The organism is Synergistaceae bacterium (assembly GCA_012521675.1).
GTDB lineage: Bacteria > Synergistota > Synergistia > Synergistales > Aminobacteriaceae > JAAYLU01.
On the sequence record JAAYLU010000025.1, the window covers coordinates 1 to 50,140 of the forward strand.

Here is a 50,140-nt window from a genome sequence, read left to right on the forward strand (position 1 = left end):
GCGCTTAATGAAGCCTTCGAGGCCCTCCGCCCTCTTGTTTTAGAGCCCGCGGTGCTTTTTGTCATCGCTGTTACCTCCAGGAATCGGATTTTTTATACCGGAGAGAATGGTCCTCAGCAATCAATCCCCTTCCGGGCCAGCACTCCTTTTTGATAGGGGTGACGAATTTCCGACATCTCGGTCACGAGATCCGCCGCGTCCACCAGCTCCCGAGGCGGGTTTCTACCGGTGAAGACCAGCTCTGTGTGCCTGGGCCTGCCCTCGACCAACTCCAGCACGGGAGTCAGTTCAAGGAGGCCGAAGGAGAGAGCGACGTTCAGCTCGTCGAGGATGACCAGGTCGTACTCGCCGGATTTGACACCTTCCGTCGCCGCGGCAAGTCCCCTTTTCGCCTCCTCGTAATCCACGGGATCGATGGAATCGGGATATACGAAGTCGGGCCTCCCGGTCTGCACCAACGTCACTCCGGGCAACAGGGACAGGGATCGAACCTCGCTGTATGGCCAACCCTTCATGAACTGCACAATGAGCGTCTTTCCTCCCGCTCCGGCCATCCTGAGCGCCATGCCGAGGGCGCTGGTGGTCTTGCCCTTGCCGTCGCCCATATATACCTGCACGAAGCCTCTTTCAAGGACGGGCAAAAAAACTCCTCCTCTCGCTTGCATGTTTTCCCATCGTATGTATTACAATGCCCTCAGAACGGAGGTTTGTCAATGCTCTATAAAACGAGAATCGTGGTGTCGGGCATAGTGCAGGGCGTGGGCTTCCGACCCTTCTGCGCCAGGCTCGCCCGCTCCGAGGGGATCAGCGGCTTTGCGCTGAACACGTCTGCCGGGGTAGAGATGGAGCTCCACGGCGAGGGCGGAAGTTTGGACAGGTTCCTGTCGCGTATCTCTCTTGAGAATCCCCCTGCGTCCGCTGTTTACAAGGTCGAGGTGATCGACGAAAGGCACCCCTCTCCCCGGCCCCCGGCGGGCTTCGAGATACATGAAAGCCGCAGGGAGGCCCGTAACACCGCCATGATTCCGGCGGACCTCTCCACCTGTTCGGACTGCCTGTCGGAGATGAAAGACCCCTCGAACCGCAGGTATCGCTACCCGTTTATCAACTGCACCAACTGCGGCCCCCGCTACTCAATTATAAGCGAACTGCCCTACGACAGGCCAACGACGACCATGTCCGAATTCAAAATGTGCCCCGAGTGTCACGGGGAGTATTCGGACCCCTTGAACAGGCGTTTTCACGCGGAGCCGAACGCCTGCCCGGTCTGCGGGCCCTTGGTCTGGCTGGCCGACTCCCGCGGATCGGTACTTGAGCATGAGGACAGGGCCGTGAGGCTAGCCTCCTCACTGCTCGGAGAGGGGAAAATTCTCGCGGTCAAGGGGATAGGAGGCTTTCACCTCGCGTGCTCCCCTTTCAGCGACGAGACCGTGGCCCTTTTGCGCTCCCGTAAAAAACGCGAGCACAAGCCCTTCGCCGTCATGGTCTCGTCTCTTCGGACGGCCGAGAGGCTGGCGTACGTCCCCGACATCGCAAAAAAGCTTCTTCTCTCCCCCGCCGCCCCTATCGTGCTGTGCTGCGCACGAAGGCGCGAAGAGGGAGGAGTCTCTCGATTCGTCGCCCCCGGGCAGAGGACCCTGGGGTTGATGCTCCCCTACACGCCGCTGCATCACCTCTTGTTGGAGGAGATCGACGCGCTGGTCATGACCAGCGCCAACTTCTCGGACGCCCCTATAGTATCGGACAATGAAATAGCTCTGCGAAGCCTTGCCCCCATAGTCGACTTCTTTCTGCTGTCCGACCGAGATATCAGGATGCCGATCGACGACTCGGTCGCCGCACCCCTGGGTCGTTCCTTTTTTCTCATGAGGAGAGGGAGGGGGTACACCCCCCTGCCGATCACCTTTCCGGGGAAAGACGACAGTGTCATCCTCGGAACGGGTGCGGAGATGAAAGGAGGCTTCTGCTTCTCCAGGGCCGGACGCCTGATTCCAGGGCAGTACTTGGGCGACATGAAGCAGAGAGAGACATTGGCCTATTACAACAGGTCCCTGGAGCATTTTATGAGGCTGTACGAGCTAAAACCCGAGGTCGTCGCTTACGACATGCACCCCCGGTATCTTTCCTCCAGGATCGCCGAGAGGCTGGCCGTAGACCACGGGGCCGAGACGGTCGCAGTTCAGCACCACCACGCCCACTTCGCCGCCTGCCTCTTCGAGAACGGTGTCGACGGGGAGGCCATGGGGCTTATCTTCGACGGGACGGGCTATGGAGAGGACGGCGGTGCCTGGGGAGGCGAGATCTTTGTCGGAGACATATCGAGATATGAGCGGGCGGGGCACTTCCTCCCCTCCCGGCTGCCAGGGGGGGACGCAGCCATATTGGAGCCCTGGAGGTATGCGGTCGGGCTTCTGCACGACGTCTATGGGAAAGAGGAGGCCCTCTCGATCGGGAGGGAGATCTGGGGCTCCCGTTCGATGAAGGTCGAGATCTTGCTGGAGACGTTGCCCTTCTCGCCGCCGACGACGTCGTGCGGCAGGCTCTTCGACGCGGCGGCGGCCCTGCTTGGCCTCTGCGACGTCGCATCCTACGACGGGCAGGCGGCGATGAGCCTGGAGGCCGCGGCCACGGGAACGCTCGAGGCACCCTTCAAAGTGGACCGCGCGGGCGGGCTCTTCATAATCGACTGGAGACCTGTGATCAGGTGGATCGTCGAGTCTAAGAACCGCCTGCCCCTGTCCGAGATAGCGGGCGGAGTGCACGCCGGGCTCGCAAAAGCCGTGGCGGGAATATGCCGTGCGATAAGAGACGAGCGGGGGATAAGACAGGTGGCCCTGTCGGGTGGTGTTTGGCAGAACAGGAGGCTGACGGCGCAAGTCTCCCGGCTGCTGCGCCTTGACGGGATGGTGCCGCTGCTTCACAGGATGCTGCCGCCGAACGATGAGTGCGTCTCCGCCGGGCAGGTCGTCGTCGCGAGCGCGATTCTCTCGCGCAGAGGGCAGTAGAGAAAGGCGGCCCGGAAAAACAGGGGCCGCCTTTATACTGCTGCGCCTACACGGTGCTGTAATCTATTCCGCTCTCCTCGGAGAGGACCGACAGCTTCTTCTGGACGTGGATGCTGTCGACGAATCTTATCGTTCCGCTCCTCGACCGCATCACCATGGAGCTGGTGCGGATCTGCTTTCCTTCGTAGCGTACTCCCTTCATCAGTTCGCCGTCCGTGACTCCGGTGGCGGAGAAGAAGATATTGTCGCCCTTTACCAGGTCGTCTATGCCGAGCACCTGGTCAAGGGCAAGTCCTCTTTCCTCCGCTTCCCGGACGTCGTTTTCGTCGCGGGGCCAAAGTTTGCACTGCATGTTGCCGTCCAGGCACTTGATCGCGCAGGCTGTGATGACCGCCTCGGGAGAACCGCCTATACCCATCAGAAGATCGGCCCCTCCATGGTCCTTGCAGGTCAGGAGAGCGCCGGCGATATCACCGTCGGGAATGAGTTTTATCCTCGCTCCCACCTCCCGGACCTGTTCCTTTATGTCGTTGTTTCGTGGACGGTCCAGGAGGACGACGGTTATGTCGTCCAGGGCTTTGTTCCTTGCCTTTGCGACCCGGGCTATGTTCTCCGCCGGGGGGAGGTTGATGTCGATGACCTTGGCCCCCTCCGGACCCACCACCAGCTTGTTCATGTAAAAAATGTTCTTGGGGTTGAACATCGTCCCCCTTTCGGAGAGAGCGACCACGCTGATGGCACCGGAGAGCCCCAACGCCGTAAGCCTTGTTCCGTCGATGGGGTCCACCGCTATGTCCACCAGCGGCTCCTCTCCATCGCCGAGCTGTTCCCCGTTGAACAGCATCGGCGCCTCGTCCTTCTCACCTTCGCCGATCACGACCACCCCCGACATGGGGACAGTGTTCAGCATGTACCTGAGGGCATTGACCGCGGCGCCGTCAACTGCGTTCTTGTCGCCGCGCCCCATCCATCTCCCCGCGGCCATGGCCGCGGCTTCGGTAGCCCGTACCAACTCCAGAGCAAGGTTTCTGTCAGCAGCAAAAAGTTCAGCAGGGCACATCGAGGCATCCTCCTTAAGATGATTATTCCTGGGCCGATTATCACCGTTGGATCAATCAAAAGGGTCAGTCATGCGGTCCTCGGTCAGCGAGTCGCCTCCTTTCGGCTGTCTCGTCAAGCCATCCTCGTCTCACGCAGGAGAGGAAGGAATCGTAACGACCGTCAGCGAAATCGGGGAATGTGTAGTCGAACGGCATCCAGCGCCTGTCCCTGTAGCGAAGAGTCACCTCCGCGAAAATCCCCTCTCCCAGGTAGACCCTGTGAGCGTGATCCTTCGTGGAGGCGAGCACGAGCCTCGCACCGTTCAGATACCCGGGGTCTATATTTACCCTCCGCGGCGAGCCGCTCGCTCTCTCCACCCGGCACGAAGCGCTTTTCCACTCAGTAAGCCTGCCCGCGTCCCGAAGCCCCTCGAAGGAGAGAAAACGCCTGTATAGAACGGGCGCTATATCGGAGTAGTAGTCGGTCACAGAGGAAAAGAGGGACTGGTTGCTTTCGCACTCGGGGATCCCCCACAGGTCCGAGAGGGCGTCCTTTGTCCAGTTCCACGCCTCGTCGTCGGGGTAGAGCACTCCCGTAATCAATTTTACAGGATACATGCACTCTTCGATACTATTCTTCGGGCTCATTGTCAATGCAGACATAGCCAAGGACGGCGTTTTCCCAGATACAGGCCAAGCAACGGTCCTCGTTTCGAGCGGCGGGGAGGTTCTTTGACCTGACTTGCCTCACGGACCTCCTCCTGCATTTCAGATCCGTGATGAACGCCTGTCCGATCGAGGCCAGCCAGGCCATTCGATCCGCGTTTTTTATATCTTCCGTGACCTCCTGGATTAAAAAAACCGCGGGATCGATCCTGGAAAACAGGAATTGCCTGCCGCCATGCTGGATCAGAAACTCGCCGGAGAGGCGTTTTTTCTTGGACAGCTTAGGCAGTGCGATGTCTTCAAAAAGCTCCTCCGCGGCGTGATTATAAAGGACCGAGCCCTCGTCGCAGAGGACGATCGGGAGGGGAACGGTCCACCAGGCGGGCAATTGAAGGGCAGGTGTCTCTTCAAGCATCGCTTTAGCCTCGACGCTCTTTTTCGGCTCGTCGGGTATCGCCTCGGCCGGTACCACCTCGACACCTTGCTTCGTGACCAGAAGAACGGGGGTGAGCGGCCCCATTGACTTGCTGATAGTCCCCGGCGGAAGTTGCCCCGACGAGAGCCTCTTCATCGCCTCCGCCACTTTTGTGTCGGCGTGCCCCCTCTCCATGAAGGAGACTATCTGTTCTTTGGAGAATATGGCGCTTTTGTCAGCCCCCGAGATCACGCAGTGTTCCACTCCGTGAAGAAACAGGGATCGAAGAAGCGACGAAAGAGGGGAATCGACCGTGGTGTCATTGGTGTAACCAGTCCTGTCCATCTCAGGCATTTTCAATCCTCCAGCAGTGCCCTCACGAACTCCTTGACGTCGAAGGGACGCAGGTCTTCCTCGCCTTCACCCAGCCCGACATACCGAACCGGCAGTTTCAGCTCTTCGGCTATCGCTAATATTACTCCACCCTTCGCGGTGTTGTCGTATTTGGACAACACCACTCCGGAGAGGGGAAGAGCCTTGTTAAAGGTTTTTGCCTGTGCCAGCCCGTTCTGTCCTGTCACCGCGTCCAGGACGAGCAAGGTCTCGATGTCCGAGTCCCCGCGGTCCCTGTCAAGGACCCTGTAGATCTTGGCGAGCTCTTCCATCAGGTTGTGTTTCGAGTGAAGGCGCCCGGCGGTATCCACTATCAACACGTCCGCGCCGGCCGATTTGGCCGCCGCAAGCGAGTCGAACACTACGGCCGCAGCGTCGCTTCCCTGTTTCTGGGCGATCACCCTCGTCCCGGACCGCTCGCCCCATATCTTCAGCTGGTCGACCGCCGCAGCGCGGAAGGTGTCCGCCGCGGACAATATAACTCGTTTGCCCTCGTTGCTCCATTGATATGCGAGCTTTCCCGCTGTCGTGGTCTTGCCGCTGCCGTTCACTCCCACGAGGAGGACGATCACAAGAGTGCCCGCTCCCGTCGCGACCGGTTGCCCCATGAGAGGGACGGAGGACAGTGTCCCGCTCAAGAGGTCCGAGAAGTGGTCGAACAGTTCCGCCGTCTCGCCGGTTCTGGAGGAGAGGGATCTCTCCCTCAACTGCTCTATCAGGCTCTGAGAGAGGTCCACGCCTACGTCCCCTGTGATCAGAACCTCCTCTAGGCGATCCCAGAAATCAGTGTCGACAGGCCCGCTTGAAAAAAGGCCGGCCAAGCCGTCGCTCCATCTCTTTCTTACGCCCTTGAGGCCGGTCTTCAATTTTTCAAGAAATGACACGGCTACTACCTCCTCCTGAAGCGCCGCTTCATGCTCGAGTTTCCCCGTCCTTGCCCTGGCCGTGCTTCTTGCCCATGTGCGAGGGTCGTTTTTTTTCAGCTCCGGGGTCCCGCGGCCTCTCCTTTGTCGCACGAGGCGCCTGCGACTCGGCGGAGCGCTCTTGTCCCTTGCCGGGGCCGCGTTTTCGCGGACCTTGACGTCTTCCCGGCCCCTTATCCTCCTTTGCGGCCGGTGAATCGACACCCTTCTGTCCATGCTGAGAGTGGCGGCCCTTCTTGGCGCCCTCCCCGGACGGTCTTTTCGCCTCATCTGTCCTTACCGGGTCTTTCCGATCCCTGTCCTTGTCCGCGCCTGGCCGAGATGCCTGCCTGTCGGCCTGTTTTTTCTGGCCTTCCTTGGGCACGGGAGACTTTTTCCTTCTTCTCCTCCTCGACGGTTTTTTTCCGTCGGCCGCAGGAGCGCCTTTGGGGGAACGCCTGGATTGGTCGTCCGCCTTCCTCTGCGTTTCCTTCCGAGTCTCCGGACCGCTCTCGGTTTCAGCCTTGTCCGCAGGCGTCTCAACCGCGACTCTTCCTTTTTTGCGACTTCCCCAGGAGGTGCGCAGGGATGAAAATGCAGGCTTCCCATCCGAGAGGCGGGGGAAGGCTCTCTCCAGGTCATCTCGGGATGGAACCTCCCACTCCCGGCCATCCAGGACGGTCTCTTTGAAACTAGGGAAATCCTCCACTGCGACCTGGATACTCCCTCCCTCGGGGCGCCTGATCCGGACCGAGTTCGAGGTCAGCTCTACACCGTCGACCACGTAATTGCCGTTAGGGGTTCTGATCTTCGCTCCGGGGTTGGGAAGGTTCTTCCACAAAGCTCCGTATGCATCGTGCTCGTACGACATGCAGCACATCAACCTGCCGCATATGCCGGAGATCTTGGTCGGGTTCAGGGCCAGATTCTGCTCTTTCACCATTTTGATGCAGATCGGGGTGAACTTGTGGAGCCACTGGCTGCAGCAGCATTCAAGGCCGCACGGAGCAATGCCCTTCACTGTCTTCGCCTCGTCGCGCACACCTATCTGCCTGAGTTCTATGCGGGTCTTGAACTCCTTCGCCAGGTCCCTGACATAGGCGCGAAAGTCCACTCTCTGCTCCGAGGTGAAGTAGAAAAAGAGTTTTTTTCTGTCGAGAAGGTACTCCACGTCGACCAGCTTCATGGAAAGGTTGTGATTGCGCAACAGCGCCCTGGCCGTCACCAGGACTTCTCCCTCCTCGGCCCTGGCTTTCGACGCCGTCAAGAGGTCCTCCTCGGAGGCGGGCCGGGCCAGTGTTATCTCCTGGAGGCTCGGCTCTCCTCCCTTTAACTGGCCGTCCGGGGAGTTGTCGGAGCACGAGGCTCGGTATCTGACCTCCTGCTCGGTCGACAGAGAGCCTCCCAGCACGGCCATCTCCGTCCCCCTCATCGTCTCGACGACGAGTCGAGAGCCCTTCGAGGGGAAGGGAGGTGCCTTTATGTCAAGCAAACCGAGATAACGCGGCTTACCAAATATCGCCAAATGAATGGTCAAATATAAAACCCTCCTTGAGTACCATTACAACCAGATCCAGGGCCATCGTACGGGAAAGGCGCTTGGACTGGACCACCATCCTGAGACGCTCGAGCAGAGCCGCTCTCTCATAGGCGCCCCGGTCGATTTCGTACGAGATCCACGGTGCCAACAGCCCCGCCAGGTCGTCGATCTCCGCCGCAGCATACTGCTCGACCCAGTCTGCCCACTCTTTCTCGGTCCGGGGCGGCGGCAGCCCTTCCACTGCACGGGTCGAAGGCAGCGACACCATCCAAGAACGGCTTCTCAGTGTGGGGAGAAGCAGTTTTTCGTCCTCGAGCATGAGGACCACGTAGACGTCCTCGGGAGGCTCCTCCGCCAGCTTTAACAGGCTGTTCGCGGCTGGAGGCAGCATTTTTTCCGCTGAGAACACCAGCACAACCCTCCTGTCCGATACCACCGGGCGGAAGGCGGCGTCGCTTATTATCCTGCGGCACTCGTCGATTGAGGGCGGCTTCGATGGCTCTCCAGCCACGATAAGATCGGGGTGGTTGGCCCCCGACCACGCCTCGCAGGCCGGACAATTGTCCTCCCCTGTCCCGTTTGCGCACAGCAGGGCTTTCGAGAGGGCCTGCGCTATGACCGGTTGGCGCTCATCGGAGGCTGAAAGGGCTATCGTATGTGGGAAAGAGCCCCTCCGAAGCATTTGAAGCATTCGTATCCAAGCCTCCGACTCCCTCCAGGCGCCTGGATCCTGTTTTGCCCGGTCGTGCGAGTTCAAAACAGCAGGGAGAACAGGCATCCCTTGATCTCCTCCAGTATCCTATGCATCCTGGCCCTCTCGCCCTCTCTCGCCAGGGCCGCCTCAAGATCATTGAGCAGAGAGTCGGTCTTCTCCACTATGACGAAAAAATTGCGGTCTCCCATCCTCCATTTCATGTCGCGCCTGACTCTCAGCCCGGACACGGCGCGACGCAGCGCCTCCGACACGAGTTTTCTGTACTGCTGAAGAAGCGCCTCGGCCGGGAAGATGGAGAGCTTCCTGCCCACTGCGTCGAGGCTGGCCAGCAACTCCCTTATCTCAGCGTCCTCAAGAGATGCTGAAAACACCGGCGCTACCGGCCTGCCGGCTGAGTGGCCTCCCTCTTTTTTTCCGGTTTTCCCGAACTCTCCTCCGGTAAAGGTCTCTTTCGATGACTTTTTAACCCTCATCGGAAGACGGACACCTCCAATGCGGCCACAAGACGGCCCGACAGGGCGTCCGGTTCCTCCAGGGCATCGAGCCTTATGATCCTGTCGGGATCTCTGCGAGCAAGGAAAGAATAGCCCTCGCGCACTCGCTCGAGAAAAGCGACGCCCTCCGACTCGAAGCGGTCGAAGTCTCCCCGGCGCGAAAGCCTGCCCAACGCCTTGTCAACCGGCAGGTCCAGCCAGATCGTCAGGTTCGGCACCGGGAAGCCGCACCATTTAAACAGCGTCTCTATCCTCTCCGACTGTATGCCCCTTCCCCAGGACTGGTACGCAAGGGTCGAGTCCGTGTAGCGCTCGCATATGACGATTCCGTGCTCCAGGGCCGGGAGGATCGTCTTCTTCACATGCTCGCACCTGTCCATGAGAAAGAGAAACAGCTCGCTCATCCTGTGGGAGTACTCGCCCTTCAGTATTCTCTCCCTTATCCAGTCGCCGCCCTCCCAGCCCCCCGGCTCCCTGGTCCAGACAACGGGACGTATGGGCAAGCACCTCTCTCTCAGGGCGCGAACAAGGAGTTCCGCCTGGGTGCTCTTTCCGCTTCCGTCGATTCCCTCCAGGGTGATGAACATGGCCGTCACCTAATAGTCCGCGCTCGCCTTCGACGGCCTCACCGTGATGAGCTTGCGAAGAAGCCCGTCAACGACGAAATCGGACTTGAAAATCAGGAGCGTTCCCTCTTTCATCCTCCTGCGCTTGGTCTCGCTCAATAGCTCCTGATCCTCCTTGGACAGCGGCTCTTCGGGCCCCCGGTTCTCGGAGTTCTTCGATGACTTTTCGTAGTTGAACTCGATGATTAGCTCATTGTTGGTCTCCAGGGCAGAGAGCTCGGCGAACAGCTGCTTGAAGTTCTCTATGGTCTTCCATCCCTGTATTAGAGCGGACTGACTAAGAGGCTCGATACCGCCTCCTCGCACCAGTATCTCGCAGAAGCCGGACACATCCTCCGGTATGGTTATCTCGAACGACTTCTTCACCTGCTTCTTTCTGTAGGGGCGCAACAACACTTCGACCTCCACCGTGTCTCCGGCGGTGAACGAATCCCCTTTTACCTCGACACCTTCAATATACATCAGTTTCGGGGAAGAGGTGAACTCGGCCGTGAGAATTATGCCCAAGGGGTAGATCTCGGCGAACGGGTTCAGGAACACCACGTCCAGCAGCTCGGCCGTCTCTTTGAGAGAATCCCCCGCGAGGTCCTTGTCCGAAAAGAACATGTTGGTCCTCGACCAGCCCTCATAAAGGCCTCTTCCCTGAACCTTGAGGGTCAGAGAGGCGGTTCCATGCCCCTTTCTTCCCCAGAGACCGTCGATCAAGCCGGTGAAGATCCCCGAGGCGAGCTCGGCACCCAAGAAGGGATCTGGAGCGATATGAAAACGCTTCTGCGTCTTGACTCCTCGTTCCTCGTCCGTGAACAGCAGGGTCGCCGATATCGAAGGGGTGAAGTAGCCGATCCTGCCACCTATGCCCTGGGGCCTGTCCTGCGTCACAGTGCCGATTATCCTCAAGGGGCTCCCCACCTTGAACGGCGCCTCGATGCTCGGCACGACATTGTGGATATAGGCGTGGGCCACCGGGTAGTTCACAGCCCCTCTGCCCAGGAAGGGGTGGGCGAAGGCCAAAAATCGCCCGTCCGGGGCTATGGCCGTCATCGTACCGGTGGATCCTATCGTGACATCTCCCCACGCCAGGAGCACGGTGATGGCGTCCCCCGGCGTCACTTTCGCGTTCATCTCCACCGGGACGTCGTCGTCCGCGGAAGCGCCCCCGGGGACGTAGCGGGATTCCCCGAGCAGCTCCGCTAGGTCGTCGGCCTTGCGGCGGCTGACACCGTCGATGAAGAGCGGGGAGAGGGGCTCCTCGACCGTGACCGGCACAACCAGGTCTTCGTCCTCCTCGTCCTCCTGCTCATCGATATCCTCGCCGGCGCTTGGCTCGTCTTTTTCGTCCCCGCCCTCCTCCTTGGGAGGCGACGGCAGCGGGCGGAAGACCACCGGTTTGTCATCCCATTCCCACACCGAGGTCATATCCGCGATGGGGGTCACAAGGCCCAGTGTATGGTCGCTAAAACTCCATCCGTACCCGATCGCTCCGATAAGCTTGCCGTCGACATACACCGGGCTGCCGCTCATGCCCGCGGCTATGCCGCCGGTCTTTTCCACGATCGGACCGTACGCCTTCACCATTATCAGGTGTCTTGGCGTCCCCTTTCCGGGGATCACGCTGACTATCTCCACCGGAAAGCCGACCACCTCTCTTCCGGAGACAACGGTGAGAGCACGGCCTTTCATGCCAGGGCGCAAGGACTCCACGTTCATAACTGGCGGGGACGGAGGATAGGGGGCCGCTTGGAGCTCCGCGGGAGCGATCAATAATATCAAGGCAAGCGCCAGAAGTCGAAAAAGAGTCATGCGCAGAGTCCTCCGGTCGTCGTATTCAGCTCTGTCTCTTCCATCTCAGGTAATTCATGATAAAGTCGTCGATATCTCCATCTAGGACAGCCTGCACGTTTCCCGTCTCGAAGCCGGTCCTGTGATCCTTGACGATCATGTAAGGGTGCAGAACGTAGGAACGTATCTGGCTTCCCCAGCTGATCTCCTTCTTCTCCCCCTGCATGGCGGCAAGCTCTTCCTTCCTCTCCTGAAGCGCCTTCTCGTACAGGCGGCTTCTCAGGACCTTCATCGCCATCTGACGGTTCATGTGCTGGGATCGTTCGTTCTGGCAGCCCACGACCGTCCCCGTGGGAATATGGGTGATCCTCACAGCCGAGTCGGTCCTGTTGACGTACTGACCTCCCGCCCCGCTCGCCCGGAAAGTGTCGATCCTGAGATCCTCCGGGCGTATCTCCACCGATACGTCGTCGTCGAGCTCGGGGGCCACGTCGACTGATGCGAAGCTCGTATGCCGACGTCTCGCCGCGTCGAAGGGGGAGATCCTGACCAGTCGATGCACTCCCTTTTCTCCTTTCAGGTATCCGAATGCGTATTCCCCCTGTATCAGCATAGTGGCGTTCTTGATCCCCGCCTCCTCGTCCTGGAGAAGCTCGAGGACCCGTCCTGAAAAGCCCTCTCGTTCAGCCCATCTCAGGTAGAGGCGAAGAAGGGTCTCCGCCCAGTCCTGGGAGTCAAGCCCCCCGGAGCCGGCATGAATCGTCAGGATGGCGTTGCACTCATCATGCTCCTCCGACAGGAGCAGCCTCATCTGTTCCCTCTCCGCGTACTTGCGAAGCATGTCCGCGGTGGCGTCGAACTCTCTCTGCAGCTCCACGTCCTCGTCCTCCGCCAAAAGCTCCTCGAGGGCGGACAGATCGCCGAACAGCCTGTCCACCTCGCTCCAGCTGTCCAAATTCCTCTGGATTCGGGCGATCTCCCTCGAGACCTCCTTGCTTTCCGCCTTCTTCCAAAACTCCGGATCCGCGGACTGCGCCTCCAATTTCTCTTTTCGAGCGGTTATCGTATCGAGGTCAAAGACTGTCCTGAAGATTTTGCCTTAAAATCCGCAGTTCCTCCAAAATAGTAACGTTAGGTGCCAGCGCCATCTCTACATCCTCCTCGAGTGCAAGTCGTCTTGCTTTGCATGGCGTTTAATTATATCATTTCGAAGCTGTTCAGACCGAGGAGGCAGGGCGAATTGAAAAAATCAGACCCGATTGCAGCGGCGATCGGCAGGGTTTTATCCGGCGCAAAAGAAGGACGTAGATCCCTCCGTTCCCTGTCGGAGGCCCTTTCCATCTCCGATCAGGACGTCTGCGAGGGCCTTGAAACCCTGTCCGAACAGGGATTCGACATCCGAAAAACACCGGAGGGCATTGAACTTCACTCCCCGCCAGAGTACGACCTGGCGCCATCCTACGTCGCCTCTCTCTTGCCCGAAGACGTGTTTGGCGATGCGATCATTCACACCTACGACACTCTCCCCTCCACGCAGGACACTGCAAAGGAGCTGGGACGAAATGGAAATCGCCTCGTCGTCGTCTTTGCGGAGGAACAGACAAAGGGCAAGGGCCGACGGGGCAGGAGGTGGCTGTCCTGCAGGGGATGCGGTCTGTTTTTCTCCGTCTTATTCAAACCGCCCCTTCCCGCGTGCAAGCTGCAACTGGTAAACCTCGCGGCGGCGCTTGCCGTGAAGGACGCGGTATCCGCGCTTTACTCCGTCGAACTCTCGGTCAAGTGGCCCAACGATCTGCTGTACAAGGGCGGAAAGGTCTGCGGCATCTTATCCGAGGCTTCCATCGGGGCCCGGGATATTTTAGACTGCCGGACGGGAATCGGGATAAACATAGTGCCTCCCGATCCGGTGGCCGACGAGGGTGCGGTCCTCTTCAACGCAAACCACATCGGGGAGGCAGCGAACGCTCCGGTTCATCGCGGGAGGCTCGCGGCGGAGATACTTGCCCGCTACTTCCGCCTGCTGGACCAGGCGGCTTCCGACGGCGGACAGACCCTCCTGTACAGCTACAGGGCCTCCTGTTCGACCCTGGGGAGGGATGTATCCGTCATCACGGACGAGGGAACGGTGACGGGAAAGGCCGTCGGCATAGGCGAGGATGGAGAGCTGCTCCTCGAGACGGAGGGGGGGGAGATGGCCTTCAACGCGGTCGATGTCGTCCATGCAACCCCAAGTTAGAGCACTATATGGTATAATAATGTCTATTATAACCAAAAGGAGTAATGGAGATGCGCCTGATTGATATGTCGACATCGAGCGGCTGAGCTGCCAAGATAGGTCCGTCGGACCTGTCCAGGATATTGAAAAACATTCCTCTTCCGTCCGATGGACGCATCATCACCTCCTGGTCCTCCGGGGAGGACGCGGCCCTTTTCCACATCGGAGGCGACAGGCTGGGAATTCTGACCGTAGATTTCATAACCCCCGTCGCGGACGACCCGAGGACCTGGGGTATGATAGCGGCGGCCAACTCCCTAAGCGACGTATTCGCTATGGGTGGCCTGCCCCTTGTGGCGCTGAACATAGTCGGCTTTCCCGTGAAGACCCTCTCTCTGGAAATCCTGGAGGCGGTGCTGTCGGGAGGCCTCGAAAAAGTGCGCGAGGCGGGCGCATTTCTGGTAGGTGGGCATAGTGTCGAGGACAGCGAGCCGAAGTACGGGCTTGCCGTGTTCGGGGAGGTAGCCGAGGACTCGGTGTGGAAGATCGACGGTGCTCGCGCCGGAGATCTCCTGGTGCTGACCAAGCCGATCGGAACAGGCATCGCGACGACCGCCCTGAAGGCCCATATGGTCGAGGACGAGAGGACCGTCCAGGAGGCGATCGGATGGATGTCCACCCTCAACGATCTTCCGCTGAAACTCGACAGGGAGCTTCTATCCCGCGTGAACGCCTGCACTGATGTGACGGGGTTCGGCCTTGCGGGGCACGCACTCGACATGCTGTCGGCAGGAGGACTCAAGCTGCTTCTGAGCTTGAAGGACGTGCCCCTGATAACGGGGGTCCTGGAGCTTGCCGCATCGGGGCTTGTCCCCGCCGGAACCTACAACAACCGCGCGGAGTTCGAGAAGAGGGTGGCGGATCCAAAAGGCCACGACGAACTGCTGGTCGAGAGCCTTTTCGACGCTCAGACCTCGGGCGGAATGATGCTGGCCATACCGGAAGACGGGGCTGACGCCTTTCTGTCCGCACTTTCATCGATCGGCTTCGAGCGCTCGGCCGTCATAGGTCGATTTGTGCCAGGGGACGGCGGAATCGAGATAGTCTCCGGTCTCTGACAGGGACATCCCGGCCCCGGGTTCTGTCACTGCTTATTGCCCTGCTTGATCCCCTCGGGCGGCCTGAAGGCCGAGACCTTGTTCCAAAGCAGGATGTACTGGCCGTGGAAGAAGAGCAGCATGTCCTGGTCCAGCGCGGGGCGCTCGAGGAAGAGGATGTCCTTGTTGTTTTTCAACGACTCTCTTACCTTTTTCAAAGGCGGGACATCCGCGACGACGAGAATTTTATTCCTTCGCGAATCTTCGAGGAGCGATGCCAGCCTGTCCAAACCTTCGCCGCGCGACCAGGAAAGCTCCACCTCCTCGTTCACGGGAATCATCGAGCAGCCCGCCGCGGTCAGCATCCTCGAGTAGCTGCCCCCGAGGTAGATCAGCGACAGTCCGCCGAGAAGCCGCCTTCCTACGATCACGGTGCTGTCGAGGCGCGTCTGGAACTCGGACAGCCTGCGCTGGTAATAGGAGTAGTTCTCCGGGTCGAACTGGGACAGCACGGTGAACACCCTCTGCGCTATGAAGGGAAGAGCCGAGGGATCGGTAAAGAAAAGATCCGCCTCCTCTTTGTCGAAAGGGGCCTTTTTATAGAGGAATACGAGGTCGTCCCATTCCTTCTCGTTAAAGCCCAACCGAGAGGCCTCGGCGACGTCGAGGGCTATAAGACGCGCCTCCCTCGAGATCTTGTTCGCCTTGACCTTGCACACCGGCTCCCCGTCGTCATTCCAGTCTTCGACGGGATGCACCGTGACGAAGACACCGCCGATGAACCTCGTCACCAGCGCCAGCCAGGGCGAGGTCGTCCACACATCCCAGGCGTGGGCGATGCCGGCGTGAAAAATGACGAGCAGGAAAATAGGGAGCGAGAAGCGAAGAAACCTGTTTCTCACCTGTCTCAAGTCCTCTCCAAAAGATGGGCCAAGCTCGCCCTGGCAGCGGAGAACTCCGCCGCCTTCTTCGATGGGCCGCTTCCCTCCCCCGCGGGTGCGCCCCCCAGCAGGACCCTTACAAGGAATACCGGCTCGTGCGGGGGCCCAGCCACGGATACTGTCTCGTATGTTGGGTTGCCAAGCCCTCTCTCCTGGGCCAGTATCTGGAGGGATGATTTCGGGTCCTCCGCCTCGGGGGGGGACGATTCGAGCAGGAAATCCAGGTATCCTTCAACGACCGAGTCGGCCGCCTCGAAACCGCCGTCCAGGAAGACCGCTCCGAACAGGGCTTCCGCCACGTCCGCGCACAGAGAACTGTCGCAGTCGAGGGGGTGCAGGCTCCTGCCGGTGCGAAGAAGACGCTGGAGCCCCACGTGGCAGGACCATAGCTTGAGCGAGGCACCGCATACAAATGCCGCTCTTTGCCTGGTCATAGCCCCCTCGTCCAGCTCCTCCCCGGTGGTGAACAGGAACCGAGAGGCGCACAGCTGGAGAACGGAGTCGCCGAGAAACTCAAGCCTCTCGTTGCACTCTTTTCCGCCATGCTCGTTGAGCCAGGAGGAGTGGGTCAGCGCCAAGCGAAGATGAGATTCGTCCTCGAACAGGTAGCCGATCCGCTCTTGAAGTTTCTCCAGTTCTCTGGAGTACCATTCATTGTAATGCATCGTTATTCGAGCTGCGCGCGGACCCCCGTGCCGGACGATCCTCTCGTGCGACCCGGGAGGCCCGCGCTCTGCCTTCGCCTATTCGTACTTTTGAAGGGCTATGACGCCGTTGTGCCCTCCGAACCCGAAGCTGTTCACCAGGAGCCTTGAGACATGCTTCTCCACCGCTTTGTCCCCCACGACGTTTATCTCGCACTCGGGATCGAGGTTATCCAGGTTGATGGTGGGGTGTATGACTCCCTCCTCGATGGCCTGAAGCGCCGCCACCGTCTCCAGTGCGCCCGCCGCTCCCAGGCAGTGTCCGATCATCGATTTGGTGGAGTTGACATGGACTTTATCCGTATGGTCTCCCAGGACGCTGCGGATCGCCATTGCCTCCATCTTATCGTTCAGAGGGGTCGATGTCCCGTGCGCGTTGATGAACTCCACATCCTCGGGCAGCCACTTCGCATGTGCGATGGCCTTGCGCATGGCGCGCGCCGCGCCGTCTCCCTCCGGGTCGGGCGCGGTGATATGGCTGGCGTCGCACGTATTTCCGTATCCGACGATCTCCGCGTAGATATGAGCACCGCGTTTCTTCGCGTGCTCCAGCTCCTCCAGCAGGATAACTCCCGCTCCCTCTCCCATTACGAAGCCATCTCGATCGACGTCGAAGGGTCGCGATGCCCTTCCCGGCTCATCCAGCCTCGTGGAGAGCGCCTTCATGGCAGCGAAGCCGGCGATGCTGATCGTACGGAGCGCCGCCTCGGTTCCGCCCGCGAGAATCACGTCCGCGTCATCGCGAAGAATGTTGTGATATGCCTCTCCAATGCTGTGGACCGAGGTGGCGCAGGCGGTCACCACGCACATGTTCGGTCCCTTGGCGTTGTGCTTTATTGCGACATACGCCGTGGACATGTTGCTTATCATCATCGGGATGAAAAATGGGCTTACCCGCCTGGGTCCCTTCTCCATCATGGTCTTGAAGTTGTTGAACGTGGTCTCGATACCGCCCTGACCACTTCCGATGAACACTCCGAATTTATATGGATCCAGGCTTCCCGTATCGAGCTTTGCATCAACGACCGCCATATCCGCGGCGGCCACTGCGAATTGAATGACGCGGTCCGAGCGCTTGGCCTCCTTGCTCTCCATCCAGCGGTTCGGGGCGAAATCCTTTACGTCCGCGCCGAAAGGAATCGGGCTGTCGCTCGCGTCGAACGTGGTCAGAGGACCGATGCCGTTCTTTCCCGCCTTCAAAGCTCTCCAGTAGTCTTCTTTTCCCGTGGCGATGGGGCTTACAACTCCAAGCCCCGTGACAACGACCCTTCTCAAAACACTTCACTCCTCCGCCTAAAAGGTCGGTGCCGACGATAAACCTCTCGGGTAGTCCCAAGGGGGAACGCGGACGCGCTCCCCCTCGCCTTTCGGCCGCTACTCGTCCGCACCAAGTTTGCTCAGTGTGTAATTCATCGCCTCGCCTACCGTGGTCAGTTTCTCGGCGTCCTCGTCGGGGATCTCCATGTCGAACTCCTCCTCGATCCCCATGATAAGCTCCACGATATCAAGGGAGTCCGCCCCCAGGTCCTCGACGAACGAGGCCTCCGGGACTATCTGATCCTCTTCGACATCGAGCCTGTCGATAATGATCTCCTTCAACCGGGCGAGCATCTCCTCTTTCTTCATTCTCTTTCACCTCCCTTCGGTCTCTTCTAGCACATCGTCATGCCGCCGTCTACGGCGACGACCTGTCCGGTTATATAAGACGCCTCGTCCGAGGCCAGGAAACACGCGAGATGGGCGACATCGTCCGGTGTCCCGGCCCTTCCCGAGGGGATCTGTCCCAGGAGGGCCTCTCTAGCCTCCCCGGGCATGGCGTCCGTCATGTCCGTGGCTATGAAACCGGGAGCTATCGCATTGACCGTTACACCCTTGGATGCGTACTCCCTAGCGGCGCTCTTAGTGAACCCGATGACGCCGGCCTTGGACGCGCAGTAGTTCGGCTGGCCCGGGTTTCCGATCAGGGCCACCACGGAGGCGATGTTGATGATCCTCCCCCACTTAGCCCGCACCATCCCTCGTATGGCCTCCCTGGTGCAGTAGAACACGGACGAGAGATTGGCCGCTATGACGGACTCCCAGTCCTCGTCCTTCATTCGAAGCAGAAGCCCGTCCTTGGTTATCCCGGCGTTGTTCACCAGCGCGGAGACGGGCCCGAAACGCTCGTTCACCTCGGCGAAGACTCTCTTCACGTCCTCGGGGCGGGACATGTCCCCCTGGAAGGGGAAGGCGCTTCCTCCTCCGGCGGCAATAATATCACAAACCTCCAGGGCCGCTTTCTCGCTGCTTCTGAAGTTCACGGCCATTTGAAAGCCACTCTCGGCAAGCCTCAGAGCGACGGCCCTGCCTATTCCCCTGCCTGCTCCGGTCACCAGTGCGGTCCTGGGCGCCATGTCAGATCATCTCCTTTAGAAGTCCGGCCACCCTCTCAAGTTCTTCAAGGGTCCCGCAAGAATGCGCAACCAATCCCTTTCGGCATTTCTTTATCAGTCCGGTCAACACTGTTCCGGCCCCGATCTCGAAGAAGACCGAGACTCCTGCGTCGGCCATCCAGTTCACCGAGCCCTCCCACAGGACAGGCATGAACGTCTGGTCGAACAGAGACCTCTTGATCTCGTCCACCTCGGTGAGCGGAAGTGCCCTCGCGTTCGACACGACAGGCGCCGAGGGGATCCTCCACTCGCACTTCTCGAAAGCGGCGAAGAGCTCGTCCGCCAGCGGTCTCATGAGCCTGCTATGAAAGGGGGCGCTCACGTTGAGAGGGATAGCCCTCTTCGCCCCCTTGGCCTTTGCCAGCTTCATCGCTTTTTCCACGAACTCCGCCTCCCCTGAGATCACCGTCTGGCCGGGTGAGTTGAAGTTCGCGGGCTGGCACTCCCCTCCGGGCGCCGCCTCCTCGCACACGGAAGCGACGCCGGCCGCATTCAGCCCCAGGATGGCCGCCATCGCACCTCGCCCCTCGGGGACCGCCTCCTGCATAAGCCTGCCACGAAGATGCACCAGCCTGGCCCCATCCTCCAGGGAGAGGGCGCCTCCGGCCACCAGCGCGGTGTACTCTCCCAAGCTGTGTCCGGCGAGATAGGCCGGCTTGATCGCTCCGTCCGTCATCTCCTCCAACACGGCCAAGAAGGCGATGCTAACCGTCAGCAGGGCGGGCTGGGTGTAGGCGGTCCTTCGCAGTTCCTCCTCCGGCCCGTCGAAGATGATCTTCGAGAGGTTCAAGGACAGGGCGTCGTCGGCCCGCTCAAAGACCCTGGACGCCGACTTGAAAGAGTTTCGCAGGTCCAGCCCCATGCCGACCGCCTGAGAGCCCTGTCCTGGAAAAACAAGTGAGTAGGACATCATGTCACCTCTATCATATTTATAAAACCGCGCCGACCATCCGGGCCACGTTCCTCGCCTCGGAGAACAACCCCTCGATTATCTCCGCCGCAGGCCTGATGTCGTTCACCAAGGCCGAGACCTGGCCGGCCATGAGGGATCCCCACTCCATATCCCCGTCGACCACGGCGGCCCTCAGCCGCCCGGCGCCGAGCTTCTCGTACTCCTCGATCGGGGCGTTCTCCCTCTCCAGTTCCTCGAAACGGCTCGTAAGCTTGTTCTTCAGGCACCTGACCGGGTGACCCGTGGGTCTGCCTGTGATGACATTGCTTCGGTCTCTCGCCGCGATCACCGCCTCTTTGTAGGCCGGATGCACGGTCGACTCGGTGCAGCAGACGAACCTGGTCCCGACCTGAACACCCTCCGCCCCGAGCGCGAACGCGGCCGCGACGCCCCTGCCATCCGCGACCCCTCCGGCGGCCACCACCGGGATATCCACCGCGTCGACTATCTGCGGGACGAGGGCCATAGTCGTTATCTCGCCGACGTGTCCGCCCGCCTCCATCCCCTCGGCTATGACCGCGTCGGCACCCTGTTTCTCCACCCTCTTCGCCTGCGCCACGGAGGCGATCACCGGGAGTATCGTGACCCCGTGCGGCTTGAGTTTCTCGATCACCCTGCCGGGGCTTCCCGCGCCGGTGGTGACGATGGAGACTCCGAACTCTAGGACGATCTCCAGGACGTCGTCAACGGTCGTGGACATCAGCATGATGTTCAGGCCGAACGGCTTGTCCGTCAGGGTGCGCACTTTCAGGATCTCCTTCTCCAGGAGCTCGGGAGGCATATTCGCCGCGGCAATAATCCCGAGCCCGCCTCCGTTGCTCACTGCGGCCGCAAGCTCGGCGTTCGCAACCCATGCCATCCCGCCCTGGATAAGGGGGTAACCGCAGCCCAACAGGCGAGTCACCCGGTTATCGCGAAAATCAGGTCTCATAGATCACACCTCCGTAAGTCATGCCTGCTCCAAAAGCGGTCAACAGCAGCCTTTGGCCGGATACCAGCCGCCCTTGCCCCGCGAAGTCGGACAGGGCGATGAAGACGGACGCGGCCGACGTGTTCCCGTACTCATCAAGGTTTATAAAGACTCTGTCGGGCGCGATACCGAGTCTCTCGGCCGCTCGTTCTATTATCCTCCGGTTCGCCTGGTGGAAGAACCACCAGTCGATGTCGCCGACCGACAGGCCGGAATCCTCGCATAATTCCTTTAAGAAAGGGGGGATCACCCTGTTCACGAACTTGAAGACGTCGTTTCCCTTCATCGTCACAAAGTGCTTTTTCTCGGCCAGCGTCTCTTGCGACGCGGGGTGCTCGACGAGCCCGCCTAAAAGGGTTATCTGGTCGTGCTTCGTGCCGTCCGACCTCAGCCCCGCAGACAGGAAGCGGCCCCTCCCCTCCGAGGGGGCGAGAAGCACCGCACCCGCGCCGTCTCCGAAGAGCACGCATGTGTTCCTGTCGCTCCAGTCGATCAGAGCCGATAGCACCTCGGCACCGATGACCAGCACGTTCCTCCAGATGCCCGACGCTATGCCGCTCACGCCGAGGGCGATGGAATAGACGCCGCTCGTGCAGCCGGACTGGACGTCGAAGGCCCCCGCCCGGTCAGCCCCCAGGAGGCCCTGTACCTTGGGTGCCACTCCGGGAAAGAGGGTGTCGGGGCTGTTGGTCGCGACTATTACCATGTCCAGCTCGTTCGGAGACACACCTGCGTCCTCCAGGGCCGCCCGTCCCGCCTTCAGCGCCAGCTCGCTTGTCAGTTCCCCCGCCTCTGCAATGTGCCTTCTTTGAATCCCGGTCCTCTCCCGTATCCACTCATCGCTCGTATCGACCATCCTCGACAGGTCCTCGTTGGTCAACACTCTCTCCGGGACGTGCCTTCCGATTCCTCGAACGGCCGCCGGCACTCCTTGAAACAACGCCATGAGGAGTCCTCCTTTACCCAAGCTCTTCTCTGATCAACTCCACACCGTTCTGTCCGACGAAGCTCCTCGCCACTTTCAAAGCGCTTAAAATCGCGGGCGCCTTGGAGCGCCCGTGAGCCTTGATTACCGCTCCGTTCACTCCCAGAAGGGGAGTCCCTCCGTGCTTCTCGTAGTGGAACCGGGCCATCAGGTCCTTCACCATCGGCAGCATGAAGAGCATGCCGATCTTCGGTAGGACCCTCTGCCCGATCTCCTCCTCCAGGAGAGACGCCGCCGCGGTCATAAGACCCTCTGCGAACTTCAGGACCACGTTTCCGGAGAAGCCGTCGCAGACCACCACGTCGGCCCTGCTGTAAGGAATGTCGTCTCCCTCGACATAGCCCGAAAACCTCAAAGAACTCTCCATGATGAGGGCCTTCGCCCCGGAGACGGCTTCGTCCCCCTTGATATCCTCCGACCCGTTCGAGAGCAGCGCTATCTGAGGCTCGACCACACCCAGGATGCGCTTGGAATATATGTTGCCCATGTGGGCGAACTGGTACAGCTGAAAGGGCTTGCTCCTCACGTTCGCCCCGACGTCCAAAAGAAAGGTGTACTTGTTCAAAGTGGGCAACGCCACCCCCAGCGCCGGGCGGTCGATCCCTGAGATCCTGCCGACGACCAGTACTCCCCCTGCGACCACCGCGCCCGTGTTGCCCGCCGACACGCACCCGGAGGCCTCGCCCGACCTGACCATCTCCATCGCGAGCCGGATACTGGAGTTCCTTTTTTTCCGTATCGCGAGGGTCGGATGCTCGTTCATCTCCACTCTTTCGTCGGTGTGCACGATGCCGATGCGCCCGCTCACGGAGGAGTCCGCCCTTTCGAGAAGCGGCGCCATAAGCGGCTCGGATCCGACCAGCACCAGCTCCAGATCGCGGTGCTCCTCGCACGCCATCAATGCAGCCTTGCAGATCTCCGAGGGGCCGTGGTCCCCCCCCATCGCGTCAACGGCGATTATCAAACGGAGCTCACCTCTCTTGCGTCTTTCGTATGGTTGTTATTCACCACAGCGGCAATGAACCTTCCGACGAAAATCTCCCTGTCCCCGACCTTGGTCCTGACGCTCACAATGTACTTGTCGTCCTTGTGGACTCCGACCTTGGCCCTGGCGACCAGCGAGTCCCCGACGCGGGCGTGCCCTTTGAACTCCCCTCTCATCGAGTCGACGAGCACGAAGTCCGCCTCGACGACGGCTATCGCTATCGAGCTGGCCTGGGCGTAAATATAGTGATCGCAGACCATGGACGTCTCGCGGAAGGCCATCTCCCTGCGGGTATCGAGGACGGAGAGCGCCCACTTGTTCGGCTCCAGCTCCAACAGGTCCCCGACGACCTCGGTCTGCTTCAGCGAGCGCAGTCTGCTAGTGGCCCTTTGAGCCATGGACTTCATGCGTTCCCTGAGCTCGGGAATCCCCAGCACAGCCCTGTCGAGACGGATTGTGCTCACGCTTACGCTGAAAGAAGCCGCGAGCTCCTCGTCCGTCGCAAGAGGGTTGTGTTCGATCAGCTTGAGCAACTTCCCCTGCCTGGCTCTCTTCCTCTGAGACTTGATTGCAGTCCCCTCCTTAATATGGGCACCTGCTCGTAGCATCTGCTCTTAGGACTAGGTAAGTATAGCTGCCTACTGTGCGACGGTCAATAGGAAAAACAGACAAAAAATGGAGGGCAAGCCCTCCATTTTCCGATCGTCATAACTGCCGGTCTCCGCGAGGCTACTCGTCCGCCTCCGAATCGGCGGCCGTCTTTAAAACCTTTCTGCCCCTGTAATAGCCGCACTCTCCGCAGGCCCTGTAGTTCATGATCGTCTCCCCACAGTGCGTGCAGGTCGTCAGCTCCGGTTTGGTAAGGGACCCGAGCCACACGGATTTTCTTTTATGAGTACGGGCATGAGATACCCTGCTCTTCGGCGTCGCCATTCTGCATATCCCTCCTTTTCACTACGTATCATCGTCAGTTTCGAACGCGAGAAGCTCCTCCAGCCTCGGGTCGATCTCGACGGAAGAACATGAACAACTCCCGGACTCCAGCCGCCTGCCGCACGACGGGCAGATCCCCCGGCAGGCCGGGGAGCAGAGCGCCCTCGACGGCAGCGAAAGGACGAGACTCTCGTAGACCTGGTCCGATATGTCGAGCCTGCTCTTCCAGCAGGGTATCGTCACCATACGATAATCTTCGCCCTCCTCGGACGTCTTTTTTCCCTTTACGTTCTTCCGCAGAGAGTAAAGATACATGAAATCCTCGCGAATTTCAATACCCGCCGGCTCAAGACACCGGGAACATGAAGACGACAGAGCGACGTTCAAACCGACGTCGACAAGCAGCTCTTCGCCCGACCACCTGACCTCCGCCTCCACCACAAGGGGGGAGACAAACCTGAAGGACATTCCGTCGTACAGGAGCTCCTCACCTTCCCCAGCGAGGCAGGTATGAAGGGGCAACTCCCAGGAGGCGCCGGTTCGCGCCTCCTCGTCACCAAACTTTGGCACTTCGATCTCGAAACGCCACAAGGCGGGTCTCTCCGTTATCGGCAAATCGCGCCTCCCAGAAAGGGGCCTAGCCCATCGCTATCCTCTTGGTGTCTCGGGCGATCACCAGCTCCTCGTCCGTCGGGACGACAAGTATGGCGACCCTGCTGTCCTCCGCGCAGATCAGCGCCTCTTCGGCCCGTACCTTGTTCTTCTCCTTGTCTATCTTAATCCCCATGAACTCGAGCCCCGTGCAGATCTTCTCGCGGGTGCGAGAGCTGTTCTCGCCGATCCCCGCTGTGAAGACCAGCACGTCTATCCCGCCCATGGCGGCGGCGTAGGATGCGACGTACTTCTTCGCCGTGTAGCATAGCATTTCCTCGGCCAGCTTCGCCCTCTGGTTTCCCGAGTCGGCGGCCTCTTCAATATCGCGCAGGTCGCTGCTGACCCCGGAGATGCCCAGCAGGCCGCTCTCCTTGTTCAACACGTGGCTCATCGCCTTGTTGTCGATCGCCTCGTGCTCCTGGAGATAGGAGACCAGCACCGGGTCCACATCGCCGGAGCGAGTTCCCATGATGATCCCGGGAAGGGGGCTGAAACCCATGCTGGTGTCGACGGACACGCCGCCCTTCACCGCCGTGATGGAACTTCCGTTGCCCATGTGACAGGTCACTATGTTGAGGGACTCCACCGGCTTCTTCAGGATCTCCGCGGCCCTGTACGATACGTAGTAGTGGCTGGTGCCGTGGAAGCCGTAGCGGCGGACCTTGTATTTTTCGTAGTAGTGGTATGGAATGCCGTACATGTAGGCGTAGCCCGGCATAGTCTGGTGGAAGGCCGTGTCGAAGACCCCGACCTGCGGGATGTTGGGCAGCTCCTCCGTGACAGCGTAGATGCCCATCAGGTTGGCCGGGTTGTGCAGCGGAGCGAGGGGGACGCACTCCTCAAGCGCGTCTATGACGTCGTGCGTGATCAGGACGGACCCGGCGTACCTCTCTCCCGCGTGGACCACCCTGTGTCCGACGGCGGTGAGCTCATCAAGGCTCTTGAGGACGCCGTGACCTGCGTCGAGAAGCGCCTCGACGACGATCTTGAAGGCCACCTTGTGGTTCGGGATGTCGGCGTTCTTGGTCACGGTATCCATACCGGTCTTGGTGTGCTTGATACGTGCGCCCTCGATTCCGATCCTCTCCACCAGCCCCTTCGCGAGGACGGATTCGTCTCTCATGTCGAAAAGCTGGTACTTAAGGGATGAGCTGCCGCAGTTGATTACAAGGATCTTCATAAAACATTTCCCTTCCTCTCGTATTGACCTGGCTCTTTCACCGGGTGTATCGTTATATGTGAAAGGGGGCCGGTCGCTATATATGAGAACTACGTCGGCATAGTAGCCGAGTACAACCCGCTGCACAACGGACACGCGCACCACATAAACCGCGCCAGGGAGCTGGCAGGAGCAGACGGAGCTGTCGTCGCCATCCTCTCCTCCTACTTCACGCAGAGAGGCGAACCGGCGCTGCTGAGCCCGTGGGACCGGGCCGAGAGCGCTCTCTCGGCCGGGGCCAACCTGGTGCTTGGCCTGCCCGCCTTCTTTTCATGCCACAACGCCGGAGTTTTCGCGTCCGGCGCTGTGGACACTCTGGCGGCGACCGGTGTCGTTGGTTCGCTGTCCTTCGGGATGGAAGATCCGGATTTTGACGTCTCGTCACTCATCGATATTCTAGTCCACGAGCCCGTAACTTTCAAGGATACTCTGAAAAAACATCTGAATTCTGGTTTTTCCTACGTGAAAGCCAGGGCGAAGGCGCTTGGCACCATCGACCCGGCCTATGAAAGGGTCGTTTCCTCCCCCAACAACTCTCTGGCCCTTGCGTACATGGAGCGAATCAGGAGGATGGGACACAAGTTGAACTGCTTTCCCGTGCGCAGGACGGGCGGCGGCTACCACGACCCCTCTCTTCCTTCCGAGCCGAAGGACGGTTTTTTTGCAAGTGCCACCGCCATCCGCAGGGGCATAGCGGAGAAGGGGCTTGAACACATCTCCTCCGCCGTACCGCCGGGGAGTTTGGAGGTGCTCGAGAGGTGCATGGCCGACGGGCGCTTCGTGCCCTCGACCGAGCTCTTGTGGAGGACGGTGCGCGCGCTCGTCCTCAGGACACCGGCAGCCGACCTCGCCCGATACTCCGAGATGGGCGAGGGGATGGAGAACAGGCTCTTGAAGTTTGCGGAGGACAGCAGGACCTGGGAGGAGTTCATAGGAAAGTGCGTTACCGGGAGGTACCCGAGGGGACGGGTTCAAAGACAGGCCATCCATCTCCTGCTCGGAGTGGAACACGACGACAACCGGGCACTGCAGGCGAACGGCCCGGCCTACATCCGGCCTCTGGCCGCCGACGGGGCCGGACTCGAGATACTGAGGCGAATGAGGAAGAGCGCCTCCCTGCCCGTCAGAGGCAAACTGCCGGCCGCGAGGCGGGGAGCGGAGGGGCTGCTGGCCCGAATAGAGCTTGTTGCGGCAGGAATCTGGGAGGGGCTGACCCCCTCCTTCCAGGCGGGCTCGGAGAAGAGACGATGCTTCTTCACGGCGCGAGAGTGTGAGGGAGAGGAAACCTCTCCCTGAGCCTGCGGAAGACGCCAGGAGGCACCATCTCGTGGACCGCGCCGCCGAACTGGTAGATCTCCTTGACGGCGTTGGACGACAGGTATGAATACCTGGCCTCCGTGACTATGAACAGTGTCTCGATATCGGGTGCGAGCTGCCTGTTCATAAGTGCGAGCTGGAACTCGTACTCGAAGTCCGACAGGGCCCTGAGCCCCCGTATTATTATCCTGCTCCTCTCCTGCCGAAGAAAGTCCACGAGCAGGCCCGAGAATGCCCCCACCTTGACGTTGTTCAGATGGCTCAACGCCTCCCTCGCCATGGCCTTTCTCTCCTCCACGGTGAAGGCGGCCTTCTTCTGGGGATTCAACAGGACGCTGACTATCACCTCGTCGAACAACGCCGCCGCCCTTTCCGCGATATATATATGCCCGTTTGTTATAGGATCGAATGAACCGGGATAGACTGCGCTGATAAAACCCTTCATCGATCATCGGCTCCCTTCTGCTCTGATCCGTCCTCGCGGCCGCTCGCGCTCGTCAAAAAGGAGAGAGCGCTGTCCCCGTACCTTCGGCAGTCCGTCACCAGGTAGGAGGTACCCTCCGGTATCGTCTCCCTGGCCGAGTGCTCGATCACAGCGACCCCGTCATCCTTCAGCACGCCTCCGCTCTCGGGGAAGAGCAACCCCGGCAGCTCGGCGGGCCATCCAGCCCCATAGGGCGGATCCGCGAACACTACGTCGAACAGCCTCCCCTTTCGTCTCAGAAAGGAGAGAGCCCTGCGCACATCCATCGAGAGCAGCGAGAAGGAGGGATGACCTGCGAACAGGGCCCGTATCTCCCTGGAGCGTGCAGGCAGAGTCTCGACCGCCACCACGCAATCCGCGCCCAGGTCCGCCGCCTTTTTCGCGACCCTTCCCGTGCCGGAGAAGAGATCGAGAAACGATCGGCCGCTCATGTCACCCAGTATGTTGAAAAGAGCGTTCATGACGATTCCCGATGTCGGACGGACCTCCCGGACCAGCTCTCCCCTCACGGGTTCGTCTCCCCGTCTGGTCCGGCGGAAGCGCCGCTGCAGTGCCTTTCGACGGCGGAGGCCAGCCCCCTGATGGCGCCCTTGACCGAGCCGGTCAGATAGGGGCTAGAGTAAGGGGCGACCTTCACAAGCACGTCGTCCTCCCTCTCGACCAGCATCAGGAAAAACTTCTGCTCGAACCCGCCGTCCGTGCATACGGCCTCGACCAAGTGCTCTCCTCCCTTTCCGGAGGAGTACGTTTTTTTCAACACCCAGAGGGAATCCTCCGTTTTTCCCTCGAGATTGTAAAGGCTTTTCATCAGATCCGACAGAGGGCCGCAGCCCGGAACCAAGATATGCAAATCCTCGGACCTCCCTAACCGGGGGGGCGTCTTCACGCCCTCCTCCTCTCTCTTGACAAACCTGAGACGGTACAGGCTCTTCCCCATCTCCGTCCACTTTCGCTCGTATTTCGTAGTCACCGGTCGCGGAGGGTTCTCGTCCCACTCGACTGGAAAAAAAGTGGATTCCTCCGCGAAAGAGTCCCTCACTTCGAGCGCGAACCACTCCTCGTCCGTCATCAGCTCGAAGAAGCCGTCCGCCCCCAATGCACCGGAGATCCGCGAAGGAAATCCCTCGCCGGAGAGCCTGCGCTTCGTGTGCCTCTTCTTCGGCCAGGGGCAGGGAAAGTTCATGAAGATCCCGTCGAGCGAGCCACGGGGCAAACATTCCTTAAGGAAAAACCTCGCGTCGCAGCAGACGAGAAAGACATTCTCCGTTCCCTCTTTGACAACCCGCTTCAACGCGCGCAACACGCATGAACGGGACATCTCCGCTCCCCAGAAGATGGCGTCCCGATCCTCCCTCGCAAGGTGAAGCAGGTACTCTCCGTTGCCAAAACCAAGCTCCAGAAAGACGGGTACCCCCGCACGACCCCTCGCGAGATCCAGGGGAAGAGACTCTCTCTCCGGAAGAATTATAATGCCGCTTGCGTCGATCAATTGGTCGCTCCTGTAAAACTATTATCCTCGAACAAGACGATTATAACAGTCCCTCAGGCGAATACGTCACGGCATAAAAAAACGGGGCAACTTAAGTCGCCCCGTCAGAGAGCAAGGCCGGAATGAACGGGTCATTGATGGCAAAAGTGGCTTTTTCGCGCTTTTTCTCCGAGATGCGGATTATACATAATGCAAAATCCCGTTCTTGATGTAGAATATGGTAGGGTGTCAGAGACACCCGGCGGGTTTTTCGCGCCGGACAGTTTGTGAATAATAAAACAGGTGCTGCCGCCCGGCGGCGGCAGCCCTGAAAAATCAAGAGGGGGTACATCAATGAAGAGAAACTGGAAATCGATGGACGGCAACACCGCAGCAGCGCACGTGTCATATGCGTTCACGGAGGTCGCCGCGATCTACCCGATCACGCCGTCCTCGAACATGCCCGAGGTAGTCGACGAATGGGCGGCCCGCGGCAGGAAGAACATCTTCGGCAAGCCGGTGATGGTCACGGAGCTCCAGTCGGAGGCAGGCGCGGCGGGGGCAGTCCACGGCTCCCTTTCCGCCGGATCGCTCTCGACCACCTTCACAGCGTCCCAGGGGCTGCTCCTGATGATGCCCAACATGTACAAGATCTCCGGCGAGCTTCTGCCGGGCGTCTTCGACGTTACGGCCAGGGCCGTGGCGGGGCACGCCCTCTCCATCTTCGGCGACCACAGCGACGTGATGGCGTGCAGGGGCACGGGCTTCGCCTTTCTCGCCTCCGGCAGCGTGCAGGAAGTCATGGACCTGACGGCGGTCGCGCACCTGTCGGCCATCAAGGGAAGCCTGCCCTTCGTGAACTTCTTCGACGGGTTCAGGACCTCCCACGAGATTCAGAAGATCGACGAGCTTCAGTACGAGGACTTGGCCAAGCTTGTCGACTACGAAGCGCTGGCAAAGTTTAGAGCCCGCGCGATGAACCCGGAGCGCCCCTTCCAGAAGGGCACCGCCCAGAACCCGGACATCTTCTTCCAGGCGAAGGAGGCCGCGAACAGGTTCTACACGGTCATCCCCGACATAGTCGAGCACTACATGCAGGAGATCAAGAAGCTGACCGGCAGGGAGTACCACCCGTTCAAGTACTACGGCGACCCGGAGGCAGAGAGCATCATCGTCGCCATGGGCTCGGTCTGCCAGGCGATCGAGGAGACGGTGGACTATCTGAACGCCCGCGGCGAGAGGACGGGCGTCATCGAGGTGCATTTGTACAGGCCCTTCTCCGAGAAGTTCTTCTTCAACGTGCTTCCTGCGACGGTCAGGAGAATCGCCGTGCTCGACCGCTGCAAGGAGCCCGGCGCTCTCGGCGAGCCCCTGTTCGAAGACGTCTGCGCCCTGTTCAAGGACATGGCGGACGGCCCGCTCATCGTCGGCGGACGCTACGGCCTCGGCTCGAAGGACACCACCCCGACCCATATCAAGTCGGTGTTCGACAACCTGAAGCTCTACCAGCCAAAGGACAACTTCACGATCAGCATTGTCGACGACGTGACCCACACCTCCCTGCCCGTGCAGGAGCACATAGCGGCCGCCCCGGAGGGGACGATCCGCTGCAAGTTCTGGGGCCTGGGCTCGGACGGCACGGTCGGAGCGAACAAGAACTCGATCATGATCATAGGCGACAGGACGGACATGTACGCACAGGGATACTTTGCGTACGACTCGAAGAAGTCCGGCGGAATCACGGTCTCTCACCTTCGCTTCGGCGACAAGCCGATCAAGTCGACCTACCTCATCGACATGGCCGACTTTATCGCCTGCCACAAGCAGGAGTACGTCAACCTCTACGACGTGCTGAGCGGCCTTAAGAAGGGCGGATCCTTCCTCCTTAACACCCAGTGGACGACCGTCGAGGAGCTTGAGAAGCACCTTCCCTCCAAGATGAGAAGGGCGCTGGCCAACGACGAGATACAGTTCTACGTCCTCAACGGGACGGACATAGCGGAGGAGATCGGCCTCGGCAACAGGATAAACATGATCATGCAGGCGGCGTTCTTCAAGCTGGCCAATGTCATCCCCATCGACGACGCGGTCAAGTACATGAAGGAGGCCATAGAGGATACCTACGGACGCTACGGCGAGAAGGTCGTGAAGATGAACTTCAAGGCCGTGGACGAGGGGATCAACGCCCTCAAGAAGATCGACGTGCCTGCGGAGTGGGCGAACGCGACCACGGAACCGGAGCTCCTCTCCGGCCTGTCGGGCGAGATACCCTGCTTCGTAAAGGATGTGTGCATGGAGATCAACGCCCAGCGCGGAGACTCCCTCCCCGTCAGCGCCTTCCTCGGAAAAGAGGATGGGCACTTCCCGTCGGGCACCGCTGCCTACGAGAAGCGCGGAGTCGCGGTCAACGTCCCGGAGTGGAAGGCGGACAAGTGCATCCAGTGCAACCAGTGCTCGATGGTCTGCCCGCACGCCGCTATCCGTCCATTCCTGCTGAACGAGCAGGAGGTGTCGGCCGCCCCCGATGGATTCGGCGCGGTCGATGTCAAGGGGAAGGAGTTCCCCGGTTACAAGTACAAGATGCAGGTGGACGTCCTCGACTGCCTCGCCTGCGGCAACTGCGCGGACATCTGCCCGACGAGCGCGCTGGAGATGAAGCCGCTGGCATCGCAGGAGCACGAGATCCCCAACTGGAACTACGCCATAGAGAACATCTCGGACAAGTCCGGCGAGACGAATATCTTCACCGTCAAGGGAAGCCAGTTCTCTCAGCCTCTGATGGAGTTCTCCGGCGCTTGCGCGGGATGCGGCGAGACGCCGTACGTGAAGCTTGTCACCCAGCTCTTCGGCGACCGGATGCTGGTCGCCAACGCAACCGGCTGCTCCTCCATCTGGGGAGGGTCTGCGCCCAACATGCCGTACACGGTCAACGCCAAGGGGCACGGCCCCGCATGGGCCAACTCGCTGTTCGAGGACAACGCCGAGTACGGTTACGGGATGAAACTCTCCATTAACGCCACGATGCAGTACATAGAGGATGCCATGAAGGATTTGCTGGCCCTCGACATCCCCGAGGATATGAAGGCTGTTTTCACCGAGTGGCTCGAGTCCAAGGATAACGGCGAGAAGTCCAAGGTGGCGGCTGAGAAGGTCATGTCCGTGCTCGACAGGGACATCGGCCCCGAGGGGAATAAACTGCTCTGCGAGATCGCCTGCCGCAAGGACTACCTCGTGAAGAAGTCCGTCTGGATCTTCGGCGGCGACGGATGGGCGTACGACATCGGCTTCGGCGGGCTCGACCACGTGCTCGCCTCCGGGGAGGACATCAACGTCCTCGTGCTGGACACGGAGGTCTACTCGAACACCGGAGGACAGTCGTCCAAGGCGACTCAGACAGCGGCAATCGCGAAGTTCGCCGCGTCCGGAAAGAAGGTCAAGAAGAAGGACCTTGGCCGCATTGCCATGACCTACGGCTACGTCTACGTGGCGCAGGTCGGCATGGGCGCGGACAAGAACCAGCTCATGAGGGCGCTCAAGGAGGCCGAGGCATACAAGGGACCGTCCCTGGTCATCGCGTACGCCCCCTGCATCGCCCACGGTATCAGCGCCGGGATGGGCAAGACCCAGGATCAGACCAAGAAGGCGGTTGAGGCCGGCTACTGGCACCTGTACAGGTACAACCCCGAGCTGGCGGACGAGGGCAAGAACCCGTTCATCCTCGACTCGAAGGAGCCGAAGGCGGACTTCAAGGAGTACCTGATGAGCGAGGTTCGCTACGCCTCCCTGAAGAAGGAGTTCCCGGAGACGGCGGACGAGCTCTTCGATAAGGCCACAAGGGACGCGAAGGAACGGTACGAGATCTACAAGCAGCTCGCCGAGATGGGCAAGGAGCCCGTGAAGGCGGAGGCATAGCACAGTACTGCATTGCTGAAAAAGGAGAGGGGGAATTCCCCCTCTCCTTTTTTTCGTCTTTCTCCTTGACGGCGGGCGGTTCTGTCCGGTATAATTCATCCATAATCGGGACGTAGCGCAGTCTGGTAGCGTACCTGCATGGGGTGCAGGTGGTCGGAGGTTCGAATCCTCTCGTCCCGACCAGGATGTAAAAGCGGGGGCATACCCCGCTTTTTTTATTCGGGAGTGGACAATGAAGAACCCTTTCCAAGCCAAAAAGAGCCTCGGGCAGAACTTCCTCGTGGACAAGAACATACTGCGCCATATAGTGGACAGGGCGGCTATCTCCAAGGACGACGTCGTGCTGGAAGTCGGTGCCGGGCAGGGAGCGCTGACCCGGGCGCTGGCATCGTCCGGTTGCTCTTATCTTCACTCGGTGGAGATAGATCGAAGGCTGGCGCCCTTTCTTGAGGACATACCCGCCGCTCATCCGGGGAGGGTCTCCATGATATGGGGGGACGCGCTCGCACTTGACTACTCGTCCCTATCCCCTCGTCCCTCGAAGGTCGTGGCAAACATCCCGTACAACATCACCACCCCGCTGGTCTGGAGGTTCCTGGAGCAGCTTTCGCCCTTAGGGACCGACTACTTTCTGCTGATGGTCCAGAGGGAGGCGGCCGAGCGAATGGTCGCTCCGCCGCGTACCAAGGCGAGGTTCCCCCTCGGGATAACGCTGGAGCTGATGGGCGGCACGTCGATCATCAGGACCGTCTCCCCCAGGTCGTTCAGGCCGGTTCCGTCGGTCCTATCGGCGCTGATCGAGGTCGTCCTCACCGGCATTCATGCCGACCTTCCAAACGACCCTCTCTGGAGGTCGCTCCTGCGGGCGGGCTTCTCCCACAGGAGGAAAAAGCTGGCGAACAACCTGTCGGTTCTCCATCCGGCGAGGGACTGGGACAACCTGCTGGGTCAGGCGAAAATAGCCCCGAACGCCCGAGCCGAGGAGTTGACATGCGACCAGTGGATCGAGCTGTGGAGATTGGCCGCCGAGATCAAGTAAGGCCTCCATCCGGAACTTTCGGATAGAGGCCTGAAGAAAAACGTGATCCAAAAAGGCTGGTATTATTCCACCCTGTCCTTCAGCGCCTTGCCGGGACGGAAAACGGGGACTGTCTTCGCAGGTATCTTGATAACTTTCTTCGGGTCCTGCGGATTGCGCCCCTCGCGCGCTGCCCGCTGGCGGACCTCGAAAGTACCGAAACCCACGAGCTGCACCTTTTCCTTCCTCTCAAGGGCACCCTCAATCGCTCCGAAGACAGCCGCCACTGCCGCGGCCGACTCCTTCTTGTTCAATCCCGTAGCCTTGGCTACCTCCGCTATGAGCTCTACCTTGGTCACCTTGCACAGCCTCCTCTTGATGAATTTTGTCCGTTCAACCTCAGCTTTATTCGTTGCCAACCGCTTTAAGCCCCTGCCGACGGTCTATATTTACCAGCATTTCCAGTCTTGGTCAAGCGAAATCTTCATTTTTCATCCCTGTTGCGCCAAAAAATGCGTATCGGCGAGCCGGAAAACTCATTCAAGCCCCTTAATTCCTTCTCAATGTGGTTTTCAAACGACCTTGACACCAGGTTCGAGTCGTTCACGAAAAAGACGAAGGAGGGGGGGGTCGTCCCAGCCTGGGTGCAGTAGTATATCCTCAGCACCCTTCCCCTTCGGTCCACGGGAAGGGAGTCGAATGCGAGCACGTCCCTTACAAGGCGGTTCAGGGGCGTTGTGCCTATTCTTCTCCTCCTGTTCTCCGCCACTCGTACGATCGCATCCGGGAGCCTTTTCATCCCCCTGCCCGTCAAAGCGGAGACGAACAAGAGCGGCGCATGCCGCAGGAAAACCATCTCGTCCTTGAATCGCTTCCTCATGGAATCGCCCAGCTTATTATCGCCTCCGAGGAGGTCCCACTTGTTCAGCACCAGCACTATTCCCTTGCCCCGCTCGATCACGCGGGAGGCCAGTTTTTTATCCTGGTCGGTGAAGGGCTCGTTCGCGTCCATGACGAGGATGGCCACGTCGCTCCTGTCCACCGCCTGAAGGGCCCTGACGAAGGAGTAGTATTCTATGTCCCCGTCCATCCTGCTTTTTCTCCTCATCCCGGCGGTGTCGATGAAATTGAAGGTGATGCCATCGATCTCGACCATCGTGTCCAATGCATCGCGGGTGGTGCCCGGTATGTCGCTGACGAGCGCCCTCTCCTCCTTCGCCAGGTAGTTTACCAGGCTTGACTTCCCGACGTTGGGGCGACCGACAATGGCGACCCCTATCGCATCCTCGTCCGCGGGCGGCTCCTCGATGTCGGAGAGTTTGGAGACGATGAGATCTCTCAGGTCGTATATGTAGCGCTTATGCTCCGCGCTTACACCTATGACCTCACCAAACCCCAGGGAATAAGCCTGGAAGACCAGGTCCTCGTGGATCCCGTCATCGATTTTATTGGCCACTACGATCACGGGCTTCCCGGAGCGACGAAGCATGTCGGCGACATCCTCGTCCATCCACGTCGGCCCTTCCTTGCCGTCGATCACGAAGAGCACGAGGTCGCTCTCGCTTATTGCGACCTTGATCTGTCTTCTCATACCCTGCACAAATTCGTTTTCGTCCCTGGCCAAAAAGCCGCCCGTGTCCACGACGAAGAACTTTTTGTCCCGCCATTCGGCCTCGCCGTACAGCCTGTCCCTCGTCACTCCCGGCATATCGTCGACAATGGCCTCTCGCCGCCCCAGAAGACGGTTGAAGAGCGACGATTTTCCCACGTTCGGCCTTCCCACTATAGAAACAACAGGCATTCTCCATTCCTCCCGGTGAAGCTCAATCTGTCCAGACGATTATCTCCGGGAAGCCTCCCCTGGAGCGTCTTATCGAAAAAAAAGGCTCTAGAGCCCTGCGAACCGCCGAGACGGAGGACGACGCAACCCATAGGACGAGCGGCGGGTCGCCGGGGTCCATCGGGGCCAGCCCGGCCTCCCCCATGCTGGCAAGCAGCTCGGATTTCTGAGATTCGCCCCTCGCCCTTATCTCCACCAGGCATGAGAAGGGCGGCAGTCCGAGTTCCCGCCGTTCGGAGAGCTCCTGCCTCCAGAATACGTCCCATCCAAGCGCTATTCCTCTCTGCCAGCCGACACCCGGCCTCCTGCTCTGGAGAAGCACCGTCCTCTCCCCTGCACCCCTGCCCCTCCATATCGACTCCCATACCATGGAGAATGCGGTGAACCTGGCCTGGTACGCCGTGCTCCTGGCCTCCGCGTCGACGTCCAGCCAGGCGACGAAGCCGATCTCCAACAGGTCGCACAAGGAGAGGGCCGCCCGTGTGCCGAGCGCTATCCCGCCGGAAGAGAGGAGGTCGGAGATCTCCTTCAGTTTCCTCTTTCCCGCCGACTTCAGCTCGTCCAGCAATAGCGCCGGCTGTTTCCGGTTCGCCAAGCTCTTTGCCACCGAGTGGACGGCCTCAAGCCCCGGACGCTTGCCGCAGAGCAGGCGTCCTCTGCACTCCGGGCACTCTTCCGGCATCGGGGCGAGCGAACCGCACGAAGGGCAACGAGTGCGATCGCGCTGCTCCTCCCGGACTACCGAGGCACCGCACTCCCCGCAGCGCACCGATCCGCCGCACTCCTCGCACGCTATCTCCCCCGCGAAGCCCTTTCTGTCTAGAAGCCAGAGGGCGACCCTTCCCGAGGCAAGGCACGATTCCGTTCCAGTGAGGAGCGCGCTCGTGAGCGGCAGGGTGTCGCTTAAACCTCGAATTGAGGCGTCGAAGGCTTCTTTTACGTCGACGAATCGAAGCCTGCTTCTGTCGGGCCTATCTGTCGACCTGGGTTTTCCATGCAGAAAGGCCCTAGACGACGGCACTCTACCGGAGAGAAGCAGGTTCGCCGACTCGAGCCTGGCCCTCTTGCCCGCGAGGGTCCTGACGTTTACCCTCGGCCTCGCGTAGGAGCGGTAAGAACCGCTACTCTCCTCGTCGACGATTATCGCGTCCACCCTCCCAAGAGGGGCGAACAGGGCACCGGGGCCGCCGACGACGCCGCGCACCTCGCCGTTTCGCGCTGCCATCCACGCTGCTAACTGCCTCTTGCCGCCCTGTGACGGCCAAAGAAGAGCCACCTCTCTTACCTCGCCCGGAAGGTTGTCCCAGAACTCCCTCGCCAGTCCCTGCTCCGGAAAGAGGATGATAAAATTACCGCTGCGCTTGATCAGCTCGACATACCTGAGCCATCTATCCTCCCGACGGCAAGAGTATTGAAAGGTCTCCCCGCCTTCGGCTTTTCTATCGCAAGGGGATGGCGGCGCAAGGTTCAGCTTCTCGGCCGAGGCGAACAGAACGGACGGTGCGCCGATTCGTATGAGCTCGCCTGCTCCGCACAGAAAGGCCCCGCCTCCCCATTCAAACAGCTCCGCAAGGCCCTCCGGGAAGAGCGGAGCTTCGTCCAGCACGGCCCTTACAGACTTGAGGGCGAAGGTATCGTCCCTGTTGAGACTCCCGGCGCCCCTGATGATCCCGATACGCTCTCCTCGCCCCAAGGGGACAACCACCCTCGACCCGATCTCCACGGGAGAGTTCGCTTCGTAAGTCAGGCCATGCCACCAGGGTCCGGGGACTGTCACCTCATAATAGGGCATGAAGGGCCTTCAGCCGAGAGTTATCGTGTTCCAAATCTCCTCCGCGACGTCCTCCTTTGACCCGGTGAAGACAGAGGAGGCACCGTCCGCCCCGAGTATGCGCACGGTGTTCGTGTCTACCCCGAAGCCGGACCGGGGATCGGTTATGTCGTTGGCGACGATGTAATCCAGTTTCTTCCTCCCCATCTTACCGACGGCATTCTGGACGATGTCGTGGCTCTCTGCGGCGAAGCCGACCAGCACCTGTCCCGGTCTCTTCGTGGCTCCGAGGGCAGCGGCTATGTCCGTGTTCTGGACGAGGTCGATGGTCGTCGTCTCACGGTCGCCCCTCTTGATCTTCTCGTCCGCGAACGAGGCGGGACGAAAATCCCCTACGGCGGCGGCCTTGACTATGTAGTCCGCGTCTCCGGATCGGGTCATGACCACCTCCCTCATCTCCTCGGCCGAGACGACCTTTACGACGTCAAGGCCGGCCAGGTTCGTCAACGAGGACGGACCCAACACGAGGGTCACCTCGGCGCCCCTGTACCACGCCGCCCTGGCGACCGCCAGTCCCATCTTCCCGGAGCTGGGGTTGCCGATGAAGCGCACGGGATCGAGGTACTCGTGGGTCGGCCCGGCTGTTACGAGGACCCGCTTTCCAGCGAGATCGTCATGCGGACAGAGAATCCGCCAGGTCTCCTCCATTATCACTTCCGTGGCGGGCAGGCGACCCTTGCCCTCGTACCCGCAGGCCAGCGGGCCGGCGTCCGGGTCCAGAATGAAGAGGCCTCTCTCCTTCAGGGTCTCGATGTTGGTCGACGTGGCGGCGTTGGCGAGCATGTCCACGTTCATCGCCGGGCAGAGCAGTACCGGGGCGCGCGTCGCAAGGATCAGCGAGCCTAGCAGCTCCTTTCCCCTGCCCTGGGCGGTGTTGGCAAGAGTCTCGGCGGTACAGGGGGCGACGACCACTATCTCGGCCCAATCAGCAAGCGAGATGTGGGGTATCCTCCAGCCGTGGTCGTCGGACAGAAAATCCCTTCCGCACCAGGCGCGCCTGCCGGCGAGGGTCGAAAGGGTCAGAGGGCTGACGAACCTCTCTCCTCCCTCGGTGAGAACGACCTCGACCTCGCACTCCGCCTTCGTCAGAGCCCTGACGATCTCGGGCGCCTTGTAGGCGGAGATGCCTCCGGCAATACCGAGGACCGCCCGTCTATTCCTCTTCCACCCGGGCATCTTCCTCGGCCTCGAGCTTTTCTTCCTCAGCCGGACAGTTCGGCCTTCCCTGGTAGAACTCCTCCAAGGCTGTGGAGATGAACTTTTCGTTCTCCTCCTCGAGAGTCCGCCCCTTCTGCTCGCTTAAAGCCCGCGCCCTGGCCGCCACAGCCACGGTCAGGACGTATTTATTGTCTATCCCCTGCTTTTCTCCAAGGGAATCCAAGTCGTACAGCTTCATGATCCCACTCCTCCTTGTTGCTTTTCGTCATTCCCGTACGTAGAAATAATGCCCTTTAGCTCCCTTGCCGCCCTTTCGACGCAGTCATTGACGATGACGTAGTCGTAGAGAGGAAGCTGTTCCATCTCCCGTCTCGCATTGCAGAGGCGCAGCTTGAGAAGATCCTCGGTCTCGGTTCCCCTGTCGCGGAGCCTCTTCTCCAGCTCCTCGAAGGACGGGGGTGTCACAAACAGGAGCACACTCTCCGGCATGCTCTCCCTGACCTGCAACGCCCCCTGCACATCTATTTCGAGCAGGATATCCTCTCCCGACTCAAGCACTCGGTTCACGTCCTCCCTCAGGGTTCCATAGTACTCTCCGTGGACGACCGCATGCTCCAGAAAGTCCCCTATCCTCAGCCTGTCAAGGAAGTCCTCCTTCGAGATGAACCGGTAGTCAACTCCTTCTCTCTCGCCCTCTCTCGGCGGCCTGGTGGTACAAGAGACCGAGAAGGTTATCCCCTCGGCCCCCTCGAACATGATTTTCCTCAGGGTGCCCTTGCCGGCGCCGCTCGGCCCCGAGAGCACGAAGAGCCTACCCCTCTGTTTTCCTGACATCTTCGCTTTCGCCTTCATACCTGTTGACGATGGTCTCCGGCTGAATAGCCGAGAGAATCACGTGGTTGCTGTCGGTTATAAGTATCGCCCTGGTCTTTCTTCCCTGGGTCGCGTCGATCAGCCTGCCCTCCGTCCTCGCCTCTTCCTTCAGGCGTTTGATCGGGGCGGACGTGGGGTGCACTATGCCCACTATGCGTTCGGCCACTATCATGTTGCCAAATCCTATGTGAACCAGGCGTCCGGCCATGATCATCACTCCACGTTCTGGACTTGTTCCCTTATCTTCTCGAGGATGGCTTTTGCCTCCACCACCATCCATCGGAGTTCCGCGTCCGCAATTTTGGAACCTATCGTGTTTACCTCCCTGTTCATCTCCTGCAGGAGAAAATCGAGCTTTCTCCCCTCCGACTCCTTGCCGTTCAGTATGGTCTTGAACTGACCGAGATGGCTCTTTGCCCTAACAAACTCTTCGGATATATCCCACTTGTCGGAGAGTATGACTATCTCCTGCGCGATGCGGTTCTGATCGACGTCAAGGGAGACGCCTTCCAGCAAGGAGGCGATCCTGGCCCTGGTCTCGTTCATGACCTCCTCTTTTTTGGCCGTCCATGCCGTCTCGAGAGAGTCCACCAAGTCTCCCAAGGAAGCCAGGTATTCCTCAATGGCAGCAAGCAAATTCGCCCCTTCGACCTCTCTCATTTCCAATAGGTTCACGACAGCCCTGTCTAGGAGTTCCTCCATCGCCGTCCTTATCATCTCCTCCAAGCGGTCCGACCGGGAGGGAGAATCGAACACTCCGGGCAGAGTCAACAGGGAATCCAGCGAGGGAGGAGCACTATTCCCCAAGGTCGCCGCGAGCTCCGAGAGCTGTTCGTGGTAATTTGAGAGCAGCTCGGTGTCCAAAGAGGCCGTCCTGTACTGGGCAGCCCAGTGCAGCTCCACGGTGCAGCGCATCTTCCCCCTGCCGGTTCCCTGCCTTAGCCTGTTTGTCACAACCGGCTCGAAGGAGGCCAACTCCCTGGGGAGCCGCGGAGATATCTCCTGGTAACGGTGATTGACGGAGGAAAGCTCCAGGATCATCGTTCCCCAGTCGTAGACGCCTGACTCCCTGGTAAAGCCGGTCATGCTGCGTATCATGCAGGTTCTCCCTCCGTATTGTCCAACATTCGAGCGAGCGCCCTCCGAAGCTCCGGCAATCCCCTTTTGTCGAGAGTGCAAACGCCGAACACCTGGTTTTCTCCAACCCCAAGGCGGGCCATGGCGGCGCTCAAATCATCCTTGGAGACCAAGTCCATCTTGTTCAAGACAAAGAGTCGCGGCGTATCGCCCGCCCCGATCTCGTACAGAGTCTGCTCCACTACGTCCCTGACCTCGAGGAAGTCGGGCGCGGAGACGTCTATGACTATCAGCAACAGGTCGGAGCCAGTAATCTCCTCCAGGGTCGTCCTGAAGGCGGCCACGAGTCCCGGGGGCAGATCCCTGATGAAACCCACCGTGTCCGACACGAGGACGTTCCTGCCCGACGACAGAAAGACCGAGCGAATGAATGTGTCGAGAGTGGTGAATAGCCTGTCCTCGACGATGAGCGAAGAGTCGCCGCTCAACGCCCTCAGGAGCGATGACTTTCCGCTGTTGGTGTATCCGACGAGGGAGACAACGGGCGCTCGCATCTTTCTCCTCCTGGCCCTTTGAAGCTCCCTTTTTCGCTTCAGGGTCCGGAGTTTTTTTCCGATGTCCCTGATCCTGCGTTCAAGCCTTCTTCGATGGATCTCGAACTCCGTCTCGCCGGGGCCTCTCGTGCCTATGCCTCCGCCGAGGCGCGACATCTGGACCCCCAGCCCCTTCAGATGGGGTATCTCGTATCTGCAGAGGGCCATCTCGACCTGCAGCTTGGCCTCGGACGTCCGTGCTCGCTTCTCGAAGATCTTCATGATCACGAAAGGGCGATCCCACACTTCTATTCCCACGACCGACTGAAGATTGCTCTTCTGTCCGGGGCTGAGGCTTTCGTTGCACACTAGCAGGTCCGCGCCTGTCTCCCGGCAGAAAAGCGCCGCCTCTTCAACTTTTCCCTTGCCCAAAAGGAACGCCGGGTCGGGCTTTCCCCTTTTCTGGACCACCGTACCGACGGTGGCGATGCCGAGGTTTTCCAGGAGCAGGGAGAGTTCTTCCATGAGGAGCGTTGGGGAGAAGTTTTGCCCGGGCAGCTCTATGGCAGCCAGGACCGCCTTTTTCATGAAATCTCTTTCTCCGCCGGCGACCGGCGGCCGCCCAAAGAGGCGAAGGAATCGTCGAGATCCTTCAACAGGGAGTCCCTGCCCTCTTTTCCAAGAGGGGCATACTTCGACGAGTCGATCGCATCCCCGAAGACAATTGACAGGCGCAACGGCTTCACCCAATTTCTTCCCGGCGGCATGGCCTCGAAGGCACCGGAGATCATCGCCGGCACGACCGGGGCCCCCGACTTAAGAGCGATCAAGGCCACTCCTCCCTCCAGAGGCTGTAGATTTCCGTCGGTAGAACGGCCTCCCTCGGGGAAGATAAGCACGTTCTCGCCGCTTTCAAGGAGCTTCAGGAAGGTGCGAAGAGCGGCACCGGCCCTCTGGCTGTCGCTTTTGCTCACTGGTATCGCACCGAGCGCGCGGATCGCGCCACCGAATAGAAAAGGTTTGAAGAGCTCCTCCTTTGCAAGGTAGCGGAGGCGACGAGGGAAAACCGCGCCCATTATCACGGGATCCAGGTTGCTGGTGTGATTGGCGGCCACGATGACGTTTCGCCCCGGGAGAGCGGAGGTCCATTTTATTGAAAGGCGATTGTAGACCTTCAGGCATATGAAGAAAAATCGTCTGACAAGAAAGTAGAAGACCCTGTTGTAGAGCGTCATCTTGACGAGGCTCTCCTCTTGCTCTCCAATACTATTGAGGCGAGAGCGTCGACCGCCTCGATTATCGTCAGTCCATCCGTGTCGAGTACGACGGCCCCCTCGGCCTTGCGGAGGGGAGCGACCGAGCGCTCGCTGTCAATCCTGTCTCGCGACCTTATGGAATCCAGCACCTCTTCGTAGGACGCCGACTCCCCTCGCTCGGTCAGTTCGAGCTGCCGACGCTTGGCGCGCACCTCGTCGGAGGCGGTGAGAAAGACCTTCACATCCGCATCGGGGAAGACCACTGTTCCCATGTCTCGCCCGTCGGCTACCAGCTCGCCCCTCTCGCCCTGCTCTCGTTGGATCGAAAGAAGCCGCCTCCGCAGGGACGGAAGGGAGGCGTAGGATGAGACGATGGAGTCGACCAGCGGCGTACGAATCAGTTCGCGGACGTCCTCTCCGTTCACCAGGAGCGAGTCCTGCTCAACTGTCAGAGATATCTCCCCGAGGGCCTTCTCCATCTCCCCTCCCTCTTCCGGAGGGATGTTTTTAGAGTGCAGATGGTAGGCGAGGGCCCTGTACAGGGCCCCGGTATCCAGATAGCGCATGCCAAGCTTTTTCGCGACGTTTTTCGCAAGTGTGCTCTTGCCCGCCCCGGCAGGCCCGTCGATCGCCACCACGAAAGAGCCTTTGCTCATCTAAAGGCTTCCTCCATCTCGGAGAGCTCCTCCTCCGCCTGGGCGACGAAGTCGACAAGGTCTGACATAAGCGTCTCGTAGTCCTCTATGCCGAGGCGCTCCAAGCTCTCGGGAAAGAGGTAGCTCTGCAGTCCGTCCGCCCCTATGCCCACGCCCAGCATCAGGCAGAGGGAGTTCGCCAGGTGCACTACGTCGACCAGGTCCTGGTATTCCGGCTCGTCCAGGTCGTTAGGAGCATGATGATAGGCGACGGCGTACTTGAAGGCCTCCGGAAGGCCCCACTTCTCCACCAGCATCGAGCCCACGAGGGCGTGGTCAAACCCCAGCACCTGCACCTCCGCCTCAAGGAAGGGCATCTGCTGCTCCTCTACCATCTTGGTTATGATCCCGTAGCCGAATCGCACGTAGTCGTTGAGGACGACCTTGCCCACGTCGTGCAGCAGGCCGCCCACGTACGCCTCCTCGGGCAGGCTTCTCCTGGTCAGCTGCGAGATGTACCTCGCCGAGTACGCCACGGACAGGGAGTGACGCCACAGGACTCCCCGGTCGAGGGCATAGCCTGCGAGCGGCTTGTCCATGACCGAGTAGACCGAGGCGGCGAGGACGATGCTGCTGATATTCTTGTATCCAAGGAGTGCTATAGCCTCCGTGATGCTGGAGATATCGCGTGAGATCCCGTAGGCCGCGGAGTTGGCAAGCTTCAACGTACGTATGACCAGCCCCTCGTCCCTGGAGAGACTCGCCGCCACGTCCTGGGCGCTGCTGTCCGGATCGTTCAGCTTGCGCATGGTCTCCACGACGAACTGCGGAAACGACCTTATCTCCTTTATCTTGCCGAGGATGCGGTTTTTGATCAGCTCTCGTGTACGTTCGTCAATTCCTTCCATCTTCCGTCCTCCTCCGTGCCTCAGACAAATCCACCGTTACGGATGGCGCGCCAAAGCGCCCCGCGAGACATCTCTACGAATCGGCCAGGTTGCAGATCCCTCAACACCATTTTACCAATTCTTCTGCGAATCAGCACGTCCACATCGCAACCAATTTCGGCCACCATTCGACGGACCTCTCGCTTCAACCCCTCGGCCAGGACTATCGAGAGCCATCTCCCCCGGGGCTCCCTGTCGAGCAGAAGGGCGTTGACCGGTCTGACAAGACGTCCGTCCAGCACCGTCCCGGACATGAACCTGCGAACCTCCTTGCGGGTTATGTCGCGATCGACCCGCACCTCGTACTCGCGCAGTATTCGTTTGGACGGATGCATCACATCGTGCGCGAACAGCCCGTCGTTGGTGAGGATCAAGAGCCCTTGGCTGTCCCTGTCCAGCCTTCCCACCGGGAAGAGCCGCACCTCTTCGAACTCCTGCGGCAATATGCTCAGAACCGTCGGGCTCCACTCGTCGCTGACGGCGCAAACGACCCCCGGGGGTTTGTTGACGACCAAGTACCGGCTCTCCTGCTCGGAGACCGTTCTGTCGTCGACCCTGACCTCCATCCCCGGCATGACGCGGTATCCCGGCAGGATGACCACCTTTCCGTCGATTCGAACACGGCCTTCCTTGATAAGCTCCTCCACCTTGCGCCGAGACCCGAGGCCGCACGAGGCCAGGAAGCGGTTCAGTCGGACTCCGTCAGCCATGTGGCCCCCGAAGAATGCGGCGCTTCGCGCGGCACCAGCTCGTCCAGTTCCTCCAGCGTCGGCAGCTCGGATATGGACGAAAGACCGAACGTCTCGAGGAACCTCTCGGTCGTCCTGTAAAGCAGCGGAGAGCCGGTTCCTCTCCTCCTCCCCGCGATCCGGATCATACCATGGGCCAGGAGGGTCTCGATCACCCTCTCGCACCGGACGCCCCGGATATCTTCGACCTCTCCGCGGGTCACAGGTTGATTATAAGCTATCACCGCCAGAGTCTCCACCGCCGCCTTGCTCAAGCGTATTTTTTGTATCGTCGCCGTATCCCTGAAAGAGCCTACTATCTCCGCGACATCCTCCGATGACGCCATCCGCCATCCGCCGGACACCTTAAGGATCGTGATTCCGTGCCCGTGACGCAGCAGCAGGTCGCGAAGTTCGTCGATTTCACGCCTGATCCGCGCCGGGGAAACCGACAACAGCTCGGAAAGAGCATCAGTCGAGACTGGCGCGGACGACACGAAAAGCACCGCCTCTATACCCTTTGCAACTGTCGAAAGAGAATCAGATCCCGACGACGACGACATCGCCGAACAAGTCCCTCTGAGTCATCCTGATGCGCCCGACCCTGCTCATCTCCAGGAGAGCGATGAGGGTCAGCACAAGGTTCTGTATCGACATGTTCTCGCCCAAGATGGACGACAGACTCGAATGGCCGTGGTCCGCAAGCTTCGACATGATATCGGACATTTTTATATCGACCTGCTCCTCTTTGGGCAAAGAGGTCGGCACACCATCCCATTCATCAAGATCAAGTTCCACAAGGGCCGCCGGTGAACGAGCGGCTCTCGCGGCATCCTCCAGGCTCCACCAGAGCCTGCAGAGGGCGTACAGATCTCCAAGGTATTGGGCATTATCCTCTCCCTCGTCCGGATTCTCCCTTAAAAAAACTCTGTCCCTGCTCTCCTTCATCCCTGCAAGTTCCACAGCCGCCATCCTGTACGGGCGATACCTGGACAGCCTCTCGAGCACATCCTCCGCGGAGGGGTCCTCCGGGACCGCGACCTCCTCGGCGGCCTCGCGACCGGGCATCAGGAAGCGAATCTTGTTCAACACCAAGGTCGCGGCCATGAGCATGAAGTCGAATACGACCGAGAGGGAGACCTTGCCGGTGTTTGCGAGGTAGCCCCCGTAGATGAGCACCACCTGCCTCACGGAGATTTGCGAGGCCTCGAGCTCCCTGCTCTCCACCAGCCAGCAGAGGGCGTCGAAAGGGCCGGAGAAGCCCTCCACCTCCGCCTCGAACTCGGCCAGCTCGCCCATCCGTTCGTCCAACTCTATCCTCTTCTGTAAAGGCCTATTGCGGCCACGACCTCCTCCATGGTCCTCGCGGCCGTCTCCTCCGCCCTCTTCGCCCCTTCGGAGAGTATATCAAGGAGCAGTTCAGGTTTGCTCTCGAACCGGGCGCGCCTCTCCCTTATCGGCCCCATCACCCTCTCGACGTGCGCCAGGAGCTTCCTCTTGCAGTCCACACACCCTATGCCCGCCGTCCGGCAGCCTTTGGCGATCTCGGCCTTCTCCTCCTCGTCGTTGTTGAAGACCTTGTGGATGTCCCAGACCGGGCATTTTTCAGGCTCCCCCGGATCGACTAGCCTCTCCCTCGCGGGGTCGGTGATCATGGTGCGCAATTTCTCCCAGATTGCCTCGGGAGGGTCGGAGATGTATATGGAGTTGTCCAGGGACTTGCTCATCTTTCGCCCGTCCGTCCCGGGCACCTTGGGAGTCGGGGTGAGCATTATCTGCGGCTCCGGAAGAATCGCCCCGTAGAAGGAGTTGAACCTCCTGGCCATCTCCCTCGTCAGCTCGAGGTGGGCGCTCTGGTCCTCCCCGACGGGGACCACTTCGGCCTTGTAGAGGAGTATGTCCCCCGCCATCAGCACCGGGTAGCCGAGGAAGGCGTAGGTGCTCAGGTCCTTGTTCTGAAGGTTGAGGATCTGCTCCTTGTAGGTGGGGCACCTGTACAGCCAGCCCAGCGGAGCGACCATCGAGAGGGCCAGGTGAAGCTCCGCGTGCTGGGGCACGTGCGACTGGACGAAGATCGTGCACTTCTCGTGGTCAAGGCCGGCGCCGAGCCAGTCCAGCAGGACCTCCCTGCAGTTGTCCGCCATCGCGGAGGTATCCGCGTAATCGGACATTAGAGCGTGCCAGTCGACTATGCAGTAAAAGCAGTTGTAATCGTCCTGAAGTTTTATCCAGTTGGTCAAAGCCCCTGCAAGATGCCCCAGGTGGAGCTTCCCCGTGGGCCTCATTCCGCTGAAGACTCGTTTTTTATTGGTCAATCCAAATCACCCCATATGAAAGGATAGCTTCTCCCCGAACACAGACTATATCATAGAAAACGCGCGCTCGGGCGCGTCCAGCAACACCGCCTCGATACCGGATGAGCGCGAGACGACATGGGCCAGCTCCTTCATGGAGAAGTTCTCCATCTCTCCGTGGTCGGCCAGGAGGAGTCCCATGCCGGCGTCAAGGGCGTCGAGCCTGTCATGGTACTTCATGTCGGCGGTGAAGTACATGTTCGCCCCGGAAGCCCTTGCAGAGCTCCATAGCGAGCCTCCCGAGCCGCCGCACAGGGCCAGCAGGCCTTGAGTTCCGGCCGGCTTCCCGTGGACCTCCAGCCGGGACAACCCAAGAGCTCTCTTGATCGACAGCCCCAGATCGTCCATCGGTGCGTCCTGCGGCAACTCGCCTATGGCGCCGATGCCCCACGAGCCGGAGGTATCCGTCGACGGGATGAGGGGCCGCACTTCTCTCAGATCCAGGGCTTCCGCTATGACTGCGTTCACACCACGCGGGGATACGTCCCAGTTGGTGTGGAGGGCGAAGAGAGAGAGGCGACGCCTTATGGCGAATGCTATCCTGGCGCCTGCACCCTCCGAACAGTCCAAGCGCTTTATCGGGCTCAAGAGCAGGGGATGATGAGTGACCAGTACCGAGCAGCCGGCATCCACGGCCGACCGCATGGCCTCGAGGGAGGGGTCCAGGGCTACTGCCACTCCCGTTACCCGGTCATCCGCGTCCCCGAGGAGGAGACCGACGTTATCCCAATCCTCGGCCCAAGAATAAGGAACCGCATCGTTCAGAATGCGGTCGAGATCAGCTACCTTCAGCACAATTCTCTCCTATTGACCGAGCTTTAATCAAAGACCTCGGGATTCACGAGGTCTGCCGGGCGTCGTCCGTCGAGGGCGGCGAGCAGGTTTTCCGCGGCCTTCCGCGCCATGGCCTCCCTGGTCCTCACAGTGGCGCTTCCCAGGTGAGGAAGGGTCGTGACGTTCTTCAAGGTCAGAAGGGGTTCATCAAGAGGAACCGGCTCCACGTCGAAGACGTCCAGCCCGGCACCTGCGATCCACCCCTCGGAGCAGGCCTTGAAAAGCGCCCCCTGGTCCACCACGGGACCTCGCGAGGTGTTTATCACGAAGGCGGTCTTCTTCATCGCGCGGAGCGCCCTCTCGTCGATCAGCCCCCTGGTCTCGTCGCTGAGCGGGCAGTGCAGCGAGATGAAGTCGCTCTCCGCCAGAAGCTCCTCGAAGGATACCCTTCTTGCACCGAGCTCTCGCTCCGCTTCCTCCCTCGAGGAGCGGTTCACGTACAGGATCTTCATTCCGAAGCCCCTGCCCCTACGGGCGACCGCCTGGCCGATCTTCCCCATCCCGACTATGCCCAGCGTTGCGCCCGAGACATCTGCGCCGAGCAGGAGATCGGGCTTCCAGGTGACCCAGTCGCCCGAGCGCAAGAACTCGTTGGCCTCTACCACCCTGCGGGCACTGGCCAGGAGAAGAGTGAAGGCGATATCTGCGGTGGCGTCCGTGAGCACGTCGGGAGTGTTCGTAACGATGATCTTTCGCTCCGTGGCGGCGGGGACGTCGATATTGTCGAAACCTACGGCGTAGTTGCTGACGACCCTGAGCCGGGGGCAGGCGGTTAACAGCTCCTCGTCGATTCGATCCGACAGGGTGGCCAGAAGCCCCTCCGCGTCGGCGCTCTTCTCCATGAGGACAGCTCTGTCGACTGGCCCGTCACCCTCCCAGACCTCGTAGTCCACCCGGCCTGCAAGCAGGCTCATGCCCGTCTCTTGGACCCTGCGGGCTACATATACCTTAGGAAGAGACATAGACGCACCCCCTGTCTATTCTAAGGACAATGGCGGTCACTCCTCCATTATCTCCTTCTCCTTGCCCTTCAGGACCTCGTCTACCATCTTGATCAACTCGTCCGTTATATCCTGCACTTCCTTGCTCAATCTCTTCAGGTCGTCCTCGCTTATCTCGGAGTCCTTCTCCATTTTCTTCAGGACGTCGTTGGAGTCCCTGCGGATGTTCCTTATCGCCACCCGTCCCTCCTCGGCATACTTCCCGACGAGCTTCGTCAGCTCCACCCGCCTATCCCTGGTGAGCTCCGGAAGGTTGACCCGAATGATCTCGCCGTCGCTCTGGGGAGTAACCCCCAGGGAGGAGGCCAGGATGGCCTTTTCTATGAGTTTGAGGGCGCTTCGGTCGAAGGGGGCGATGGCTATCTGTCTCCCCTCCGGAACCGTGATCGTGGCGACCTGCTTGACGGGCGTCGGTGCACCGTAGTAGTCGACCTTGATGTCACTGACCAGCCCCGGATGGGCTCGCCCTGTCCTGATCGCAAGAAACTCGTTCTTCAGATGATCGACGACCTTCTCCATTTTCCCTTTCATTTCTTTAAGCTCTGATTTTGGCATGCCGGGTTTCCTCCTTCGTAACAGATTCCCCCGGACGGGGGCATATTTCAGACTTCCTGCGCATCCTGTCCGGACACGACCGTGCCTATGTCCTTGTCCGATATCAGGAACTCCTTCAAGTTCCCCTTTTGAAGTATGTTCATCACGACGATGGGGATGCTGTTCTCCATGCATAGAGAGAACGCAGCCGCGTCCATGACCTCGATCCTCCGCCGGAGAGCCTCCATGTACGTGAGCCTGTGCAGCAGGACGGCCTCGGGATGCTTGTTTGGGTCCGCACTATATATACCATCTACCTTCGTAGCTTTCAACAGACAGTCGGCCTCCATCTCCGCAGCACGGAGAGCGGCCGCCGTATCAGTTGAAAAATAGGGAGACCCGGTGCCCGCCGCGAAGATGACGATCCTGTCCTTCTCGAGGTGTCGCAGGGCCCTTCGGCGTATGTAAGGCTCGGCCATCTGGCGCATCTCTATCGCGGTCTGAACCCTCGTGGGAATTCCGTACTTTTCCAGGACGTCCTGGAGGCAGAGGGCGTTCATCACGGTGGCCAACATGCCCATATAGTCCGCCTGGGAGCGCTCGACGCCCAAGGCCTCGAGCTCCCTTCCCCTCAGCATGTTCCCGCCGCCGACGACCATTGCGACCTGCACCCCTGCC

The 50,140-nt window shown here is 60.1% G+C and carries 53 protein-coding genes and 1 tRNA gene; 7 read left to right on the top strand and 47 right to left on the bottom strand.

Annotated features, from left to right (window positions below):
- Positions 1 to 113: 113 nt before the first annotated feature.
- On the bottom strand, positions 114 to 665 hold the full coding sequence (locus GX181_02855; GenBank protein ID NLM70888.1) for a cob(I)yrinic acid a,c-diamide adenosyltransferase: 552 nt from the start codon (positions 663 to 665) through the stop codon (positions 114 to 116).
- A gap of 48 nt (positions 666 to 713) precedes the next feature.
- Between GX181_02855 and hypF the strand changes: the two genes are divergently transcribed.
- The gene (gene hypF / locus GX181_02860) at positions 714 to 3,005 is read left to right on the top strand and encodes a carbamoyltransferase HypF (protein ID NLM70889.1); all 2,292 of its coding nucleotides are present in this window, start codon (positions 714 to 716) and stop codon (positions 3,003 to 3,005) included.
- A gap of 46 nt (positions 3,006 to 3,051) precedes the next feature.
- Here the strand turns inward: hypF and glpX are convergent, their stop codons facing one another.
- The 10 genes from glpX to prfB form a co-directional block, all read right to left on the bottom strand.
- The gene (glpX, locus tag GX181_02865) at positions 3,052 to 4,065 is read right to left on the bottom strand and encodes a class II fructose-bisphosphatase (GenBank protein NLM70890.1); all 1,014 of its coding nucleotides are present in this window, start codon (positions 4,063 to 4,065) and stop codon (positions 3,052 to 3,054) included.
- A 64-nt stretch (positions 4,066 to 4,129) separates the two neighbouring features.
- Positions 4,130 to 4,663: a DUF4416 family protein gene (locus GX181_02870; GenBank protein NLM70891.1), complete on the bottom strand. Its 534-nt coding sequence runs from the start codon at positions 4,661 to 4,663 to the stop codon at positions 4,130 to 4,132.
- Positions 4,664 to 4,676: 13 nt separating this feature from the next.
- Positions 4,677 to 5,480, bottom strand: coding sequence for a hypothetical protein (locus tag GX181_02875; protein NLM70892.1), 804 nt, complete (start codon positions 5,478 to 5,480; stop codon positions 4,677 to 4,679).
- Positions 5,481 to 5,482: 2 nt separating this feature from the next.
- Entirely contained in the window at positions 5,483 to 6,403 is a 921-nt protein-coding gene (gene ftsY / locus GX181_02880; GenBank protein NLM70893.1) for a signal recognition particle-docking protein FtsY, read from the bottom strand.
- Between the two features lie 28 nt (positions 6,404 to 6,431).
- Positions 6,432 to 7,853: a hypothetical protein gene (locus tag GX181_02885; protein ID NLM70894.1), complete on the bottom strand. Its 1,422-nt coding sequence runs from the start codon at positions 7,851 to 7,853 to the stop codon at positions 6,432 to 6,434.
- 76 nt (positions 7,854 to 7,929) lie between these two features.
- Positions 7,930 to 8,652 carry a hypothetical protein gene (locus tag GX181_02890; GenBank protein NLM70895.1) on the bottom strand — a complete coding sequence of 241 codons (723 nt, stop codon included), beginning with the start codon at positions 8,650 to 8,652 and terminating at the stop codon, positions 7,930 to 7,932.
- 62 nt (positions 8,653 to 8,714) lie between these two features.
- Positions 8,715 to 9,149 (bottom strand): DUF327 family protein, encoded by a 435-nt coding sequence (locus tag GX181_02895; GenBank protein NLM70896.1) that lies wholly within the window; start codon positions 9,147 to 9,149, stop codon positions 8,715 to 8,717.
- A complete protein-coding gene (gene tmk / locus GX181_02900) occupies positions 9,146 to 9,757 on the bottom strand; it encodes a dTMP kinase (GenBank protein ID NLM70897.1) in 612 nt (203 codons plus the stop codon). Before tmk ends, GX181_02895 begins: the two co-directional genes overlap by 4 nt.
- Before the next feature lie 9 nt (positions 9,758 to 9,766).
- Positions 9,767 to 11,596 carry a peptidase S55 gene (locus GX181_02905; GenBank protein NLM70898.1) on the bottom strand — a complete coding sequence of 610 codons (1,830 nt, stop codon included), beginning with the start codon at positions 11,594 to 11,596 and terminating at the stop codon, positions 9,767 to 9,769.
- 25 nt (positions 11,597 to 11,621) lie between these two features.
- Positions 11,622 to 12,668, bottom strand: a complete 1,047-nt coding sequence (gene prfB, locus GX181_02910; protein NLM70899.1) for a peptide chain release factor 2 — start codon at positions 12,666 to 12,668, stop codon at positions 11,622 to 11,624.
- 147 nt (positions 12,669 to 12,815) lie between these two features.
- Here prfB and GX181_02915 point away from each other — a divergent pair, with 147 nt between their 5' ends.
- Positions 12,816 to 13,811, top strand: a complete 996-nt coding sequence (locus GX181_02915; GenBank protein NLM70900.1) for a biotin--[acetyl-CoA-carboxylase] ligase — start codon at positions 12,816 to 12,818, stop codon at positions 13,809 to 13,811.
- A 50-nt stretch (positions 13,812 to 13,861) separates the two neighbouring features.
- Positions 13,862 to 14,908 carry a selenide, water dikinase SelD gene (gene selD, locus GX181_02920; GenBank protein ID NLM70901.1) on the top strand — a complete coding sequence of 349 codons (1,047 nt, stop codon included), beginning with the start codon at positions 13,862 to 13,864 and terminating at the stop codon, positions 14,906 to 14,908.
- A gap of 26 nt (positions 14,909 to 14,934) precedes the next feature.
- On the opposite strand, the gene GX181_02925 is transcribed toward selD, so the two are convergent.
- The 13 genes from GX181_02925 to GX181_02985 form a co-directional block, all read right to left on the bottom strand.
- Complete coding sequence (locus GX181_02925) at positions 14,935 to 15,789, bottom strand: hypothetical protein (protein ID NLM70902.1); 855 nt, start codon at positions 15,787 to 15,789, stop codon at positions 14,935 to 14,937.
- A gap of 5 nt (positions 15,790 to 15,794) precedes the next feature.
- Entirely contained in the window at positions 15,795 to 16,493 is a 699-nt protein-coding gene (gene rnc / locus GX181_02930; GenBank protein ID NLM70903.1) for a ribonuclease III, read from the bottom strand.
- Positions 16,494 to 16,571: 78 nt separating this feature from the next.
- On the bottom strand, positions 16,572 to 17,807 hold the full coding sequence (gene fabF, locus GX181_02935; protein NLM70904.1) for a beta-ketoacyl-ACP synthase II: 1,236 nt from the start codon (positions 17,805 to 17,807) through the stop codon (positions 16,572 to 16,574).
- Positions 17,808 to 17,906: 99 nt separating this feature from the next.
- On the bottom strand, positions 17,907 to 18,158 hold the full coding sequence (acpP, locus tag GX181_02940; GenBank protein ID NLM70905.1) for an acyl carrier protein: 252 nt from the start codon (positions 18,156 to 18,158) through the stop codon (positions 17,907 to 17,909).
- 26 nt (positions 18,159 to 18,184) lie between these two features.
- On the bottom strand, positions 18,185 to 18,925 hold the full coding sequence (fabG, locus tag GX181_02945; protein ID NLM70906.1) for a 3-oxoacyl-[acyl-carrier-protein] reductase: 741 nt from the start codon (positions 18,923 to 18,925) through the stop codon (positions 18,185 to 18,187).
- A 1-nt stretch (position 18,926) separates the two neighbouring features.
- Entirely contained in the window at positions 18,927 to 19,874 is a 948-nt protein-coding gene (fabD, locus tag GX181_02950; GenBank protein NLM70907.1) for an ACP S-malonyltransferase, read from the bottom strand.
- A 19-nt stretch (positions 19,875 to 19,893) separates the two neighbouring features.
- On the bottom strand, positions 19,894 to 20,847 hold the full coding sequence (gene fabK, locus GX181_02955; GenBank protein ID NLM70908.1) for an enoyl-[acyl-carrier-protein] reductase FabK: 954 nt from the start codon (positions 20,845 to 20,847) through the stop codon (positions 19,894 to 19,896).
- The gene (locus tag GX181_02960; protein ID NLM70909.1) at positions 20,837 to 21,832 is read right to left on the bottom strand and encodes a ketoacyl-ACP synthase III; all 996 of its coding nucleotides are present in this window, start codon (positions 21,830 to 21,832) and stop codon (positions 20,837 to 20,839) included. Before GX181_02960 ends, fabK begins: the two co-directional genes overlap by 11 nt.
- Before the next feature lie 13 nt (positions 21,833 to 21,845).
- Positions 21,846 to 22,835 carry a phosphate acyltransferase PlsX gene (gene plsX, locus GX181_02965; protein NLM70910.1) on the bottom strand — a complete coding sequence of 330 codons (990 nt, stop codon included), beginning with the start codon at positions 22,833 to 22,835 and terminating at the stop codon, positions 21,846 to 21,848.
- Entirely contained in the window at positions 22,832 to 23,464 is a 633-nt protein-coding gene (fapR, locus tag GX181_02970) for a transcription factor FapR (protein NLM70911.1), read from the bottom strand. The genes plsX and fapR overlap by 4 nt, the downstream gene beginning before the upstream one ends.
- A gap of 121 nt (positions 23,465 to 23,585) precedes the next feature.
- A complete protein-coding gene (rpmF, locus tag GX181_02975) occupies positions 23,586 to 23,789 on the bottom strand; it encodes a 50S ribosomal protein L32 (protein ID NLM70912.1) in 204 nt (67 codons plus the stop codon).
- 21 nt (positions 23,790 to 23,810) lie between these two features.
- Positions 23,811 to 24,380 (bottom strand): DUF177 domain-containing protein, encoded by a 570-nt coding sequence (locus GX181_02980; GenBank protein NLM70913.1) that lies wholly within the window; start codon positions 24,378 to 24,380, stop codon positions 23,811 to 23,813.
- Positions 24,381 to 24,426: 46 nt separating this feature from the next.
- Positions 24,427 to 25,623, bottom strand: a complete 1,197-nt coding sequence (locus tag GX181_02985; GenBank protein NLM70914.1) for an acetate kinase — start codon at positions 25,621 to 25,623, stop codon at positions 24,427 to 24,429.
- Positions 25,624 to 25,671: 48 nt separating this feature from the next.
- Between GX181_02985 and GX181_02990 the strand changes: the two genes are divergently transcribed.
- Entirely contained in the window at positions 25,672 to 26,958 is a 1,287-nt protein-coding gene (locus GX181_02990) for a nucleotidyltransferase family protein (GenBank protein ID NLM70915.1), read from the top strand.
- Here the strand turns inward: GX181_02990 and coaD are convergent.
- The 3 genes from coaD to trmB are packed head-to-tail and all read right to left on the bottom strand — an operon-like array spanning position 26,918 to position 28,952.
- Positions 26,918 to 27,424 carry a pantetheine-phosphate adenylyltransferase gene (gene coaD / locus GX181_02995; protein ID NLM70916.1) on the bottom strand — a complete coding sequence of 169 codons (507 nt, stop codon included), beginning with the start codon at positions 27,422 to 27,424 and terminating at the stop codon, positions 26,918 to 26,920. The two genes, GX181_02990 and coaD, sit on opposite strands and share 41 nt — an antisense overlap.
- Complete coding sequence (locus GX181_03000) at positions 27,421 to 27,924, bottom strand: DNA methyltransferase (protein NLM70917.1); 504 nt, start codon at positions 27,922 to 27,924, stop codon at positions 27,421 to 27,423. The genes coaD and GX181_03000 overlap by 4 nt, the downstream gene beginning before the upstream one ends.
- Before the next feature lie 44 nt (positions 27,925 to 27,968).
- A complete protein-coding gene (gene trmB / locus GX181_03005; GenBank protein ID NLM70918.1) occupies positions 27,969 to 28,952 on the bottom strand; it encodes a tRNA (guanosine(46)-N7)-methyltransferase TrmB in 984 nt (327 codons plus the stop codon).
- Between the two features lie 333 nt (positions 28,953 to 29,285).
- Between trmB and nifJ the strand changes: the two genes are divergently transcribed.
- The 3 genes from nifJ (at position 29,286) to rsmA (ending at position 33,882) form a co-directional block, all read left to right on the top strand.
- Positions 29,286 to 32,843: a pyruvate:ferredoxin (flavodoxin) oxidoreductase gene (nifJ, locus tag GX181_03010; protein NLM70919.1), complete on the top strand. Its 3,558-nt coding sequence runs from the start codon at positions 29,286 to 29,288 to the stop codon at positions 32,841 to 32,843.
- Positions 32,844 to 32,949: 106 nt separating this feature from the next.
- Positions 32,950 to 33,026, top strand: a tRNA-Pro gene (locus GX181_03015).
- Between the two features lie 49 nt (positions 33,027 to 33,075).
- Entirely contained in the window at positions 33,076 to 33,882 is an 807-nt protein-coding gene (rsmA, locus tag GX181_03020; GenBank protein ID NLM70920.1) for a ribosomal RNA small subunit methyltransferase A, read from the top strand.
- A gap of 62 nt (positions 33,883 to 33,944) precedes the next feature.
- Here rsmA and GX181_03025 read toward each other — a convergent pair whose 3' ends face one another.
- The 20 genes from GX181_03025 to GX181_03120 form a co-directional block, all read right to left on the bottom strand.
- Positions 33,945 to 34,220 carry an HU family DNA-binding protein gene (locus GX181_03025; GenBank protein NLM70921.1) on the bottom strand — a complete coding sequence of 92 codons (276 nt, stop codon included), beginning with the start codon at positions 34,218 to 34,220 and terminating at the stop codon, positions 33,945 to 33,947.
- 125 nt (positions 34,221 to 34,345) lie between these two features.
- Positions 34,346 to 35,662, bottom strand: coding sequence for a ribosome biogenesis GTPase Der (locus tag GX181_03030; protein ID NLM70922.1), 1,317 nt, complete (start codon positions 35,660 to 35,662; stop codon positions 34,346 to 34,348).
- Positions 35,663 to 35,684: 22 nt separating this feature from the next.
- Positions 35,685 to 37,493: a prephenate dehydrogenase gene (locus tag GX181_03035; protein NLM70923.1), complete on the bottom strand. Its 1,809-nt coding sequence runs from the start codon at positions 37,491 to 37,493 to the stop codon at positions 35,685 to 35,687.
- 9 nt (positions 37,494 to 37,502) lie between these two features.
- Complete coding sequence (gene coaBC, locus GX181_03040; protein NLM70924.1) at positions 37,503 to 38,708, bottom strand: bifunctional phosphopantothenoylcysteine decarboxylase/phosphopantothenate--cysteine ligase CoaBC; 1,206 nt, start codon at positions 38,706 to 38,708, stop codon at positions 37,503 to 37,505.
- On the bottom strand, positions 38,686 to 38,928 hold the full coding sequence (locus GX181_03045; GenBank protein NLM70925.1) for a DNA-directed RNA polymerase subunit omega: 243 nt from the start codon (positions 38,926 to 38,928) through the stop codon (positions 38,686 to 38,688). Before GX181_03045 ends, coaBC begins: the two co-directional genes overlap by 23 nt.
- Positions 38,925 to 39,524 (bottom strand): guanylate kinase, encoded by a 600-nt coding sequence (gene gmk, locus GX181_03050; protein NLM70926.1) that lies wholly within the window; start codon positions 39,522 to 39,524, stop codon positions 38,925 to 38,927. The genes GX181_03045 and gmk overlap by 4 nt, the downstream gene beginning before the upstream one ends.
- Positions 39,502 to 39,771, bottom strand: a complete 270-nt coding sequence (locus tag GX181_03055) for a DUF370 domain-containing protein (protein ID NLM70927.1) — start codon at positions 39,769 to 39,771, stop codon at positions 39,502 to 39,504. The genes gmk and GX181_03055 overlap by 23 nt, the downstream gene beginning before the upstream one ends.
- Before the next feature lie 5 nt (positions 39,772 to 39,776).
- Positions 39,777 to 40,661: a YicC family protein gene (locus GX181_03060; GenBank protein ID NLM70928.1), complete on the bottom strand. Its 885-nt coding sequence runs from the start codon at positions 40,659 to 40,661 to the stop codon at positions 39,777 to 39,779.
- Complete coding sequence (gene hflX / locus GX181_03065; protein ID NLM70929.1) at positions 40,658 to 41,761, bottom strand: GTPase HflX; 1,104 nt, start codon at positions 41,759 to 41,761, stop codon at positions 40,658 to 40,660. The genes GX181_03060 and hflX overlap by 4 nt, the downstream gene beginning before the upstream one ends.
- Positions 41,758 to 42,408 carry a 1-acyl-sn-glycerol-3-phosphate acyltransferase gene (locus GX181_03070; GenBank protein ID NLM70930.1) on the bottom strand — a complete coding sequence of 217 codons (651 nt, stop codon included), beginning with the start codon at positions 42,406 to 42,408 and terminating at the stop codon, positions 41,758 to 41,760. The genes hflX and GX181_03070 overlap by 4 nt, the downstream gene beginning before the upstream one ends.
- Positions 42,405 to 43,085, bottom strand: coding sequence for a (d)CMP kinase (locus GX181_03075; protein NLM70931.1), 681 nt, complete (start codon positions 43,083 to 43,085; stop codon positions 42,405 to 42,407). The genes GX181_03070 and GX181_03075 overlap by 4 nt, the downstream gene beginning before the upstream one ends.
- Positions 43,082 to 43,972, bottom strand: coding sequence for an HDOD domain-containing protein (locus GX181_03080; GenBank protein ID NLM70932.1), 891 nt, complete (start codon positions 43,970 to 43,972; stop codon positions 43,082 to 43,084). Before GX181_03080 ends, GX181_03075 begins: the two co-directional genes overlap by 4 nt.
- Positions 43,973 to 43,992: 20 nt before the next feature.
- Complete coding sequence (locus GX181_03085) at positions 43,993 to 44,721, bottom strand: rRNA pseudouridine synthase (GenBank protein NLM70933.1); 729 nt, start codon at positions 44,719 to 44,721, stop codon at positions 43,993 to 43,995.
- Positions 44,700 to 45,302 carry an SMC-Scp complex subunit ScpB gene (scpB, locus tag GX181_03090; GenBank protein NLM70934.1) on the bottom strand — a complete coding sequence of 201 codons (603 nt, stop codon included), beginning with the start codon at positions 45,300 to 45,302 and terminating at the stop codon, positions 44,700 to 44,702. The genes GX181_03085 and scpB overlap by 22 nt, the downstream gene beginning before the upstream one ends.
- On the bottom strand, positions 45,280 to 46,050 hold the full coding sequence (locus GX181_03095; GenBank protein ID NLM70935.1) for a segregation/condensation protein A: 771 nt from the start codon (positions 46,048 to 46,050) through the stop codon (positions 45,280 to 45,282). The genes scpB and GX181_03095 overlap by 23 nt, the downstream gene beginning before the upstream one ends.
- Positions 46,051 to 46,052: 2 nt before the next feature.
- Positions 46,053 to 47,054 (bottom strand): tryptophan--tRNA ligase, encoded by a 1,002-nt coding sequence (trpS, locus tag GX181_03100; GenBank protein NLM70936.1) that lies wholly within the window; start codon positions 47,052 to 47,054, stop codon positions 46,053 to 46,055.
- Between the two features lie 45 nt (positions 47,055 to 47,099).
- Entirely contained in the window at positions 47,100 to 47,888 is a 789-nt protein-coding gene (locus GX181_03105) for a Nif3-like dinuclear metal center hexameric protein (GenBank protein NLM70937.1), read from the bottom strand.
- Between the two features lie 23 nt (positions 47,889 to 47,911).
- Positions 47,912 to 48,889: a D-glycerate dehydrogenase gene (locus tag GX181_03110; GenBank protein NLM70938.1), complete on the bottom strand. Its 978-nt coding sequence runs from the start codon at positions 48,887 to 48,889 to the stop codon at positions 47,912 to 47,914.
- 36 nt (positions 48,890 to 48,925) lie between these two features.
- Entirely contained in the window at positions 48,926 to 49,483 is a 558-nt protein-coding gene (gene frr / locus GX181_03115; protein NLM70939.1) for a ribosome recycling factor, read from the bottom strand.
- 47 nt (positions 49,484 to 49,530) lie between these two features.
- Positions 49,531 to 50,140, bottom strand: a 610-nt coding sequence (locus GX181_03120) for a UMP kinase (GenBank protein ID NLM70940.1), incomplete at its 5' end; no start/stop codon positions are given.

Coding starts and splice junctions, on each gene's coding strand:
- GX181_02855 (NLM70888.1), bottom strand. CDS start 665: ATGCAAGCGAGAGGAGGAGTTTTTTTGCCCGTCCTTGAAAGAGGCTTC.
- hypF (NLM70889.1), top strand. CDS start 714: ATGCTCTATAAAACGAGAATCGTGGTGTCGGGCATAGTGCAGGGCGTG.
- glpX (NLM70890.1), bottom strand. CDS start 4,065: ATGTGCCCTGCTGAACTTTTTGCTGCTGACAGAAACCTTGCTCTGGAG.
- GX181_02870 (NLM70891.1), bottom strand. CDS start 4,663: ATGTATCCTGTAAAATTGATTACGGGAGTGCTCTACCCCGACGACGAG.
- GX181_02875 (NLM70892.1), bottom strand. CDS start 5,480: ATGCCTGAGATGGACAGGACTGGTTACACCAATGACACCACGGTCGAT.
- GX181_02885 (NLM70894.1), bottom strand. CDS start 7,853: ATGAGGGGGACGGAGATGGCCGTGCTGGGAGGCTCTCTGTCGACCGAG.
- GX181_02890 (NLM70895.1), bottom strand. CDS start 8,652: ATGCTTCAAATGCTTCGGAGGGGCTCTTTCCCACATACGATAGCCCTT.
- GX181_02895 (NLM70896.1), bottom strand. CDS start 9,149: ATGAGGGTTAAAAAGTCATCGAAAGAGACCTTTACCGGAGGAGAGTTC.
- tmk (NLM70897.1), bottom strand. CDS start 9,757: ATGTTCATCACCCTGGAGGGAATCGACGGAAGCGGAAAGAGCACCCAG.
- GX181_02905 (NLM70898.1), bottom strand. CDS start 11,596: ATGACTCTTTTTCGACTTCTGGCGCTTGCCTTGATATTATTGATCGCT.
- rnc (NLM70903.1), bottom strand. CDS start 16,493: ATGCATTACAATGAATGGTACTCCAGAGAACTGGAGAAACTTCAAGAG.
- acpP (NLM70905.1), bottom strand. CDS start 18,158: ATGAAGAAAGAGGAGATGCTCGCCCGGTTGAAGGAGATCATTATCGAC.
- fabG (NLM70906.1), bottom strand. CDS start 18,925: ATGGCGCCCAGGACCGCACTGGTGACCGGAGCAGGCAGGGGAATAGGC.
- fabD (NLM70907.1), bottom strand. CDS start 19,874: ATGTCCTACTCACTTGTTTTTCCAGGACAGGGCTCTCAGGCGGTCGGC.
- fabK (NLM70908.1), bottom strand. CDS start 20,847: ATGAGACCTGATTTTCGCGATAACCGGGTGACTCGCCTGTTGGGCTGC.
- GX181_02960 (NLM70909.1), bottom strand. CDS start 21,832: ATGGCGTTGTTTCAAGGAGTGCCGGCGGCCGTTCGAGGAATCGGAAGG.
- fapR (NLM70911.1), bottom strand. CDS start 23,464: ATGCTACGAGCAGGTGCCCATATTAAGGAGGGGACTGCAATCAAGTCT.
- rpmF (NLM70912.1), bottom strand. CDS start 23,789: ATGGCGACGCCGAAGAGCAGGGTATCTCATGCCCGTACTCATAAAAGA.
- GX181_02985 (NLM70914.1), bottom strand. CDS start 25,623: ATGAAGATCCTTGTAATCAACTGCGGCAGCTCATCCCTTAAGTACCAG.
- coaD (NLM70916.1), bottom strand. CDS start 27,424: ATGAAGGGTTTTATCAGCGCAGTCTATCCCGGTTCATTCGATCCTATA.
- GX181_03000 (NLM70917.1), bottom strand. CDS start 27,924: ATGAACGCTCTTTTCAACATACTGGGTGACATGAGCGGCCGATCGTTT.
- nifJ (NLM70919.1), top strand. CDS start 29,286: ATGAAGAGAAACTGGAAATCGATGGACGGCAACACCGCAGCAGCGCAC.
- rsmA (NLM70920.1), top strand. CDS start 33,076: ATGAAGAACCCTTTCCAAGCCAAAAAGAGCCTCGGGCAGAACTTCCTC.
- GX181_03030 (NLM70922.1), bottom strand. CDS start 35,662: ATGCCTGTTGTTTCTATAGTGGGAAGGCCGAACGTGGGAAAATCGTCG.
- GX181_03035 (NLM70923.1), bottom strand. CDS start 37,493: ATGCCCTATTATGAGGTGACAGTCCCCGGACCCTGGTGGCATGGCCTG.
- coaBC (NLM70924.1), bottom strand. CDS start 38,708: ATGCCCGGGTGGAAGAGGAATAGACGGGCGGTCCTCGGTATTGCCGGA.
- GX181_03045 (NLM70925.1), bottom strand. CDS start 38,928: ATGAAGCTGTACGACTTGGATTCCCTTGGAGAAAAGCAGGGGATAGAC.
- gmk (NLM70926.1), bottom strand. CDS start 39,524: ATGTCAGGAAAACAGAGGGGTAGGCTCTTCGTGCTCTCGGGGCCGAGC.
- GX181_03055 (NLM70927.1), bottom strand. CDS start 39,771: ATGGCCGGACGCCTGGTTCACATAGGATTTGGCAACATGATAGTGGCC.
- GX181_03060 (NLM70928.1), bottom strand. CDS start 40,661: ATGATACGCAGCATGACCGGCTTTACCAGGGAGTCAGGCGTCTACGAC.
- hflX (NLM70929.1), bottom strand. CDS start 41,761: ATGAAAAAGGCGGTCCTGGCTGCCATAGAGCTGCCCGGGCAAAACTTC.
- GX181_03070 (NLM70930.1), bottom strand. CDS start 42,408: ATGACGCTCTACAACAGGGTCTTCTACTTTCTTGTCAGACGATTTTTC.
- GX181_03075 (NLM70931.1), bottom strand. CDS start 43,085: ATGAGCAAAGGCTCTTTCGTGGTGGCGATCGACGGGCCTGCCGGGGCG.
- GX181_03080 (NLM70932.1), bottom strand. CDS start 43,972: ATGGAAGGAATTGACGAACGTACACGAGAGCTGATCAAAAACCGCATC.
- GX181_03085 (NLM70933.1), bottom strand. CDS start 44,721: ATGGCTGACGGAGTCCGACTGAACCGCTTCCTGGCCTCGTGCGGCCTC.
- scpB (NLM70934.1), bottom strand. CDS start 45,302: ATGTCGTCGTCGTCGGGATCTGATTCTCTTTCGACAGTTGCAAAGGGT.
- GX181_03110 (NLM70938.1), bottom strand. CDS start 48,889: ATGTCTCTTCCTAAGGTATATGTAGCCCGCAGGGTCCAAGAGACGGGC.
- frr (NLM70939.1), bottom strand. CDS start 49,483: ATGCCAAAATCAGAGCTTAAAGAAATGAAAGGGAAAATGGAGAAGGTC.